The sequence below is a fragment of the Vibrio agarilyticus genome, assembly GCF_012641465.1.
In the GTDB taxonomy this organism is placed as follows: Bacteria; Pseudomonadota; Gammaproteobacteria; order Enterobacterales; family Vibrionaceae; genus Vibrio; species Vibrio agarilyticus.
In genome coordinates, this window is the sequence record NZ_JABAIK010000021.1 from 1 (window position 1) to 57,671 (window position 57,671).

Annotated in this window: 43 protein-coding genes, 7 tRNA genes and 2 rRNA genes (1 of these 52 running past the window's edge); 33 read left to right on the forward strand and 19 right to left on the reverse strand. The window is 49.1% G+C overall.

Features of this window, described 5'->3' with window-relative positions; translation table 11 throughout:
* Positions 1–198: 198 nt before the first annotated feature.
* From rrf (HGP28_RS16235) to HGP28_RS16255, 5 genes are all read left to right on the forward strand, one after another.
* Positions 199–315, forward strand: a 5S ribosomal RNA gene (rrf, locus tag HGP28_RS16235).
* Between the two features lie 45 nt (positions 316–360).
* Positions 361–436: transfer RNA gene (locus tag HGP28_RS16240), tRNA-Thr, on the forward strand.
* Between the two features lie 8 nt (positions 437–444).
* Positions 445–561: ribosomal RNA gene (gene rrf, locus HGP28_RS16245) — 5S ribosomal RNA — on the forward strand.
* A gap of 64 nt (positions 562–625) precedes the next feature.
* Positions 626–702, forward strand: a tRNA-Asp gene (locus HGP28_RS16250).
* Positions 703–1,094: 392 nt separating this feature from the next.
* Positions 1,095–7,778 carry a beta strand repeat-containing protein gene (locus tag HGP28_RS16255; RefSeq protein ID WP_168837526.1) on the forward strand — a complete coding sequence of 2,228 codons (6,684 nt, stop codon included), beginning with the start codon at positions 1,095–1,097 and terminating at the stop codon, positions 7,776–7,778.
* 104 nt (positions 7,779–7,882) lie between these two features.
* Here HGP28_RS16255 and ilvY read toward each other — a convergent pair whose 3' ends face one another.
* The gene (gene ilvY, locus HGP28_RS16260) at positions 7,883–8,752 is read right to left on the reverse strand and encodes an HTH-type transcriptional activator IlvY (protein WP_168837527.1); all 870 of its coding nucleotides are present in this window, start codon (positions 8,750–8,752) and stop codon (positions 7,883–7,885) included.
* 136 nt (positions 8,753–8,888) lie between these two features.
* On the opposite strand from ilvY, the gene ilvC reads away from it, so the two are divergent.
* On the forward strand, positions 8,889–10,373 hold the full coding sequence (gene ilvC, locus HGP28_RS16265; RefSeq protein ID WP_168837528.1) for a ketol-acid reductoisomerase: 1,485 nt from the start codon (positions 8,889–8,891) through the stop codon (positions 10,371–10,373).
* A 121-nt stretch (positions 10,374–10,494) separates the two neighbouring features.
* Here ilvC and ubiK read toward each other — a convergent pair whose 3' ends face one another.
* A complete protein-coding gene (gene ubiK, locus HGP28_RS16270) occupies positions 10,495–10,746 on the reverse strand; it encodes a ubiquinone biosynthesis accessory factor UbiK (RefSeq protein ID WP_168837529.1) in 252 nt (83 codons plus the stop codon).
* Between the two features lie 229 nt (positions 10,747–10,975).
* On the opposite strand from ubiK, the gene rep reads away from it, so the two are divergent.
* On the forward strand, positions 10,976–13,000 hold the full coding sequence (gene rep, locus HGP28_RS16275) for a DNA helicase Rep (protein WP_168837530.1): 2,025 nt from the start codon (positions 10,976–10,978) through the stop codon (positions 12,998–13,000).
* A gap of 228 nt (positions 13,001–13,228) precedes the next feature.
* Here rep and HGP28_RS16280 read toward each other — a convergent pair whose 3' ends face one another.
* The gene (locus HGP28_RS16280) at positions 13,229–13,630 is read right to left on the reverse strand and encodes a c-type cytochrome (RefSeq protein ID WP_168837577.1); all 402 of its coding nucleotides are present in this window, start codon (positions 13,628–13,630) and stop codon (positions 13,229–13,231) included.
* A gap of 449 nt (positions 13,631–14,079) precedes the next feature.
* On the opposite strand from HGP28_RS16280, the gene HGP28_RS16285 reads away from it, so the two are divergent.
* From HGP28_RS16285 to HGP28_RS16335, 11 genes are all read left to right on the forward strand, one after another.
* Positions 14,080–14,156 (forward strand) — tRNA-Arg (locus tag HGP28_RS16285).
* Positions 14,157–14,187: 31 nt separating this feature from the next.
* Positions 14,188–14,263, forward strand: a tRNA-His gene (locus HGP28_RS16290).
* Between the two features lie 35 nt (positions 14,264–14,298).
* Positions 14,299–14,375: transfer RNA gene (locus HGP28_RS16295), tRNA-Pro, on the forward strand.
* Between the two features lie 46 nt (positions 14,376–14,421).
* Positions 14,422–14,497 (forward strand) — tRNA-His (locus tag HGP28_RS16300).
* Between the two features lie 35 nt (positions 14,498–14,532).
* Positions 14,533–14,609: transfer RNA gene (locus tag HGP28_RS16305), tRNA-Pro, on the forward strand.
* Positions 14,610–15,486: 877 nt separating this feature from the next.
* The gene (locus HGP28_RS16310; RefSeq protein ID WP_168837531.1) at positions 15,487–17,202 is read left to right on the forward strand and encodes a dipeptide ABC transporter ATP-binding protein; all 1,716 of its coding nucleotides are present in this window, start codon (positions 15,487–15,489) and stop codon (positions 17,200–17,202) included.
* Between the two features lie 134 nt (positions 17,203–17,336).
* Positions 17,337–18,890: an ABC transporter substrate-binding protein gene (locus HGP28_RS16315; protein ID WP_168837532.1), complete on the forward strand. Its 1,554-nt coding sequence runs from the start codon at positions 17,337–17,339 to the stop codon at positions 18,888–18,890.
* A 238-nt stretch (positions 18,891–19,128) separates the two neighbouring features.
* Complete coding sequence (locus HGP28_RS16320) at positions 19,129–20,106, forward strand: ABC transporter permease (protein ID WP_168837533.1); 978 nt, start codon at positions 19,129–19,131, stop codon at positions 20,104–20,106.
* A gap of 2 nt (positions 20,107–20,108) precedes the next feature.
* Entirely contained in the window at positions 20,109–21,047 is a 939-nt protein-coding gene (locus tag HGP28_RS16325; RefSeq protein WP_168837534.1) for an ABC transporter permease, read from the forward strand.
* 190 nt (positions 21,048–21,237) lie between these two features.
* A complete protein-coding gene (locus tag HGP28_RS16330; protein WP_168837535.1) occupies positions 21,238–22,224 on the forward strand; it encodes an SPOR domain-containing protein in 987 nt (328 codons plus the stop codon).
* A gap of 128 nt (positions 22,225–22,352) precedes the next feature.
* Positions 22,353–23,090, forward strand: coding sequence for an SDR family oxidoreductase (locus tag HGP28_RS16335; protein WP_168837536.1), 738 nt, complete (start codon positions 22,353–22,355; stop codon positions 23,088–23,090).
* Between the two features lie 90 nt (positions 23,091–23,180).
* Here the strand turns inward: HGP28_RS16335 and gorA are convergent, their stop codons facing one another.
* Together gorA and HGP28_RS16345 are read right to left on the reverse strand one after the other, a co-directional pair.
* On the reverse strand, positions 23,181–24,539 hold the full coding sequence (gene gorA / locus HGP28_RS16340) for a glutathione-disulfide reductase (RefSeq protein WP_168837537.1): 1,359 nt from the start codon (positions 24,537–24,539) through the stop codon (positions 23,181–23,183).
* Positions 24,540–24,755: 216 nt separating this feature from the next.
* Complete coding sequence (locus HGP28_RS16345; RefSeq protein WP_168837578.1) at positions 24,756–25,607, reverse strand: 23S rRNA (adenine(2030)-N(6))-methyltransferase RlmJ; 852 nt, start codon at positions 25,605–25,607, stop codon at positions 24,756–24,758.
* 471 nt (positions 25,608–26,078) lie between these two features.
* On the opposite strand from HGP28_RS16345, the gene prlC reads away from it, so the two are divergent.
* Complete coding sequence (gene prlC / locus HGP28_RS16350) at positions 26,079–28,124, forward strand: oligopeptidase A (RefSeq protein WP_168837538.1); 2,046 nt, start codon at positions 26,079–26,081, stop codon at positions 28,122–28,124.
* A 117-nt stretch (positions 28,125–28,241) separates the two neighbouring features.
* Here the strand turns inward: prlC and asnC are convergent, their stop codons facing one another.
* Positions 28,242–28,706 (reverse strand): transcriptional regulator AsnC, encoded by a 465-nt coding sequence (gene asnC, locus HGP28_RS16355; RefSeq protein WP_168837539.1) that lies wholly within the window; start codon positions 28,704–28,706, stop codon positions 28,242–28,244.
* A gap of 222 nt (positions 28,707–28,928) precedes the next feature.
* Between asnC and HGP28_RS16360 the strand changes: the two genes are divergently transcribed.
* A complete protein-coding gene (locus HGP28_RS16360) occupies positions 28,929–29,723 on the forward strand; it encodes a class I SAM-dependent methyltransferase (RefSeq protein ID WP_343033927.1) in 795 nt (264 codons plus the stop codon).
* 36 nt (positions 29,724–29,759) lie between these two features.
* Here the strand turns inward: HGP28_RS16360 and HGP28_RS16365 are convergent, their stop codons facing one another.
* Positions 29,760–30,656: an EamA family transporter gene (locus tag HGP28_RS16365; RefSeq protein ID WP_168837541.1), complete on the reverse strand. Its 897-nt coding sequence runs from the start codon at positions 30,654–30,656 to the stop codon at positions 29,760–29,762.
* A gap of 102 nt (positions 30,657–30,758) precedes the next feature.
* A complete protein-coding gene (locus tag HGP28_RS16370) occupies positions 30,759–31,190 on the reverse strand; it encodes a universal stress protein (protein WP_168837542.1) in 432 nt (143 codons plus the stop codon).
* A 313-nt stretch (positions 31,191–31,503) separates the two neighbouring features.
* On the opposite strand from HGP28_RS16370, the gene ftnA reads away from it, so the two are divergent.
* The 3 genes from ftnA to HGP28_RS16385 all read left to right on the forward strand — a co-directional run bounded on the left by ftnA (position 31,504) and on the right by HGP28_RS16385 (position 33,808).
* Positions 31,504–32,031 carry a non-heme ferritin gene (gene ftnA, locus HGP28_RS16375; protein ID WP_168837543.1) on the forward strand — a complete coding sequence of 176 codons (528 nt, stop codon included), beginning with the start codon at positions 31,504–31,506 and terminating at the stop codon, positions 32,029–32,031.
* Between the two features lie 80 nt (positions 32,032–32,111).
* The gene (uspB, locus tag HGP28_RS16380) at positions 32,112–32,435 is read left to right on the forward strand and encodes a universal stress protein UspB (protein WP_168837544.1); all 324 of its coding nucleotides are present in this window, start codon (positions 32,112–32,114) and stop codon (positions 32,433–32,435) included.
* 185 nt (positions 32,436–32,620) lie between these two features.
* Entirely contained in the window at positions 32,621–33,808 is a 1,188-nt protein-coding gene (locus HGP28_RS16385) for a BaiN/RdsA family NAD(P)/FAD-dependent oxidoreductase (RefSeq protein ID WP_168837545.1), read from the forward strand.
* 3 nt (positions 33,809–33,811) lie between these two features.
* Here the strand turns inward: HGP28_RS16385 and HGP28_RS16390 are convergent, their stop codons facing one another.
* The 3 genes from HGP28_RS16390 to HGP28_RS16400 form a co-directional block, all read right to left on the reverse strand.
* Positions 33,812–34,420: a YdcF family protein gene (locus HGP28_RS16390; RefSeq protein WP_168837546.1), complete on the reverse strand. Its 609-nt coding sequence runs from the start codon at positions 34,418–34,420 to the stop codon at positions 33,812–33,814.
* A 152-nt stretch (positions 34,421–34,572) separates the two neighbouring features.
* Positions 34,573–35,715, reverse strand: a complete 1,143-nt coding sequence (locus HGP28_RS16395; RefSeq protein WP_168837547.1) for a LuxR C-terminal-related transcriptional regulator — start codon at positions 35,713–35,715, stop codon at positions 34,573–34,575.
* Between the two features lie 44 nt (positions 35,716–35,759).
* On the reverse strand, positions 35,760–36,344 hold the full coding sequence (locus tag HGP28_RS16400; RefSeq protein ID WP_168837548.1) for a hypothetical protein: 585 nt from the start codon (positions 36,342–36,344) through the stop codon (positions 35,760–35,762).
* Positions 36,345–36,543: 199 nt separating this feature from the next.
* Here HGP28_RS16400 and HGP28_RS16405 point away from each other — a divergent pair, with 199 nt between their 5' ends.
* The gene (locus HGP28_RS16405; protein ID WP_168837549.1) at positions 36,544–37,578 is read left to right on the forward strand and encodes a hypothetical protein; all 1,035 of its coding nucleotides are present in this window, start codon (positions 36,544–36,546) and stop codon (positions 37,576–37,578) included.
* Positions 37,579–37,618: 40 nt separating this feature from the next.
* Here HGP28_RS16405 and HGP28_RS16410 read toward each other — a convergent pair whose 3' ends face one another.
* The 3 genes from HGP28_RS16410 to HGP28_RS16420 form a co-directional block, all read right to left on the reverse strand.
* The gene (locus HGP28_RS16410) at positions 37,619–38,536 is read right to left on the reverse strand and encodes a hypothetical protein (protein ID WP_168837550.1); all 918 of its coding nucleotides are present in this window, start codon (positions 38,534–38,536) and stop codon (positions 37,619–37,621) included.
* Between the two features lie 210 nt (positions 38,537–38,746).
* Positions 38,747–39,361, reverse strand: a complete 615-nt coding sequence (locus tag HGP28_RS16415) for a bifunctional 4-hydroxy-2-oxoglutarate aldolase/2-dehydro-3-deoxy-phosphogluconate aldolase (protein WP_168837551.1) — start codon at positions 39,359–39,361, stop codon at positions 38,747–38,749.
* Positions 39,362–39,428: 67 nt separating this feature from the next.
* On the reverse strand, positions 39,429–40,802 hold the full coding sequence (locus tag HGP28_RS16420; protein ID WP_168837552.1) for a GntP family permease: 1,374 nt from the start codon (positions 40,800–40,802) through the stop codon (positions 39,429–39,431).
* A 152-nt stretch (positions 40,803–40,954) separates the two neighbouring features.
* On the opposite strand from HGP28_RS16420, the gene HGP28_RS16425 reads away from it, so the two are divergent.
* The gene (locus tag HGP28_RS16425; RefSeq protein WP_168837553.1) at positions 40,955–41,476 is read left to right on the forward strand and encodes a gluconokinase; all 522 of its coding nucleotides are present in this window, start codon (positions 40,955–40,957) and stop codon (positions 41,474–41,476) included.
* Positions 41,473–43,269 carry a phosphogluconate dehydratase gene (edd, locus tag HGP28_RS16430; protein WP_168837554.1) on the forward strand — a complete coding sequence of 599 codons (1,797 nt, stop codon included), beginning with the start codon at positions 41,473–41,475 and terminating at the stop codon, positions 43,267–43,269. Before HGP28_RS16425 ends, edd begins: the two co-directional genes overlap by 4 nt.
* Positions 43,270–43,373: 104 nt before the next feature.
* Here the strand turns inward: edd and HGP28_RS16435 are convergent, their stop codons facing one another.
* Positions 43,374–43,880, reverse strand: a complete 507-nt coding sequence (locus HGP28_RS16435) for a GNAT family N-acetyltransferase (RefSeq protein WP_168837555.1) — start codon at positions 43,878–43,880, stop codon at positions 43,374–43,376.
* Positions 43,881–44,265: 385 nt separating this feature from the next.
* Here HGP28_RS16435 and HGP28_RS16440 point away from each other — a divergent pair, with 385 nt between their 5' ends.
* From HGP28_RS16440 to HGP28_RS16450, 3 genes are all read left to right on the forward strand, one after another.
* On the forward strand, positions 44,266–45,207 hold the full coding sequence (locus tag HGP28_RS16440) for a virulence factor BrkB family protein (RefSeq protein WP_168837556.1): 942 nt from the start codon (positions 44,266–44,268) through the stop codon (positions 45,205–45,207).
* Positions 45,179–45,613: a D-aminoacyl-tRNA deacylase gene (dtd, locus tag HGP28_RS16445; protein WP_168837557.1), complete on the forward strand. Its 435-nt coding sequence runs from the start codon at positions 45,179–45,181 to the stop codon at positions 45,611–45,613. The genes HGP28_RS16440 and dtd overlap by 29 nt, the downstream gene beginning before the upstream one ends.
* A 106-nt stretch (positions 45,614–45,719) precedes the next feature.
* The gene (locus tag HGP28_RS16450) at positions 45,720–46,640 is read left to right on the forward strand and encodes a bifunctional GNAT family N-acetyltransferase/hotdog fold thioesterase (protein WP_168837558.1); all 921 of its coding nucleotides are present in this window, start codon (positions 45,720–45,722) and stop codon (positions 46,638–46,640) included.
* Positions 46,641–46,656: 16 nt separating this feature from the next.
* On the opposite strand, the gene HGP28_RS16455 is transcribed toward HGP28_RS16450, so the two are convergent.
* From HGP28_RS16455 to hslR, 4 genes are all read right to left on the reverse strand, one after another.
* Positions 46,657–48,687, reverse strand: a complete 2,031-nt coding sequence (locus HGP28_RS16455; RefSeq protein ID WP_168837559.1) for an AsmA family protein — start codon at positions 48,685–48,687, stop codon at positions 46,657–46,659.
* 112 nt (positions 48,688–48,799) lie between these two features.
* A complete protein-coding gene (gene pckA, locus HGP28_RS16460; protein ID WP_168837560.1) occupies positions 48,800–50,428 on the reverse strand; it encodes a phosphoenolpyruvate carboxykinase (ATP) in 1,629 nt (542 codons plus the stop codon).
* A gap of 336 nt (positions 50,429–50,764) precedes the next feature.
* Positions 50,765–51,640, reverse strand: a complete 876-nt coding sequence (gene hslO / locus HGP28_RS16465; RefSeq protein WP_168837561.1) for an Hsp33 family molecular chaperone HslO — start codon at positions 51,638–51,640, stop codon at positions 50,765–50,767.
* Between the two features lie 29 nt (positions 51,641–51,669).
* The gene (gene hslR, locus HGP28_RS16470; RefSeq protein ID WP_168837562.1) at positions 51,670–52,056 is read right to left on the reverse strand and encodes a ribosome-associated heat shock protein Hsp15; all 387 of its coding nucleotides are present in this window, start codon (positions 52,054–52,056) and stop codon (positions 51,670–51,672) included.
* Positions 52,057–52,328: 272 nt separating this feature from the next.
* Here hslR and gspC point away from each other — a divergent pair, with 272 nt between their 5' ends.
* The 4 genes in view from gspC to gspF are tightly spaced (at most 33 nt apart) and all read left to right on the forward strand, a layout consistent with a single transcriptional unit that may run on beyond the window.
* The gene (gene gspC, locus HGP28_RS16475) at positions 52,329–53,255 is read left to right on the forward strand and encodes a type II secretion system protein GspC (RefSeq protein WP_168837563.1); all 927 of its coding nucleotides are present in this window, start codon (positions 52,329–52,331) and stop codon (positions 53,253–53,255) included.
* A gap of 33 nt (positions 53,256–53,288) precedes the next feature.
* Entirely contained in the window at positions 53,289–55,316 is a 2,028-nt protein-coding gene (gene gspD, locus HGP28_RS16480) for a type II secretion system secretin GspD (protein WP_168837564.1), read from the forward strand.
* The gene (gene gspE / locus HGP28_RS16485) at positions 55,316–56,812 is read left to right on the forward strand and encodes a type II secretion system ATPase GspE (protein WP_168837565.1); all 1,497 of its coding nucleotides are present in this window, start codon (positions 55,316–55,318) and stop codon (positions 56,810–56,812) included. Before gspD ends, gspE begins: the two co-directional genes overlap by 1 nt.
* Positions 56,812–57,671: the 5' portion of a type II secretion system inner membrane protein GspF gene (gspF, locus tag HGP28_RS16490; RefSeq protein WP_168837566.1), read on the forward strand. It continues 358 nt past the right edge of the window; the window shows 860 of its 1,218 coding nt (coding positions 1–860); its start codon is at positions 56,812–56,814; its stop codon lies off the right edge, out of view. Before gspE ends, gspF begins: the two co-directional genes overlap by 1 nt.

The following is a 57,671-nucleotide window of genomic DNA, read 5'->3' on the forward strand; positions in this document are numbered from 1 at the left end:
CCTGTACTAATTGCCCGTGAGGCTTAACCATACAACACCCAAAGGGTTTTGATGGACTCGATTAAGAACGAATTGAATGTGTAGAGAACGCATTAACAGCTTTCCGAATTTTGGAATTGAATTTATCAACTACATCCATGTAGTTGACCCTTCGGGCCGCACTGAAGTGCGTTAAATTTTGTTCCTGACAAAATTTTGCTTGGCGACCATAGCGATTTGGACCCACCTGATTTCCATTCCGAACTCAGAAGTGAAACGAATTAGCGCCGATGGTAGTGTGGGGTTTCCCCATGTGAGAGTAGGACATCGCCAGGCTTCAAATTTCAAAAATTGTCATAAACAATTTTTCCTTGTTTGCATGCTGATATGGCTCAGTCGGTAGAGCGCATCCTTGGTAAGGATGAGGTCCCCAGTTCGATTCTGGGTATCAGCACCAGAGTTTTACTTAGCGACAATAGCGTTTTGGACCCACCTGATTTCCATTCCGAACTCAGAAGTGAAACGAAACAGCGCCAATGGTAGTGTGGGGTTTCCCCATGTGAGAGTAGGACATTGCTAGGTTTTTATTCAGTTATCTTTTAATTGAAAGATAAAAAAAGCGTAAGACTTACAGTCTGACCAATGCGGAGCGGTAGTTCAGTTGGTTAGAATACCGGCCTGTCACGCCGGGGGTCGCGGGTTCGAGTCCCGTCCGCTCCGCCACTTATACTAAGCCCTAGTCGAAAGACTGGGGCTTTTTACGTTTAACGTTCTTGACAGTGCTCTGTACCTGCACCTTTATTCAATTCGATTTTTGCTGACTAACCAGTTTTCTGAGAACAATGCTATTAGTACTGAGCATTGCGTCTTTTTTCAAAGAAGTAACCGCGTCAATTAGGTCATATTTCGACGTTGATTGACATTCAGATTCTCAAGTCTGTACTGAATCTCTTCTCTATTTTGATACGTGCACCATATTCAGGACAGTTCTCCAAATTAAACCTTTTTCGGCTAAATTTAGATGCCCACTCACTATGCTTAATTGAATTATGTATTCGATTAAGCGGGTGCTGTGACTTGAATTGGTACTCGTCTCAATTTTTTGGGGGAGAAGAATGTTCAAGCACATTGCGTTATATCTATTTGTCCTTTTATCTTTAGTTGCTTGTGATCGTTCGCACTCACCATCAAATGCCATCGTTGACATTGTCATCACCAGTGACGCAAAAGACCCTGTGGCGGTTGGCGATATCGTTAGTTTTGTTGCGATGTCAGTCGATCGCGGCGGAAACCAGATGGATGTTACTGATAGTGTGCAATGGCAGACCGATAATAATGCGCTAGTTATTAATCAATCCGGGACTGCTGTTGCTGAGCAAGTAATTGATAGTGTTTCAGTTAGCGCTATATTGGATGGGGCTTTAAGTAACACAATTACAGTTAAAATTGTGGAGCCTAGTGTCGAGGCTCTAACCATTATTCCAAAAAGAACACAATTACCTCAAGGAGGCCTGGCAGAGTTTAGTGTCGTTGCAACTTATACCAATTTAACCAGCTCCGATGTAACAAAAACCGCTGCTGTGTCGCTCGATAATGCTAACGCCATAATACTTGATGCTGGTATTTTGCAAGGCGTAACCGCTGGAACAGTGACTTTATCGGCTGATTTTAATGGCGTGAAAAGTTCACCTCTTTCGCTATTAATAAATGATGTGACTTTAGCCAAGGTCGTTATTCATCCTTCCGAAAAACAGATGCTTCCCGTCAATGGCTCTCTTGAGCTAAGTGCGTATAGCGTCTTTAGTGATAACAGCGCCGAGAACATGACCCAATATGCAGCGTGGCGTTCGAACACCGCAAACGTTACGGTAGAGCAAGGGATTGTGCGTGGCATTAGTCCTGGAAATGCAAGTATTGAAGCGAGCTACTTTAATCAAACCAGTGCAGCTGTTGATGTTGAAACGGTCAATGATATTGGCGCATTAACTCAATTGACTTTAGTGAATGACCTTCAGCAAAGCAGCACTGAACTGATTGTCGGAGGTTCAAGCCAAATTTATGCGGTTGGCACTTATGCGAGTGGCGCTATTCGAGATTTGACCTCAATTGTCCAGTGGAACAGCAGCGATGAGGCTGTTGCTTCAGTTGAACAAGGCATAGTCACTGCCAATGGTGTTGGTTCGACAACGATCCAAGGCGCGTTGGATGGCATTGAGTCCTCAACGATTGATATCACGGTGGTGCCCGTATCATTGACAGAGATTCGTTTGGATCCTAGTAACCCTGAGACTCTGGTTAGGGGGACCCAGAACCAAGTTCGAGCGTTTGGTATCTTGAGTGATGGGTCGTCCGTCGACGTTTCCGATAAAGTTCAATGGATAAGCAGCGAGCCAAATGTTGTTATTGTGTCACTCGGCACTATTCAGGCGCTTCAAGCTGGGGTATCGATACTAAAGGCACAGCTGGCCGGAATTGTCAGTGACGAGCTGACAGTTGCAGTAACAGATGCGACCGCGAGTAGTCTATCGGTCGTCAATGCATCGAGTGACAATCAATTTGCAATAAACGATAGGGGTAAGTTCCAAGCTCTGGTCAACTATAGTGATGGCACTACGCTTGATGTGACCTCGCAAGTGGCTTGGAGTAGCAGTGATCCTACGGTTGCTGTGGTGCTGGATGGGGTCTTATTTGCCACCTCTGCCGGAACCACCTCAATTTCCGCAACCTTTGATGGCGTGAGTTCAAACGCGTTATCGATAACCATCAGCGGTGCGACGCTGTCATCATTGCAATTGACCTCGTCAGCGGGCAATAGTGTGCCATTAGGTGAACAGTTAACTTTGAGTGTTGAAGCGCTCTATTCCGATGGAACCAGTGCGATCGTCACTGACAATGTCAGTTGGACCGTATTACCCACCAGCACCCTCAGTATTGTTAATGGCGTGGTAACGCCTTTGATGACAGGGGACGCGACCGTCACTGCAACATTAGAGGGGGTCACCAGTAACGCACAAATTCTCTCGGTAACCGATGCCACATTGGAGTCGATTCAAATTAATGCCACAGGCGGTTTGTATGCGGTGACGTTACCGCAGCAATTTACGGTGCTGTTTAGCGCGCAAGGCAATTACAGTGATGGCAGCGTGGTAGACATCACCAGTCGAGTGCGCTGGATGACAGATAATGATGATGTTTTGCTGCTTAATAATGCTGCAGTTGGTATTAACCAAGGCGTTGCGAATATCACTGCGACACTCGATGGCACCAACAGTAATAGTGTGCCTGTAACGGTTATTGAGCCGACCATTGTCAATCTTCAGATTGATAACACCGGAGAAAGTGTGCCAGTGGGGGCGTCATTATCCTTGTCAGCTTACGGCCGTTATTTGGATAACAGCCAAGTAAACCTGACCAACTCGGTCGAGTGGCAATCAAGTGACCCATCGGTGGCGATTGTCGATAACGGGAAAGTGACCGCATTAACCCAAGGTGATACCACGATAACGGCGAAAACTGGCAACCTCACCAGTCAGGTGGCGATTACCGTCACCGATGCCACATTAACTCAAATCCAGATAGCGACTAGCGATACCGCTTTGGTGAGTGCGTTACCGATTGGGGTGGGGGTCACCTTAACCGCAACGGGCTACTACAGCGACGGACAGTCACAAGACTTAACCAGTCAGGTGTCATGGAGTAGCAGCGACACCAGCGTACTTTCTGTGGTTTCAGGGCAAGTCGTCGCAGTCGCGTTAGGCAGTGGAGAGATAGGGGCAAACTTTGCTGGAGTCAGCGCGACGCCGTTAACCGTCACTACCGTGACTGAGCAGTTATTGTCGCTGCAAATTGTTCGGGAAGATGGTGCGACACAATCGAGCGCCATTGCTTCAGGCACCAATGTCACCTTGTACGCTGTGGGTGTTTATTCAAATGGCGCCATCTTGGACTTAACATCGCAGGTAAGTTGGCGGTCGAGCGCGGTAAATATTGCGTCAGTACTCAGCGGTGTGGTGACGGGGCTGAGCGTAGGAAGCGCGGCAATTACGGCTAGCTTTGATTCCGTGACCAGCGCCGATTTTGCTATTGAGGTGCAATCGCCCACGTTAACTCAAATTCAGATCAGCGCGCCTGACGGATTAACGGTGGTCGCTGGGGAAAGTGTGACTTTGCAAGCGAGTGCGTTCTACAGCGATGGCACGACAGCGGAGATCACTGACCAAGTGTTGTGGCTGACCAGTGATGCACAAAGTGCGTTTGTGGTGCAGGGGCAAGTGTATGGTCTTGCGGTTGGAGAGGCGCAGATTAGTGCTCAGTTTGGTGAGAGGACGTCAAACACTCTTACGGTGAGTGTGACTGATGCGACATTAGAAAGTGTTAGTGTGTTTAATTTAGCCAACTCATCAGAGTTTCCACTTACCACTAATAGTCGGTTTTTAGCCCTAGCAAACTACAGTGATGGCACCACGCTTGATGTGACCTCGCAAGTGGCGTGGAGCAGCAGTGATCCCGCGGTTGCTGTGGTGCTGGATGGGGTCTTATTTGCCACCTCTGCCGGAACCACCTCAATTTCAGCAACCTTTGATGGCGTGAGTTCAAACGCGCTATCGATAACCATCAGCAGTGCGACGCTGTCGTCATTGCAGTTAACCTCGTCAGCGGGCAATAGTGTGCCATTAGGTGAGCAGTTAACTTTGAGTGTTGAAGCGCTCTATTCCGATGGAACCAGTGCGACCGTCACTGACAATGTCAGTTGGACCGTGTTACCTACTAGCACTCTCAGTATTGTTAATGGCGTGGTAACGCCTTTGATGACAGGGGACGCGACCGTCACTGCAACATTAGAGGGGGTCACCAGTAACGCACAAATTCTTTCGGTAACCGATGCTACATTGGAGTCGATTCAAATTAATGCCACAGGTGGTTTATACGCGGTGACGTTACCGCAGCAATTTACGGTGCTGTTTAGCGCGCAAGGCAATTACAGCGATGGCAGCGTGGTAGACATCACCAGTCGAGTGCGCTGGATGGCAGATAACGATGATGTCTTGCTGCTTAATAATGCTGCAGTTGGTATTAATCAAGGCGTTGCGAATATCACTGCCACACTCGATGGCACCAACAGTAATAGTGTGCCTGTAACGGTCATTGAGCCGACCATTGTCAATCTTCAGATTGATAACACCGGAGAAAGTGTGCCAGTGGGGGCATCGTTATCCTTGTCAGCTTACGGCCGTTATTTGGATAACAGTCAAATAAACCTGACCAATTCAGTCGAGTGGCAATCAAGTGACCCATCGGTGGCGATTGTCGATAACGGGAAAGTGACCGCATTAACCCAAGGTGATACCACGATAACGGCGAAAACTGGCAACCTCACCAGTCAGGTGGCGATTACCGTCACCGATGCCACATTAACTCAAATCCAGATAGCGACTAGCGATACCGCTTTGGTGAGTGCGTTACCGATTGGGGTGGGTGTCACCTTAACCGCAACGGGCTATTACAGCGACGGGCAGTCACAAGACTTAACCAGTCAGGTGTCATGGAGTAGCAGCGACACCAGCGTGCTCTCCGTGGTTTCAGGGCAAGTCGTCGCAGTCGCGTTAGGCAGTGGAGAGATAGGGGCAAATTTTGCTGGAGTCAGCGCGACGCCGTTAACCGTCACTACCGTGACTGAGCAGTTATTGTCGCTGCAAATTGTTCGAGAAGATGGGGCGACACAATCGAGCACCATTGCTTCAGGCACCAATGTCACTTTGTACGCTGTGGGTGTTTATTCAAATGGCGCCATCTTGGACTTAACATCACAAGTGAGTTGGCGTTCGAGCGCGGTAAGTATTGCGTCAGTACTCAGCGGTGTGGTGACAGGGTTGAGCGTAGGAAGCGCGGCAATTACGGCCAGCTTTGATTCTGTGACCAGCGCCGATTTTGCTATTGAGGTGCAATCGCCCACCTTAACTCAAATTCAGATCAGCGCGCCTGACGGATTAACGGTGGTCGCTGGGGAAAGTGTGACTTTGCAAGCGAGTGCGTTCTACAGCGATGGTACGACAGCGGAGATCTCTGACCAAGTGTTGTGGCTGACCAGTGATGCACAAAGCGCGTTTGTGGTGCAGGGGCAAGTGTATGGTCTTGCGGAGGGAGAAGCGCAGATTAGTGCTCAGTTTGGTGAAAGGGCGTCAAACACTCTTACGGTGAGTGTCACAGAGGCCACCCTTACCGCGATTCAGATCTCGGCACTTGATGTCTCAGGATTACCCGTGGGCACGACACGCGCACTCACCGCGACAGGGTTTTATTCTGATGCAAGCACACAAGACCTCACTAGTCGCGTCAATTGGCAAAGCAGCAATACCGCGATCGCAACGGTTGTGGGCGGTGTAGTGAGTGGGGCTGCGGTAGGAGAAGCATCGATTAGTGCGCAATTTGACGATGTAACCAGCTCATTATTTTCCGTGACGGTAAGTGAGGCGCAGCTAACGCAACTTCAACTTGTCGCGGTTGCGCCAGAGGCGCTTGCAGGGCTACCAATGGGCGGTAGTACCGAGCTGAAAGTTTTTGCGACCTACAGTGATGGGGCTGTTAATGACATCACCCGTGATGTGTTCTGGCGTAGCTCAGCGCCTACCATCGCTGGGGTCGTTTCTGGTGTCGCCATTGGCTTTAGCACAGGCAATGCAGGGGTTTCTGCTTCCTTTAATGGTAGTGAAAGTAACGTATTAACCGTGACGGTGACTGAAGCAGTACTCAGTTCAATTGAGATCACAACACAAGAAAGTACAACATTGCCTGTCGGGACTCAAAGCAGCTTAATGGCAGTGGGTAACTATACCGACAGTACCACACAAACGTTGACTGATACGGTTAACTGGCAGTCGAGTTTCTCCACGGTGGCCACCATTAACGATGGCATATTGAGTGCTAGTGCGGAAGGGAGCACCACGATTACGGCAACGCTAAATGGCGTGCGCAGTAATGAATTGGAATACGAAGTGGTTTTGGCCAGCGCGACTCAATTGACGATTGAATTACCCGAGGACATTACGGCAGCATCGCTACCCAAAGGGCGGCAATTGCAGCTCAGAGTAACAGCCAATTACAGTAATGGGGTTCAAAGTGATGTATCGGCTCGCAGCCAATGGCAAAGCAGCGACCCCAGCATAGCCACCGTTGTTGCAGGGACAGTCGTAGCTATTGGTGAAGGTGTCGCTTCCATAACCGCCAACTTTGCCGGTATTTCGGTATCCCAAACCGTGACGGTCACAGAAGCTGCATTAGAGTCTTTAAGTATTACGCCTACAGAGACGGTGACGATGCCGGCCGGTATTACCACACCTATGACCGCTATCGGTCAATATTCCGATGGGTCACAAGTGGATTTAACAACACAGGTGGTTTGGCTCAGCAGCAACCCGTTTGTGGCAAGGGTGTTTGAAGGCAACGTTTATGCTGCAACTCGTGGTCAGTCAAGCATTACCGCGGTGTTAGATTCTGTCACCAGTAATGCAAGAACCGTCGATGTGGTTGACGGAACCATTCGAAGCATTCGAGTTCGTCCGGCTGAGTTTCCTGCGACATCCAACTTATTAGTGGGAGAGGAACTGCAATTAGAAGCCACGCTGTTTTATACCGATGGTTCATCCATTGACATTACCAATCTTGATGTATGGATAGTGGACAATCCCAGTGTCATCTCTGTAACAAAAGGATTGGTTGTTGCTTTGAGTCCTGGTTTCACTTTTTTGTATGTCGATGTCAACGGATTTCTCTCGGGCGACACCTTTATTGATGTGGAATAAGCCTATATTCAAGCTCCGTGAAGATGCAGTTTTGCCAGCGTCACTCAGCAAGGCTGCAGCTTCAAATCGCGCAAGCGCACGCTCATGATAAGCACGTGTATGCTTTACGCGACCTCCCACAGAGCATTCACAAGAGGGTTGTCGAGTTGAGCGTGAAGGCAACAAATACCGAGCTCAAAGGGTTTGATGGGGACCAATTTTAGCCGTTCAATTTTGTCGCGAACTGGGCTGTTGTTGATCACGATATCTGGTGCGATGCCCACGCCACAACCAAGCGCCACCATACTTACGATGGCTTCATGCCCTGAAACCTGAGCATAGATGGTGGGACGAATATTCATCTGTTTAAACCACGTGTTCGCGCGCTCTCGAGCGGTTCCCGCTTCAGGCACGATAAAAGGAATTGCGTTCCAATCGGGGCGAGTTTGGTGGAGCGCTTCGGCAAAGTTGCTGATGCCACTGGGGGCAATCACTGACAGCGGAATTTCACCAATGGGTTTAAAGGCCACTTTGCTTGGTAACTCTTCTGGCAATGCAGAAATGGCCACATCCGCCTCTTCATTTAAAATGCGTTCGATGGCTTGCGCGGGATCGCCCGTCGATAGCTTAAATTCAATATCGGGGTGTTTGACACGAAATTTTGAGAGCAAATCAGGCAAATAACTGTAGCTTGCGGTGACTGAGCAAAAGAGGCGTAACTCTCCTTGCAATTGATCGGCCATACCTTGCATTTGGCGCTGCAGTTGCTGCCAATCGTTCAGCATACGTAATGCCACTGGCAGCATTTTTTTTCCTGCGCCAGTCAGCTCCACCCCACGATTATCTCGCACAAATAAGGTTTGGCCGACTTCATATTCGAGCTTTTGTACCTGACGGGTTAATGCCGACGGGCTCATGTGCATCGCAGAGGCGGTTTTAGCAAAACTGTGACTATCGCAAAGATGGATGAAGAGTCGAATTGATCTGATGTCCATAAGCCTTCCGTGGTTGCATTTATTGCAATGACTTGTTGTGAATATATCACTTTAAGCAACGAAAAAACTTAATTAGTATCAGGTTATCCGCTCAACATAAGTGAGCGATTGACGGAATTTTTGTAAGGAGAGCCTGATGAGCAATTATTTTAACACCTTGAATTTACGCGAACAGCTAGACCAACTTGGCCGCTGCCGTTTTATGGATCGTGACGAATTTGCAACCGAAGCCGATTTTCTTAAAGGGAAAAAAGTGGTGATTGTCGGTTGTGGCGCGCAAGGTCTTAACCAAGGTCTCAATATGCGTGATTCGGGTCTTGATGTGGCTTACGCTTTACGTCAAGCGGCCATTGATGAACAGCGTCAATCTTACAAAAACGCGAAAGACAACGGCTTTGAAGTAGGTAGCTATGAAACGCTGATCCCGCAAGCGGATTTGGTGGTGAACCTTACGCCAGACAAACAGCACAGCAATGTGGTTGAAACCGTTATGCCTTTGATGAAACAGGGCGCTGCACTGGGTTATTCTCACGGCTTTAACGTGGTTGAAGAGGGAATGCAAATTCGCTCCGATATTACGGTGGTTATGGTTGCTCCTAAGTGTCCTGGCACGGAAGTTCGTGAAGAATATAAGCGTGGTTTTGGCGTACCAACACTGATTGCAGTACACCCAGAAAACGATCCAAAAGGCGAAGGTTGGGATATCGCCAAGGCGTGGGCGGCAGCCACCGGTGGCCATCGCGCAGGATGCCTAGAGTCTTCTTTTGTCGCAGAAGTAAAATCAGACTTGATGGGCGAGCAAACCATTTTGTGCGGCATGCTTCAAGCAGGTTCTATTGTTTGTTATGAAAAAATGATCGCAGAGGGTATCGACCCAGGTTATGCGGGTAAATTGCTGCAATACGGTTGGGAAACCATTACCGAAGCGCTTAAGTTTGGCGGTATTACTCACATGATGGATCGCCTATCTAACCCAGCGAAAATTCGCGCCTTTGAGTTATCTGAGCAACTTAAAGATCTTATGCGTCCTCTGTATAACAAGCACATGGATGACATTATTGCCGGTGAGTTCTCTCGTACCATGATGGCGGACTGGGCAAATGATGACGCGAACTTGCTAAAATGGCGCGCAGAAACCGGTGAAACGGCGTTTGAAAACTACCCAACAACCAATGTTGCAATTGCTGAGCAAGAGTACTTTGATAACGGCATTTTGATGGTGGCAATGGTTCGCGCTGGTGTTGAATTGGCGTTTGAAGCGATGACGGCTTCTGGCATTATTGACGAATCAGCTTACTATGAATCTTTGCATGAGCTGCCATTGATTGCCAATACCATCGCTCGCAAGCGTTTGTATGAAATGAATGTGGTGATTTCAGATACCGCAGAGTACGGCAACTACTTGTTTGCCAACGTGGCAACCCCATTGCTGCGTGAGCAATTTATGCCATCGGTCAGCACTGACGTTATCGGTAAAGGTTTGGGTGAAACATCAAATCAAGTCGATAATGCTCAACTGATTGAAGTCAATAGTACGATTCGTAACCACCCAGTGGAATACATCGGTGAAGAGTTACGTGGCTACATGACGGACATGAAACGTATCGCGGTAGGCGACTAATATAACCGCCTCAAGCCGCACTGTTGTCGGTTTGAGTGATGAAATACTCTTAAAATGAAAAGGCTTGCTCTGTGGCAAGCCTTTTTACTTTTTTACTTCGAAAGCGCCTTAGGAATAAATGTTATTTATCCGCCAGCTTTTCTTCAAGCTGAGCCAGCTTTTGCTCCATCTCAGTCAACTTTTGGCGTGTACGTAACAACACTTGAGTTTGAACATCAAACTCCTCACGACTGACGACATCCAGTTTATTGAGCTGGCCTTGAATGACCTGGCGTACCTTGCTTTCCACATCCGCACCCAAATCTTTGACAGGCTGTGGCATGGAGTCATGGATTTGTTTGGCAATTTGTTCAAGTTTTTTTGGATCAAACATAGTTGCGATTACTCCCTTCAATTTATTGTCATTTTAAGGAATCAGGGCGAGAAAGTCGTTAGTCAATGGCAAAAAGCGTCATCAAAATTCACCATTGGCTAACATTCAGCACAAATGAGACCGAATTAAATGAAATCCTCGTCTCATCGACAAGCCCGCTCTTTTGTGTTGATTGGCGCATCTTGAGGCGACTTGGGTATAATAGGGTTTTCCTTTGAAGACGCTGGTTATGAAACTCAATCCACGACAAGATGAAGCCGTCAAATACGTTTCTGGGCCATGTTTGGTGCTTGCCGGCGCCGGCTCTGGCAAGACTCGAGTCATTACCAATAAGATTGCGTATTTGGTGCAGCAGTGTGGCTACAAGGCTCGCAATATTGCCGCAGTGACATTCACCAACAAAGCCGCTCGTGAAATGAAAGAGCGTGTCGCTCAGACGTTAGGTAAGCAAGAAGCCAAAGGGTTGATGGTTTCGACGTTCCATACGCTAGGGCTCAATATTATTCGTCGTGAATACAAAGCGCTGGGACTCAAAGCGGGCTTTTCACTGTTTGATGACCAAGATCAGTTGGCGCTTTTAAAAGAGCTGACAGAAAAGCAGATTGACGGCGATAAAGATCTATTACGCCAGCTGCTCAGTTGTATTTCTAATTGGAAAAACGACATGCTGACGCCGGAGCAAGCAATGGCGCATGCACAAGGTGAGCAGCAACAGCTTTTTGCGTTCTGTTTTGGTTTGTACCAAAAGCAGATGCGCGCGTATAACGCGTTAGATTTTGATGATTTGATTGCTCTACCCGTTCAGCTGCTACGCCAAAATGAAGAGGTGCGTACGCGTTGGCAGAGCCGCATTCGTTATTTGTTAGTGGATGAATACCAAGACACCAACACCAGCCAGTATGAGCTCGTGCGCTTGCTTGTTGGCGAGCGTGGCCGTCTCACCGTGGTAGGGGATGACGACCAATCGATTTACTCATGGCGCGGGGCAAAACCGCAAAACTTGGTATTGCTTGGGCAAGATTATCCCAATTTGCGCCTTATTAAGCTCGAACAAAATTACCGTTCTACGAGCCGAATTTTGCGCGCTGCAAATATTTTGATTGCCAATAATCCCCACGTTTATGAGAAAACGCTGTTTTCTGAGATCCCTGATGGCGAAAAAATCAAAGTACTCTTAGCCAAAAATGAAGAGCACGAAGCGGAACGCGTTACCGCAGAAATTATCGCGCATAAATTTATCAATCACACACAATACCGAGATTATGCGATTTTATATCGAGGCAACCATCAATCTCGTTTAATTGAAAAATCATTGATGCAAAACCGCGTGCCATACAAGCTCTCCGGCGGTACGTCATTTTTCGCGCGCGCGGAAATCAAAGACATCATGGCGTATCTACGCGTCTTAGTGAACCCAGACGACGACAATGCGTTTTTGCGTATCGTCAATACGCCACGGCGTGAAATTGGGCCAGTGACACTCGAAAAGCTAGGCAGCTACGCCAATATGCGAGGAAAAAGTCTCTTTGAAGCCAGTTTTGAGTTGGGGCTTGAACAGCACCTTACGGGGCGAGGGCTAGAAAATTTGCGTCGATTTACCCAGTGGATTGTCGCCATAGCCGATCAAGCTGAGCGCGGCAATACTGTTGAAGCAGTGCGGTCATTGGTGCGCGATATTCATTATGAAGATTGGCTGTACGAAACCTCGGCCAGTGCCAAAGCGGCAGAGATGCGGATGAAAAACGTCTCCGATCTTTACGGCTGGATTGTTGCCGATTTGGAAGGGGATAATCCGGATAACGAAGAGAAATCCCTTAAAGAAGTGGTACAAAGGCTCACACTGCGCGACATGATGGAACGTGGCGAAGAGAATGATGACAGTGATGCGGTTCAGCTAATGACGCTGCATGCGTCAAAAGGCCTCGAGTTTCCTTACGTTTATCTGATTGGCTCTGAAGAGGGCATTTTGCCTCATCAAACCAGTATTGATGAAGATAATGTCGATGAGGAGCGCCGTTTAATGTATGTCGGGATCACTCGTGCGCAAAAGGAGCTGACCTTTGTGATGTGTAAAGAGCGGCGCCAATATGGTGAGTTGCTCAAGCCAACGCAAAGTCGCTTTTTAGATGAATTGCCCTTTGATGATTTAGAGTGGGAGAGTCAGAAAAAGCCCGTCACGCAAGAAGAGCGTATGTCTAAAGGGCAATCGGCCATCGCGCGCTTACGCCAGCAACATCTCGGTAAAGGGCGGTAGCGTAAGAAAGAACCTGAAGGCTTAACATTGGGTTGCTAAGCCTTCATATTGGTTGTGCCAAATGACGCGCTTAGGTTTGCATTCGCGTTCTATTTGACGTTGCAGCGGGATTACCTATTGCTTATAAACCTCATCACATAGCGCACTTATGCGCGGCGGTTATGCTCAGAGGCTTTGCTTGTCGTCAATCGGCATCTTTACGCTGTTTGGGTGCAAGACTAAAAAGGGTTAGAGGCCAGCCAGCATGTGATCGATCGCCGCCTGAATTTCATCGTCTGAGCAGTCCATACAAGTGCCTTTTGCCGGCATGGCATTAAAGCCCGTTAGGGCGTGCTCTAACATCACTGCTTGCCCTTGAGCGATGCGCGGCGCCCAGGCATCGCTATCACCACTGATCGGCGCGCCGCTAACGCCGGTCGAATGACATGCCATGCAGTAGGTGTTGTAAACCGCGACACCATCACGTGGGCCAGTTGGCACGGCGACGACGACAGCTTCCTCGCCAGCAAGATACACATTGCCAACGGGTTTGATCCGCGCTTCGATCGCCTGATATTGCTCTTCACTGATCTTGGCGGCAAGGGCATTCAATGGCGCGAAAATAATGAGGCCGACGCTTAGCGCAATCATCGTAAGACGACGCCAGAGCGTTAATTGAACCGTTGGTTTTGATTTATTCCTTGTGTTGGGCATATCCATTACTCACTTCACTGGCTGGTGGCTGTTTATATCCGTCATACTTGAAACGTGGCTGGGTTGGCGTACCGACTTTCTTCGAACGGAGTGTTTGTCACTATTTTCGAAGTACTCGCAAGCCTTTCTGTCACGTCAAATCTTTTGGGCATAGCTCTTAGGTATATTAGTAATACTGTTAATTCAATGTAAACGATCAGTGAGTATATCTCGAACGGTTGTTGCGCGAAACCATCACTTTTCCAACGCAAGGGCTAAATCACATCCACTCTGTGGTCATTTGCAGGGCGACTTGTTGAAAAACAGACCAATCGAAAAAAAAAAGCAAAAAAAAACTAGACGATACTGGGTGATATCCGTATTATTCCACTCCGCCGATAGGGCATGCGCCCGTAGCTCAGCTGGATAGAGCGTTGGCCTCCGGAGCCAAAGGTCGAAGGTTCGAATCCTTTCGGGCGCGCCATTTGCTCAAAGGTATCGGTGAAAAATTTATGGTGGCTATAGCTCAGTCGGTAGAGCCCCGGATTGTGATTCCGGTTGTCGCGAGTTCAAGTCTCGTTAGCCACCCCATTTTTTATCTTGTGGTTCGCCCAAGAATACAGTTTCGGTGAATAGCGCAGTTTGGTAGCGCATCTGGTTTGGGACCAGAGGGTCGGGGGTTCGAATCCCTCTTCACCGACCATATATTGGTTTATGGCTATACTATAGCGGTAAACAACAAATTGATGGTGGCTATAGCTCAGTCGGTAGAGCCCCGGATTGTGATTCCGGTTGTCGCGAGTTCAAGTCTCGTTAGCCACCCCATTTTTTATCTTGTGGTTCGCCCAAGAATACAGTTTCGGTGAATAGCGCAGTTTGGTAGCGCATCTGGTTTGGGACCAGAGGGTCGGGGGTTCGAATCCCTCTTCACCGACCACTTTCAAGACCTCGCATCATGCGGGGTTTTGTTTTATCTGACGAAAGGAAAACGGCTGCGAGTCGGGGTCTGGGAGCCCAGCCGCGTGGAAGCCCAGCCGCGTCGAATCCCACTTCACAGGCCACTTTTCAAGACCTCGCATCATGCGGTTTTTTTTTTATCTGACGAAAGGAAAACGGCTGCGAGTCGGGGGGCTGGGTGCTCATCTGCCTAGAACCAGCTGCGTCGAATCTCACTTCTCAGGCTAAATATCAAGACATCGCTTCATGCTCGGTTTGTTTTGCTTGGCGAATAAATGAGCGGTTGAGCGCTGCGTAGATCTGCGATTTTAATACACCAATTGTCTGATTTTTGGACATATCAAGCGCGTTTTTTTTAATGTTACGCGTTTAGACGATTATCCTTTCATTTGACTGAAAATGTCATAATTATGCAAATTGATGTTTTGGGCTTTAGTTGTTCTATTGGTGGTAATTCTATTTATTAGTGTACATTTAATACAAAACACTGCCTATTGGTTTGTTCATCGAAGAGTGTGTTGTTATGTGAATGTTGATGCCTGGTTGTGTGAAATAATAAAGTTTCGTCACTTTATTCATTTTTGGAGCATTTGTCTGATAATTTTTGTGGATAAAATCACGCTTTAAATTGACATAGAACAACATTTAATCAGCAAGTGGTGAGAAAGTAATATATAACGCTTTGAAAGCGGATTCTTTCAACGTTTAATTATTATTTGTTGCATTATTATGTAAGTTTTGCCAGATTATGCGTCATATCAGTTAGTGGGATTTTATTCTGCTAGGTAAATGGAATTTTAGTCGTACATATGGGGCTGGCCCCATGTTGACACAGACAAGGCAGTTGAGGTCTGAATATGTCACTACTTGAAGTGAAAAACCTGCGTATCGAATACCCATCACGTCACGGCGTTCACGCTGCGGTAAAATCGTTATCGTTTAACATTGAGCGCGGTGAAATTGTTGGCGTGGTTGGTGAATCTGGCGCTGGCAAATCAACCGTTGGCAATGGGATCATTGATCTATTGAGCCCGCCAGGCCACGTCGCCTCGGGCGAGGTTTTTCTCGATGGTGAAAAGATTTCGGGACTATCGCCTGAAGCGATGCGCTCAGTACGAGGCTCGAAAATCGGTTTCATTTTTCAAGATCCGATGACCTCGCTGAATCCGCTGTTTACTGTTGAGCAGCAGCTTACAGAAACCATTCACGCCAACATGGAAGTGAGTGACAAAGAAGCGTATCAACGCGCGTTGTCGCTCATGCAGCAAGTTGGTATTCCTCAGCCAGAAAACCGTTTGAAGCAATATCCCCACCAATTCTCTGGTGGTATGCGTCAACGTGTAGTGATCGCGATTGCGTTAGCTGGTGAGCCTGATTTAATTATTGCCGATGAACCCACGACAGCGCTGGATGTGTCAATTCAAGATCAAATTTTGAATCTGATCCGCGAGCTGTGTATTGAAAAAAATGTTGGCTGTATGCTCGTGACTCACGATATGGGCGTGGTTTCAAACGTGACCGATCGCGTTGCCGTGATGTACCGCGGTGATTTGGTTGAGTTTGGCCCAACCAGCAAAGTGCTTGGCGATCCTGACCATCCTTATACTCGCAGCCTTATTTCTGCCGTGCCACGTTCCGATGTGAAGTTAGCGCGCTTTCCTTTGGTCAGCTATATCGAAAAAGCCGAAGCGACTTCAAGCTTGGATGTCAAAAATCATTGGCTTGGTCAAAGTCAAGATCAGCGAGAATATCAAGGCGCGCTGTTAAAAGTCGACAATGTCAATTTGCGCTTTATTACCAAAGACTCGCTGTTTGAAAGCCGCCGAGAGTACGTTCAAGCATCGGATAATGTCTCTTTTGAAGTGCATGAGGGGGAGACCTTTGGCTTGGTTGGCGAGTCTGGATCGGGTAAGTCAACCATTGCGCGTGTTATTGCTGGTCTTTATCAGCCTAATTCAGGCCAAGTCAGTTTTGAAGGCATTGATTTGACAGCATTAACGTCAGAAAAAGCGCGTCGTCCGCTGCGCCGTCAAATGCAAATGGTGTTTCAAAACCCGTATACCTCAATGAACCCGCGAATGAAAATTTTTGACATCATCGCAGAGCCAATCCGTTTTCATAAGTTAACCGCCAATGAAGCGCAAACTCGCCAAGTGGTGAACGACTTATTGGAGCATGTTGGTCTTGGTGTCATGGCAGGCGTGAAATACCCACATGAATTTTCAGGTGGCCAACGTCAGCGTATTTCAATTGCTCGCGCGCTTGCCACTCGCCCTCGCTTATTGATTTGTGATGAACCCACATCCGCCTTGGATGTGTCGGTACAGGCTCAAATTCTTAACCTGTTAAAAGATCTACAAAGTGAGCTGAATCTCACCATGTTGTTTATTAGCCACGATTTGCCGGTGATCCGTCAAATGTGTGACCGTGTTGGTGTGATGAAAATGGGCCAATTACTGGAAGTGGCGCCGACAGAGCAGCTGTTCAACTCACCAACACACGAATACAGTCGTCAGCTAATCTCGCTTATGCCGGAGTTTACCGGTTTACGTGAGCAGGTGATGTCGGCGTGACCTTTCGGTCCGTGTATACGCTCAACCGAATTAAACGGTGACATTTGCTGTTTAGGTTGAGCAAACCATAACCATTAATAAACACAACAAACGCAACTGCATAGGGAAAGGTTTCCCGCATAAGGAGTTATGCAATGAAAATGTTGAAAAGCACCTTAGCGGCCGCATTGATGGCTGCAGGTCTTAGCTTCAGCGCCATGGCCGCTGATATTACTGTCGCTTACGATGCCGATCCGGTTTCACTTGACCCACATGAGCAGCTTTCTGGTGGCACGCTACAGCTGTCGCACATGGTGTTTGATCCACTTGTGCGTTACACCCAAGCGCTTGAATTTGAACCTCGCCTTGCTAGCAAGTGGGAACGCGTGAGTGACACGACGTACCGCTTTCACCTACGTGAGGGTGTTAAGTTCCACTCAGGTAATGTGATGACTGCAGACGATGTGGTCTGGACATTTAACCGTCTTAAAGCGTCTCCTGACTTTAAAGCCATTTTTGGTCCATACGAAAAAATGGTTAAAGTTGACGCCAACACCGTTGATTTGGTTTCAACTGCGCCTTACCCATTGGTACTGCAAACCGCAACTTACATCTTCCCAATGGACAGCAAGTTCTACACTGGCACCACAGCCGATGGTAAAGACAAAGCGGAGATCGTTAAGCACGGTAACTCATTCGCTTCAACCACACTATCGGGCACGGGACCTTACATCGTGACCGAGCGTGAGCAGGGCGTAAAAGTGGAATTCAAACGCTTTGCTGATTACTGGGATACCGACTCAAAAGGTAACGTAGATAACATCACTCTCGTTCCTATTAAAGAAGCGGCGACTCGCGTTGCGGCCTTGTTGTCGGGCGATGTTGATATGATCCACCCAGTCGCACCAAATGACCATGAGCGTGTTAGCGGTGCTGACGGCATTGACTTGGTTACACTACCTGGTACCCGTTTGATTTCATTCCAGATGAATCAAAACGGTCATGAAGCGCTGAAAGATGTTCGCGTTCGTCAAGCCATCGTTCATGCGGTCAACAACGAAGGCATCGTGAAGAAAATCATGAAAGGGTTTGCCACTACCGCAGGTCAGCAAGGACCAAAAGGTTATGTGGGTTACAACGAAGCGCTGGTACCACGTTATGATCTGAAAAAAGCCAAACAGCTGATGAAAGACGCAGGTTATGCTGATGGTTTCACTCTAACCATGATTGCGCCAAACAACCGTTATGTTAACGACGCGAAAATTGCTCAAGCGACAGCGGCAATGTTGTCAAAAATCGGTATCAAGGTTGACCTAAAGACCATGCCAAAAGCGCAATACTGGCCTGAATTTGACCTATGTAACGCAGATATGCTGATGATCGGTTGGCACGCAGATACGGAAGATTCAGCAAACTTGACTGAATTCCTAACGATGACGCGCAATGCCGAGACGGGCCGTGGTCAATACAACTGTGGTTACTACTCAAACAGCGAAGTGGATCAATTGATTGAAACATCAAACGTTGAAACCGATCCTGCGAAACGTTCAGCCATGCTGAAAAAAGTAGAACGCATCCTTTACGATGAAGCGGCATTTGTCCCTCTACATTGGCAAAGTGAAGCGTGGGGCGCGAAATCAAACGTTGGCGCTGCGGAGATCGTAAACCCAATGGTAATGCCTTACTTTGGTGATCTTGTCGTTAAGTAATGATTGACCATGCCACGCTGCGGTATTTGCCTCAGCGTGGCCGCCGCTCAAATTCAGTCGAGGCGCGGCGGAAACTTTAGACTGATTCATGTGGCGCGTTGTTGATGGCGCGCCACATATCGTCATCCAGTGATGAATCGGCTTTGACTCAACGAAGTTAAAAGCAGTGTGATTGGCTGTGATTGCGTTAGCAGTAACGCTCTGGTAAGCAGAGTAATAAGGACACAAGGGGCAGGGAATGTTTTCTTTTCTGGTCAAGCGCCTATTTCAGGCACTGATAGTGATGTTTGTGATCAGTTTGGTGGCGTTTGCCATTCAAGACAACTTAGGCGATCCATTGCGTGAGTTGGTTGGTCAATCGGTTTCTGAAGCTGAGCGTCAGGCGCTTCGCGATGAGCTTGGGCTTAACGATCCCTTCTTCACCAAATATTCGCGTTTTATTGGTGCTGCGCTGCAAGGCGATCTTGGTACCTCCTATTTCTTTAAGCGCCCTGCGGTTGATGTCATTTTAGACAAGCTGGTGGCGACACTTGAGCTGGTGTTTGGCGCGAGCGTTTTAATTGTCGTGCTGTCGATCCCACTTGGCGTTTATTCCGCAATCCATCCTAAAAGCTGGTTTACCAAAGTGGTAATGGCAGGAAGCAGTATCGGCATTTCCATTCCGGTTTTCCTAACCGCCATTATGCTGATGTATGTCTTTTCGATAGAGCTAGGCTGGTTGCCTTCCTATGGACGAGGCGAAACAGCCAATATTTTGGGCTGGGAGTCGGGTTATATGACCGCAGATGGCTTGGCGCATCTGATTTTACCCTGCATTGCTTTGGCCTCGATTATGCTGCCACTGTTTATTCGTTTGGTTCGCGCCGAAATGTTGGAAGTGCTCAGCTCGGAATACATTAAATTTGCCAAAGCAAAAGGGTTAGCGCTTAATAAAATTTACTACCAACACGCGCTGAAAAACACCATGTTGCCGGTATTGACCGTTGGTGGTGTTCAAATTGGTACTATGGTCGCTTACACCATTTTAACCGAGACCGTATTTCAATGGCCGGGCACAGGATTTTTGTTTTTAGAGGCGATTAACCGCGTTGATACACCACTTATCACTGCGTACGTTATTTTTGTTGGCTTGCTGTTTGTGGTGACGAATACCATCGTCGACTTGCTCTATGGCTTAATTAACCCAACGGTGAATTTGACTGGAAAAGGAGCTTAACGATGGAACTTGTCACAACCACACCATCACGCTGGCAGCGTTTTAAACAGTCTGATTTTCTTTATTACTTTTTGCGCGACAAAGTCGCCATGGCAAGCTTTGCGGTATTCGTGTTTTTTGTGGCGCTCGCATTGAGCGCGCCACTGCTCGCGCCCACCGATCCTTATGATCTCTCATCGATTGATATTATGGACTCGGAATTGCCTCCCGCTTGGATGGAGGATGGCGATGAGCGCTTTACTCTTGGGACCGATGAGCAAGGTCGCGACATTTTATCGACGATTTTATACGGCTCACGCCTGTCATTGACCATCGGGTTTTTGGCGGTCGGTGTTCAGCTCTTTTTGGGCATTATTATCGGTTTGTCGGCGGGCTACTTTGGCGGTCGTATTGATAGCTTTTTGATGCGTTTTGCCGACGTTCAGTTGTCGTTCTCAACCATGATGGTAGCGATTATCGTGTCGGCGATCTTCAAAGCCAGTTTTGGCAGTGAATTTTTCAGTCAATACGCTGTGGTGATGCTGGTGGTGATTATCGGCGTTGCCGAATGGCCACAATACGCTCGTACGATCCGTGCGTCGGTGCTTGCTGAGAAGAAAAAAGAGTACGTTGAAGCGGCAAAAGTGATGGGATTCAAAGCGCCACGAATTATGTTCCGTCACATTTTGCCTAACTGCTTGTCGCCTATTCTAGTGATTTCAACGGTACAAGTGGCGAATGCAATTATGTCAGAAGCGGCCTTATCGTTTTTAGGATTGGGCTTGCCTGTTGATCAGCCATCACTAGGTTCGCTCATCAGCATTGGTTTTAACTACATTTTCTCTGGTGCTTGGTGGATCACCGCATTTCCAGGTCTTGTGCTAGTGACACTGGTATTGGTGATTAACTTGTTGGGTGACTGGCTGCGCGATGTGTTTAACCCTAAGATTTATAAAGGTTAATATAAATCTTATTGGTGTAAAAAACAGGTTGTTTTTGTGGCGATGCCGCAGCCAAACAGTGAACTGGTTCAAAAATTTGTTGTCATTAAAGAGCTGTTTAAAAAAACGGCTCTTTTTTTGCTTCTTTTTTATGGCTTGTTGTTGTTTGAACGCTCAACGGTATTGGTTGAGTTACTGTGGAAATGCGACGATGAAAAAAAACACCTCTAATTTGGGCAGGCGCAACGCGCCATGGCGCCTCTTGACGTTGATGAGTTTGCTTGCCATGCCTTTTTCTGCGCAGGCGTATTTATGCAGCGCAACCCAAGCCAGCCCTGATGCGCTACCGTTACTGGATGCTCAATGCCCTATAGGTCATGGGCACTGGCGTAGTGAAGCGCCAGCCCAGCAAAACTCAAGCTATTTTTGGATTCAGTGCGGTTTGCTAAAGGCTCCGTTGACACTGGCTCAGGCAAAACCGCTCTACCAGAATATGACAACGGATGTGTGGATGAAGCCTGAGGGGGACGACTTTCGTTGCTTAATCGGTCCTTATGAGCAGTTCACGGCAGCAAAGCAAGATTTGGCGAAAGTGAAACAAGTCCCCGGCTATCAAGATGCGTTTATTCGTGTCGCGGCGACTGGCGCGAACGCCGCTAAAGCGAATGCAAGCAAAGCCTCCATCAAAGTACCGCCTAAAACGGAGCGTGCCAGCTCAGCCAAAGCGCGGCAAAGTGTGTCCGTGCCATCAATCTCTGCCGTTGCCGCGGTGATGCCAGCGGCGCCTAAGGCCCCGACGGCGCCAAAAGCGCCAGCGCCGGCCTCACTGGCTGCCATGCCGCCACCAGCAGAATCGGCCACCGCGAATGCGGTACAAATTCGATTAAAAACCGTTTTGCAAGGACACGTCTACGCCGTGCCTTATTTGCAGGACAATCAGCATGAATTTTACATGGAACACAGTAAGCCGTGGAATCGCCTTGATTACGCTGCGGCCTTGGTCGTATGCCAAGAAGTCGAGATGCGTTTGCCCACAGAGCAAGAGTTTACTGTGCTGCTGGGCTCTCAATTAATGCAAAAAGAACATTGGCCAATGCATTTGCCGTACTGGGGAGAGGGCCGCACTGGATTATTTGCCGATGGGCGCGCGCTGACTTTGACGGGAAGTTCTTTGCTGAACGTGCTGTGTGTTCGATAGTCATGTAATTTGACCCAGCGGCGCGTGTTGCGCTCATTTTCAAGGCACAATTTTGCGCCTTTTGTATTCGGGCTCTACGCTTTTGATTGGACTACCGTCTTGGTTTATATCAAAAGGGGAACTCGAAAATGAATAGTCAACTAACTCAAGTTGTTGTCATAACTGGAGCAAGCAGTGGGATCGGTGAAACCACGGCGCGGCTGTTAGCCTCAAAAGGTGCCAAAATTGTGGCGGTCGCGCGCCGCAAAGCGCGCCTAGAGCAATTGGTTAATGAAATCAACAGTGCTGGTGGGCAAGCTATCGCTTTAGAAGCCGATGTCACCTCGTTTGATCAGATGCAGCAAGTTGCGTCAAAAGCCAAAGACCATTTTGGCCGTTTGGATGTGTGGGTCAATAACGCTGGGGTGATGCCGCTCTCTCCGGTGGAAATGAACCGCCATGACGAATGGATGTGGATGGTGGATGTGAATATCAAGGGCGTATTGAATGGCGTTGCGGCAGCGCAGCCACTGATGCGCGCGCAAGGTAGTGGGCATTTTGTCAATATTAGCTCTGTAGCGGGCCACATTGTTTTCCCCGGTGCCGCAGTTTACTGCGCCACCAAATTTGCGGTGCGTGCCTTAAGTGAAGGGATTCGCATGGAGTCCGATGGTTCGATTCGCGTGACCAATATCAGCCCAGGGGCGATTAAAACAGAGCTTGCCGAGCACATTGGCGTTGATGAAGTGAAACAGGCGGTAAAAGCGTTTACCGATATTGCGATTGAGCCTCAAGCGATTGCTGATGCAATTTTGTTTGCTCTTGCTCAGCCAGCCGATGTTGATGTGAACGAAATGATAGTGCGTCCTGCCAAGCAAGCGCTGTAGCTTTTTCGGATTGGCACTTTTGCGGATTAGAACAAAAAGGGCAAGCGAGTGCTTGCCCTTAATCTCTTTAGCGCTTTCGTGGCAATACACTCAGCGCATGGTAACAAACTCTTCAGAGCCTGTCGGGTGAATCGCGACCACCGAATCGAAATCAGCTTTGGTTGCGCCCATCTTCATTGCAACGCCAAAGCCTTGGATCATCTCATCAACGGTATAGCCAATGCCATGAAGGCCGACCACGCGCTCGTCTTCACCAGCGCAAATCAGTTTCATTTTGCACGGCTGACGATGACGAGTCACAGCGGTGTACATTGCAGTAAAGCTTGAGCTGTACACCTTAATATTGTCTACGCCATATTGCTCAATCGCTTGTGGCTCGGTTAAACCAATGGTGCCAATAGGAGGATGACTAAATACCACGGTTGGCACCAAGCTGTAATCCATTTTGGCGTTTGGCTTGTTGTTAAACAGTCGCTCAGACAACTGACGGCCCGCTTTCACCGCGACTGGTGTCAGTTCGATACCGCCGTACATGATGTCACCAACGCAGTAGATCCCTGGCACATTGGTTTGCTGGTACTCATCGACCACAATGTAACCGTTGCGAGTTTCTACGCCCGTAGCTTCAAGATTGATTTGCTCGGTGGCAGGGTGGCGACCAATCGCCCAAATAAGCTGGTCAACATTGTGACTTTCGCCATTTTCTAGATGCAGCGTCACGCTACCGTCGGCTTCTTTGCTGACTGATTTTGGCACGCTGTGAGTATGCAGTAGCGGGCCTTCGCTGTGCATCACTTCAAGCAAGGTTTCGACGATCAGCGGGTCAAAGCTGCGTAGCGGCGCTTCTTTACGGCAGAAAAGGTGCGTTTCCGTGCCAAGTGCGTTTAGCACGCCTGCGATTTCCACCGCAATGTAACCTGCACCGACCACCGCAACGCGTTTAGGCTGCGCCTCTAACTCAAAGAAGCCATTTGAGTCGATGCCATATTCCGCGCCGGGAATGTTAGGAATGGTGGGCGCGCCACCTACGGCAATCAGAATATGATCTGCGGTGTAGTGCTCACCATTGACCTCAATAGTTTGCGGGCTGCCAGTGACAAAGCGAGCAAAGCCTTTGATCACATGAACCTTATTGCGGCCAAGTACACTATCGTAAGACTGGTGAATGCGATTGATGTAGGCTTGGCGACTTTCTACCAAGGTGTTCCAGTTAAACCCGTTTTGGGTTAAGTCAAAGCCATAATCTGCCGCGTACAGTTTGATCGCATCGGCAATTTGCGCGCCATGCCACATGACTTTCTTCGGCACACAGCCAACATTGACACAAGTACCGCCTAAATCGCGCGCTTCGATGAGGGCAACTTTGGCACCATGCATCGCGGCGCGATTGGCTGAGGCAATGCCACCGCTACCACCACCGATACAGATATAATCAAAATGCGTCGCCATTATTTTCTCCAATCTCAGTTAGTCAGCCAAGCGGCTGAGGTGATTCCAATTCCAAGTCGTTCAATGGGTGTCCATGATTGTTCGTTCTTCCATGACGCTACCCTATGTTTGTTTCGCTGTTGAGGCCATTGTGTGGTAGCGCTGTTCCATCAATGATGGCGCCACTTTATTGAGCGTAAGTGGCGTGTCTGACAACTTCTTGTTCCGCGTATTGAATTATTCAGGAACAATCCAGTCAATCGTGTAATGCCCAGTTGCAGGCGCAATAGCGTGTTGCAGCGCCGGCAAAATGGTTTGCATTTGGCTTTCTAACGTCCAAGGCGGATTGATAACAATCATCCCCGACGCTGTCATACCGCGCTCATTGGTGTCAGGCGATACTCCCAACTCCAACTGTAAAATTTTACGAATGCCAAGCGCTTTTAGCCCGTCAATCATATCGTCGATAGTGGCACGATTTACCACAGGATACCAGATGGCATAAATGCCAGTGGCCCAGCGTTTGTAACTTTCGCCAATCGCTTTGACGACGTCGCGGTATTCTTTCGCAAGCTCGTAAGGCGGATCAATCAAGACCAAACCACGGCGCTCAGCGGGCGGTAGGCTCGCTTTTAAGCGGCGAAATCCATCTTCTTGATAAATCGTGACGTGACGGTCGCGTGCAAATTCTTGCTGCAGTAGTGGGTAGTCACTTGAATGCAGCTCGGTCAGCACGATGCGATCTTGCTCGCGGATCTGCGCGCGCGCAACGCGTGGCGAACCGGGGTAATAACGCAGCGATTCATTGGCCGCTAATGTTGGATTGAGTGCCTCAATCGCGGCAAAGTAGCCCGGTACCAGTGACTTAATCTCGCCATTGTGCCAAATGCGGCCAATGCCTTGTTTGTACTCACCGGTTTTTTCTGACCATTCGTGGGTTAAATCGTAACGCCCAGCACCGGAGTGCGTGTCATGATAGACAAACGGTTTCTCTTTTTGTTTGAGCGTCTCAAGGATCAGGCTCTGAACAATGTGCTTAATAACGTCGGCGTGATTGCCAGCGTGAAAACTGTGGCGATAACTTAGCAAAATAAACCCTCGAAACACTGCTCTAACAGTGTGGTTGTGCATTGAGTTGGCGCTGATTATACACCGAAACTGGACAAAAATATGCCATTACGGTGGCGTTGTATCTCAGGTTAGCGGGCTGAGCTTGAGCGCAATGGCGTTGTGAGGCTTTTCTCGTTTTCCGCCTACCTGAACCGCTAAGTTGTTTGGGTATATACCTGCAACTTGTTGTTTCGGTATATAGTGTTATACCCTTTCTACTTGAAGTTGCAGCGTTGTTGGCTGGCTCTCACAAACCTCATCACATAGTTTATCTATGTTCACGAAGTGATCAGAGGCTTTGTTCGTTTGCCGCCTACCTGCAACTCCAAGTTGTTTGGGTATAGATATATCTTGAGTATCAAGACCAGACTTATCCCGCTGCGTGACACTCACGTAGCCAAGGGCGATTCCCCTTCTTGGCATACACGCCACAAAACAAAAGGATTGCGCATGACGAACCCTCTGCTGACTTTTACCGATCTTCCGCCGTTTTCTGACATCCTTCCAGAGCAAGTTAAGCCTGCGATTGAGCAAGCGATTCACGATTGCCGCACCGAAATTGACGTGGTATTGGCGAGTAACTCGCAGCCGACGTGGCAAAGTGTGATTGCGCCGATAGAGCAAGTGGACGACCGTTTGAGTCGCATTTGGTCACCGATAAGCCATATGAACTCGGTGGTCAACAGTGAAGCACTGCGTGAAGCGTATGAAAGCTGCTTGCCTTTATTGTCGGAATACGGCACTTGGGTGGGGCAGCACAAAGGCTTATTTGATGCCTATAAAGCGATAAAAGCGAGTGAGGATTTTGCAACCTTAACCTTAGCGCAGCAAAAAACCATCAATAATGGTTTACGCGATTTTGAACTCTCGGGCATTGGCTTGCCAGCTGATGAGCAGCATCGTTATGGTGAAATTAGCAAACGTATGTCAGAGCTCAGCTCGCAATTTTCCAATAACGTGCTTGATGCCACTATGGGGTGGTCAAAGCGAATTGAAGACGCCGCTGAGTTAGCTGGGCTGCCTGAGTCGGCACTTGCCGCAGCGCAAGCAGCGGCTGAAGCCAAAGGCGAAACCGGCTATTTATTGACCTTAGATATTCCGTCTTATTTGCCAGTGATCACCTATTGCGACAATGCCGAGTTACGCGCGGAAATTTATCAGGCGTATGTCACGCGTGCGTCTGATCGTGGGCCGAATGCCGGCAAATGGGACAATACCGAGATCATTAACGAAGAGCTCAAATTACGTCACGAAATCGCCCGTATGCTTGGTTTTAACACCTTCAGTGAAAAGTCGCTCGCCACCAAAATGGCGGAAAATCCAGAGCAAGTACTGGGCTTTTTGAATGATTTAGCCAGCCGCGCTAAGCCACAAGGTGAGCGTGAAGTGCAAGCCCTGCGTGATTTTGCCAAAACAGAGTTTGGCGTGACCGAGCTAAATTTATGGGATATCCCTTACTACAGCGAAAAACAAAAGCAGCATCTGTTTGAGATCTCTGATGAAGATCTGCGCCCTTATTTTCCGGAAGCGCGGGTTCTTAGCGGGCTGTTTGAGGTGCTTGAGCGTGTGTTTGGTATGTATGTGGTCGAGCGTGAAGGGGTGGAGACTTGGCATCCATCGGTGCGCTTCTTTGACATTTTGGACGGCGCCAACACACTGCGTGGCAGTTTCTACCTTGATCTCTATGCTCGCGAACACAAACGCGGCGGTGCGTGGATGGATGAGTGCCGCGTGCGTCGTACTACGCTAAGTGGTGAGCTGCAAACGCCGGTGGCGTATTTGACCTGTAACTTCAACCGCCCAATTGGCGATAAACCCGCGCTATTTACTCATAATGAAGTGGTGACCTTGTTCCACGAATTTGGCCATGGTATTCATCACATGCTCACGCAAGTGACCACCTCAGGTGCAGTGTCAGGGATCAACGGCGTGCCTTGGGATGCGGTCGAATTGCCAAGTCAGTTCCTAGAAAACTGGTGCTGGGAAGAAGACGCGCTGGCCTTTATTTCCGGTCATTACCAAACTGGTGAGCCGCTGCCCAAAGCGATGCTTGATAAGATGCTTGCGGCGAAAAACTTCCAATCGGCGATGGCGCTGCTGCGTCAACTTGAGTTTGCCCTGTTTGATTTTACGTTGCACACCGAATTTGATCCGGAAGTCGGCCCTAAGGTGCTTGATACGCTCGCGCAAGTAAAACAAAAGGTGTCGGTTCTGCCTGCGCTTGAATGGTCGCGCTTCTCTCATGGCTTCTCGCACATTTTTGCGGGTGGTTACAGCGCTGGCTACTACAGCTACTTGTGGGCTGAAGTGTTGTCATCGGATGCGTACGCGCGTTTCGAAGAAGAGGGCATTTTTAATATCGATACTGGCGCCAGCTTTTTGACCAATATTCTAGAGATGGGCGGCAGCGAAGAGCCAATGACGCTGTTTAAGCGTTTTCGTGGCCGAGAGCCGCAAATTGATGCGTTATTGCGTCATTCGGGGATCCAAGCTTAGGCTTTGTTCGAGTATAAGCTCTCGAGTGAGTGAACTGAGACACATCGCGTATCAACCAGCCTTCGGGCTGGTTTTTTGTTCGATCTCGCCAGCTGCGCTGTGCCTTCCATGGGGATATTAAGGGTTGACGTTGCGATTGATCGGATTTTGCAACGAAATCAAAGTCTCGGTCGATTGCACTTCATCAATTGCTTGCAATTTATCAATCAAAACGTATTGCAGCTCCTCGATGGAGCGACACATCAGTTTAACAAAAATATTGTACGCGCCAGTGGTGTAGTAGGCTTCTACCACCTCTTCCAATGCGTTAAGTTTTTCTAGCGCCGAGTGATAATCGCGCGCCGCATTGAGATTGATTCCAATAAAACAGCACACATCAAAGCCGAGCTTTTTGGTGTTGACGATCACTTCCGTGCCTTCAATCACATTGGCAGATTTCATCTTTTCGATTCGCACGTGAATGGTGGCAGGGCTAACATGAAACTCCTTTGCCATTTCAGCGTAAGGCTTGCGCGCATCCGCCATTAGCGTTTTTAAAATGGCTTTATCGAGTTCGTCTAACTTGGCTGGTGTGGTCTGCATCTTGAGTCTCTTTTGTGCGCGATATTGTGCGACTATACCTGTAATTGATGCCTTTACCCAAGTAACTTCAAGATACGCGTTGACGTGGTTAGGTAGGGTTTGCCATTGGTGGAAACAACAGATTTGCGGTGGCTGCAACTTTTTCGAGAGTGAGGTACACTGCCGCGAAATTTCGAACCCGAATACCGATGTGGCGATATCGCCATGACGAAGGAGTGCGCTGTGCACATTCAATTGATTTGTGAGTGCGTTTGCCAGCCTGAGCAAGCGCAACATCGACTTGCTGACATTGCTGAGCGTTGGCAGCTTGTCCATGATGATACCAGCCCGTTTGCGCTGGTACTAACCGATAGTCAGCTTGAGCTGCGTAAATTGGATGAGCCGAAATTAGGCGCCATTTTTGTCGATTTGGTCGGTGGTGCGGTGGGGCATCGTCGCAAATTTGGCGGTGGCAAGGGACAAGCCATTGCCAAAGCTGCGGGCCTAAACAAAGGCGCGATGCCACGCGTTTTGGATGCGACGGCGGGACTGGGGCGCGATGCGTTTGTGTTGGCTTCGTTGGGCTGTTATGTACAGATGGTGGAGCGTAACCCTGTGGTTGCGGCGTTACTTGATGATGGATTGATGCGCGCGGGAATGGATCCTGAGATTGGTGCTTGGGTTCGCGAGCGTTTATCGCTACTGCACGCTTCAAGCCATGATGCGTTAGAGACCTTATCCCAGCGCGATGACTTTGTGCGTCCAGATGTGGTCTATCTTGACCCCATGTACCCTCATCCTGAAGGCAAAAAGAAAACCGCGTTAGTCAAAAAAGAGATGCGCGTATTTCAATCGCTGGTGGGCAGCGATAATGACGCCGATGCGTTATTGGCTCCAGCCTTGTTGCTGGCCAGTAAGCGCGTTGTGGTGAAACGGCCTGATTACGCGCCATGGCTGGCTCAGCAAAAACCCTCAATGGCGATTGAAACCAAAAAGAATCGCTTTGATGTTTATGTGCAAGCGGCGATGGGAGCCTAATCTTCGCGTATTCGAACCACCGCCGCAGAGTTTGGTTTACACTGAGGCTTTGCGGCCCTGTTTGGCGTAATCTGACGCCACTTTGCGTTTAACCCAAGTCTCATTAACCCACAATGAAAGCAAAATTAACGCGCCGCCGAGCAACAGGCGCGGAATGTCTTCATCTCGATTCCACAAAAGCAAATTGACCAGCAACCCTGCCGGGACTAGCGCGTTGTTCATGACCGCCAATGCTCCTGCGTTGACTAGGGTTGCCCCCTTGTTCCAAGCAAAATACCCCAAGCCCGACGCGATGGCGCCCAAATAGACCAACACGCTCCATTGAAGTGGTGTGGTCGGCAATTTGTCACTGTTGCCTAAAAGAGCAAACGCCACTGTGGCGACCACGAGCGCGCCAAGATAGAAATAACCAAAAACAGTATGCTGAGCCACTTTGACCGAACTTTGCTCCATCACATATTTGTAGCCGACTTGGCCGATGGCAAAGCAGAGGTTGGCACCTTGCACCACCCAAAACCCAAGCCAAAAATGACCTTCCGGTTGCGCAAATTTGATCACCGCCGCACCGAATACTGCGACCGCCGCCGTGACGAGATACCACAGTGAAAACCGACGTTGCAGTAAATCATAAAGGAGAGTGACGTAAATCGGAGTGAAGACGGTAAAGAGCAGTACCTCTGGCACAGAGAGCAACAAAAACGATTGGTAATAAAAACAGTACATCAAACCAAGCTGAAAGCCACCAATGATCATAAGTTTGGCAATCAGCGTTTTTGCGATACCACGAAACGACAAAAAAGGGAGGAATATGACAGCCGCTAACGCCACACGCATCCAAACGGAGAAATAGGCATCCACCTGCCCAGCTAAATACACGCCAATTAAACTAAAGGAGAAGGCCCACAGTAAGGTGACGGCGACCAAGTACGGCATAATATCCTCGTTGATATGAGAGATTGGGATGAGAAAAGAGCCTTGAGTGTACTGAGTTTGGCGCGCAGAAAAAAGCCTCGACTGGCGAGGCGTTTATGTTAATTAACTCTCTTCACGCAGCGGAATGACGAGCATATCAACGGGCGAGCAATTGATCAGCTGACGGGTGGATGATAGCCATTTGCTCCAAAAATCTTGGTGATGACCACACACCAAGAGATCAATTTGATAGTCGCCAATGGTATCGCACAGCTCTTGCCCAAGATCGCCACTGCCAACAAAGGTGTGAGTGATAGGGTAGCCGGCGTAAGACGCGAGTTTGTCGAGCTTTTCTCGTGAGGTTTCCATCGCTTGATGTTGCGCCTCTGCCATATTGATATCAATCAGGCCGGAATAGAGCTCGGCAAAATTCACATCGATATGAATAAATGAAACCTTAGCCTCCAAGCGACTGGCCAGTTTGACGGCTTTATCAATCAGAACATTGCTTTCTTCAGAGAGATCGACAGCGACAAGGATGTGTTGATAAGTCATGATTTTTCTCCGTAGGTGCGCTTCAGTGGGCCATTAAAATTTCATTTTCGCTTCGCAGAGTGCTTTTTAAAGATAACCGCCGCGAAAACGCAATTTACTGCCGAATGAAGCATGACGCCTTAAATAGTATGGATTAACCATAGCATTGCGACGGTAAAAAATGTGTCGTCAAGATCTCAGAACCCCAGCAATAACTGAGGTCTGGAGCCAAATTTCAATAATAAATCAAACCGTTTCACATTGGCGTTCTTGGTTCTTGCAGTTGCGCGGGGATAGTGGCAAAGTGGTTGAAATATAACCACAAGGAGTCGGTATGTTATCCAGTGATATGGTGAGTCAACTCAACGAGCAAATTAATCTCGAGTTTTTTTCATCCAACCTATACTTACAAATGAGCGCGTGGTGTGAAGATCGAGGCTTTGAAGGCGCGGCTCAGTTTTTGCGCGCCCATGCCGTCGAAGAAATGGAACACATGCAGCGCTTATTCACCTATGTCAGTGAAACTGGCGCGTTACCCATTTTGGGCGCAATCGCTGCGCCTCGCCATCACTACGCCTCACTTGGAGAGGTGTTTCGTGAAACCTATGAACACGAGCGTATGATTACTGAGAAAATCAATAAACTCGCTCATGCGGCATTTACGAGTCAGGACTATTCGACCTTTAATTTCTTACAGTGGTACGTGGCCGAGCAGCACGAAGAGGAAAAGCTGTTCAAGGGAATTTTAGATAAGCTGGAATTGGTCGGTGAAGAAGGCAAGGCGCTGTTCTTCATTGACAAAGATCTGGCAGAGTTAGCGAAGAAAGGTTCATCTTCAGTGATGGATGCGACGGTTGCCTAAGTGCGCGCAGTAACAGGCAACAAGTAAAGAGGCTGCCGTCTCTTGCTCTTACGCATCCTCGAAGGTGTAGGGAGGAAGAGATGATCAATGGTGATACCATTTTATTCACACTTATGGTGGTAACCGTGGTGAACATGGCGCGATACCTCACCGCATTGCGCTCACTGATCCACATCATGCGAGAGGCGCATCCCTTGTTATACCAGCAAGTTGATGGCAACGGGTTTTTTACCACCCATGGCAATATGGCCAAGCAGGTCCGTCTCTACCATTACATTAAGGGAAAAGAGTATCACCATCATCACGATCCTGTGTTCACGGGCAAATGCGATCGCGTGCGAGAGTTGTTCATACTCTCCACTGCGTTGGTTGTCGTCACCTTGTTTGCCGCCTTTATGCTGTGACATCGAACCAAAGTAGAATCGTGCTTGGACGCTTGGTGTTTTGAGATAACCTCGGTAAACTAGCGGCCATGAGGCTCAGATGAGTTGAAAAGGATGTGTGTAGCACATCCTTTTTTTTATTGGCATGATTCCGATTAACGGCGCATGGCGGCACGAGAGACGGGCAGTAAACACAGGTTGTAGAGATGAATAAGCAGTTTGATGTGGTGATCATTGGCGCAGGCGCCGCAGGACTAATGTGCGCAGCGCAAGCGGGCAAGCGCGGTCGTCGAGTGTTGCTGCTCGATCATGGCAAAAAGCCGGGCCGTAAGATTTTGATCTCAGGTGGTGGCCGCTGCAACTTCACCAACTACGATGTGTCTGCCAAAAATTACTTAAGCCAGAATCCACATTTTGTTAAATCGGCATTGGCGCAATACACCAATTGGGATTTCATCTCGATGATTTACCAATACGGCATTGAGTTTGAAGAGCGCGATCATGGGCAGCTATTTTGCCTCGATTCAGCCAAACAAATCGTCAATATGTTACTGGCCGAATGCGATTTACCCTCAGTGACTCAGCGTTACCAAACCGAGGTGCTGGCGGTGGCAAAAACCGAACACGGTTTTCATCTCACGTTATCAACCGGTGAAGTGGAATGCGCGTCACTGGTGGTGGCGACTGGCGGCTTGTCGATGCCTAAATTAGGCGCTACGCCGCTGGGTTATCGCATTGCTGAGCAATTTGGTTTATCAATCATACCCACGTGCGCTGGATTGGTGCCGTTTACGTTGCACACCCACGATAAGACGGCATTGGCCGAGTTATCGGGCACTGCGCTGCCAGTCGAAATCACCGCAGAAAATAAAACGCGTTTTAAAGAGGCGCTGTTGTTTACTCACCGCGGATTATCGGGGCCAGCGGTATTACAAATTTCATCCTATTGGCGCGCAGGGCAAAGCGTTTCGGTGAATCTCACCCCTGATCTCGATGTTATGGCCTTTTTAGGCGAGCAACGAGCGCAAAACCCCAATGTCTCGATTAAAAACACCTTGGCAAAAGTGCTCCCCAAACGGCTGGTGGAGGTGTTATTACACCAACAATCGCTGGAAGATAAGCCAATCAAGCAGCTTGATAATAAGGTATTACAGGGGCTGGCTCATTTTGTTCAACATTGGTCTATTGCCCCCAATGGCACAGAAGGTTATCGCACCGCAGAGGTCACGCTGGGTGGCGTTGATACGCGTGCGTTATCGTCCAAAACCATGGAGTGTGCTTCAGTGGCAGGGCTCTACTTCATTGGTGAAGTGGTGGATGTGACAGGCTGGCTTGGGGGGTATAACTTCCAGTGGTGCTGGTCGAGCGGCTTTGTTGCCGGTCAGTGGGTCTAGCGGTCACTTAACCGGCAATCCAAACCATTTTTGACCCGAGCAGCGTGACGTTATGTGACGATAATGCGTTAATTGTGCATTGAGTGAGGTGGTGGTCACGGCAGAAAGGTCGACCCACGGCAGTTGGCGCCAGCGCTCTTTTAAACACCAATCGTGAGCGCTGCGCACCCAAAACTGTGGATCGTGCGAGGAAAACGCGTTTACCACGCGAAGCGCTGCCACTTCAAAGCCCATTTGATTGCAAGTGTGAATGCAGCGCGGTGCGTGCCATGCTTGTGCGACCAGGGTGATATTTTTAGGGCAGCCCAGCTCCCTTGCTCTGCGTGCCACATCTGTGGTTGTCTGGTAGTCACTGCTATGAATCGCGTGCAACAGCGGCTGCTCAAGATGGTAAGCAATTTCACTTTGTGCGTAGCAGGGCAATGAGTCAGGCAATTGGCACACACGGTCGGCAAGACTCAGATTGACATCGTGCAGTTCGCCAAAGGCAAAGGCGAGTATTGCCTTTGTGTGGGACGGCTCGCCAAAATGATCGCATGTGACTAAATGACCGCATGTGGATAAGAGGTGAGCTGTCTGTGTGTGCCAAACATCGTGTGTCAAAAGTGCCATGGGCGCCGCTTTGGTTCGATTACTTATTCCAGTGTGGTTAAAAGCGGCGGCGGCGCATAAGGTGAAGACGAGAAATGTTTGAACGTCTTGAACTTAATACCCAATCTCAATACTCAATCTCACTGACCCACGATGTACTTCGTGGGTCAACATTACAAGGTTTCATCTTTTTGACGCAGATACATTTGGTAAGCGGCGTAGATTTCTGAACGGTCGCTAACGCACAGTTTTTTCTTCACATTGCCCCAATGGGCGTGAGCGGTGCTTTTGGCCAAACCATACTGATGAATAAAATCAATAATTTTTCCGCCTGAGGCCAGCACTTCAACCAGTTCAGCTTCACGTTTGGTGAGAGAGTCATGCTGCCATGGTGGCGCGAGGCCATGACGTCCTCGAGCGTTGTGCATCTCAATCGTCACCAAACGCAGCGCCGTATCATAGCCAATCAAATCCTCACTGCGATTGAGTAACGTCACGGTGACGTTATGCCCAAGCAGACGGACCTGAAGTTTTGGCGGCGCGTCAGGATGGTAATCCTCAGAGCCTATGTTGCTAATCAATTTTTTCAGGGTTTCGCTGATGCGTCGCTCTTTGTGATGCAAATAACCTTGGTGCAGTTGCAACCCAAGCTCGCTATTTTTCGCTAAAGTTTTGGCGTGGCGATTGCTGTTTATCACCTTGGCATAACGATCGACTAAAAAAGCCGAATCAGACAGTTGTTCAAGGAAAAATTGAATACTGGCAGGGTAGGTGGTGACTTGGCGCATACGCTGCCCAGCCTCCCATACTTCATTCATCAGTGGCAGATACTCGGTAATGAGGGCAAGTATTTTTTGCTTAAGCCCGGGCTGAGTATTGTCATACAGCAGATTGACACTAACCCAATGATCGCTGGCGTGATGCACGGCGAAGACCACGGTATCATTGACGCCTTGAGGCTCGAGCCAAGACCAAAACCCGCTGGCACGAAGCGCCTCAGCACTGATGTATTGTGACAACGCATATGGCGTGATAGGGGGAATTTGCGCTTCGATTTTGGTCCAAGGATCTAAGGATTGATACCGATTAACGTAATCATCGACTTCTTGTTCGCTGAGGCCATAAATCACCGGACTGGCTAAGGTTTCGAGCAGATCTTTCGGAATGTAAAAATCAGACGATTGACGATTTCGCAGCATCAAAAAGGCTTTTTTTGCCCCCGTCAATTTGACCATTTCACCTAAGACGTCGCGCCAATGCTCAACATTATTGATGGTTTTGTAGAGTTTTTCTTTTAAATCTTTATGTGCTTGCATGCGCCACCCAAAGCCAGCAGATGCGCTGCTGGCTTCTCACGCAACTATTTGAGTGCGATCAGAGCGCCATAGTTGAGGCTTTTATCACACGGGAAATAGTCCTTTATTGCCAAGATGATCTCAAAGCCGTGTTTTTGGTACAGTTTGAGCTCGCCGTCAATGGAATATCCATCAGAAGAACGGCGGTCGATATAGTCACGAATTGAACCTGCGTGACGCTCATACCATTTTTTGTAACCCGGTACGCGACTGCCAAGCATTAACATATAACAAATTCCGCTTTCGATGAAGCGCTTATGAAAATAGGCGATCACAGATTCCGCAACGCCGAATTTCTCACCAGACATGCCAATGCCGTAAAGAATGTGACCATTATCGCGATGCGATTGACGAATCGATCCATAATCGGTGATCGCATCCCAGCTTTCTGCGCCAACACAGTTGACTCGCTGCACCGCCGCGTAGCCGACGATGTTTCCTTCTTCATCAACGGCCACCACACTGCCTTGAGGAAAGATGTTATGTCGTGAGCCAATCATTTCTACCGTGGCCGCCTCTTCTCCCCAAACTCGCTGCTCTAGCGCCTCCACAGCGGCATAATCATCGAGTGTCATTTCACGAACGATCATGTTTACTCCTTAATGTCGTTATCGTTTCGATGACACCACGATAAGGGTGAGCCGCGTTGAGTGCTGTGTGCCGATTTGTGCGCCGCTGTGTGTGACTTGTGCGCTGACATAATTGTCAACACAGGTTGAGCGCAGCAAACACAGAAATGCTTAATTTTCATATTGATAATTTGAATGATTTCATCAAAAGGAACATTCAATGACTCAATTAGTAGCAGGCTATCCGTGTGATAGAGAGATGGCGGTAAAATACGCACCTGAGTATCAAAGTGCTTTGATTCAGCAAACGCTTTTGTTACCCGGAGGGGGCTGTGCGTATTATCGTGCGCAAAAAGGCGATGCATGCACATTTTGTGCATTTCCCGGATTCATTCGCAGTGTGATAAAGGGCGAGGGGTTTGAGCACGACTTCTCGAGCTGGAAGTTGCCCAGTGAGATTTATCACACCATGTTAGAGACGTTAACCGCGAACAATCACGGTGTTGAACGGTTAGCGATTTTTAACGGTGGCAGCTTTTTTCCCAACTCTGAGTTACCAGGAGATTTTCAGCGTTCGGTCTACCAATATGCGGCAACGCACCCCACGATAAAGCAGCTGTTTGTTGAGGGGTATCCCAACTTTATTTCCAAGGCCAAGCTTGTCGAAGCCAAGTCACTGCTCGGCGACAAAGATCTCTTGGTGGGGGTTGGCTTTGAAAGCGCCAATGATACGGTGCGCAACACTATGTTGAAAAAAGGGATCGACAAGCGAGTGTTTGAACAAAAAGTCGCCCTGATGCATGAGTTGGGGGTGCAAGTCTCCGTTTATGTGTTTTTAAAAGCGCCGCAGCTAACGGAATACCAAGCGTATCAAGATGTGGTGGCGACATTGCGTTATCTGCATGATTTGGGTGTGGCACACATGGCGCTCTCTTGCGCTTTTGTGCCTGAAAACACACCGCTGGCGACGCTCTATCATTCAGGCGGCTTTCGCCCACCTTGGCTTTGGACCATAACGGAAATTAAGAAATTAGCGGATAAGGAAGGTTGGCCTCTGACCATTGGTGGGTTTGATGATACACCGCCGCCGGTGGCTGGCCCGAGCAATTGTGCCAAGTGTAATGGTTCTGTTTTGGGGGCGATTGAGCGCAGTCGTCGTGAAGGGTATCTTGACGTTACCGCCATCCCAACGTGTGAGTGTCAGCAGCAGTGGCAACCACTTTTTCAACGTGAGCAGGAGCAGGTGATTGTATAACTAAATGTCTGCAGTATACCGCGCAAAGCGCGGTATTGAATTAAAGCAGTTGTGGCGGGGGTGTTGTCGGGGCGGTAGGACTCGGCTCTGTCGGAGCCGAAGTGGAAGGCGATGATGCAGGCGTCGCTGGTAGAGTGATGTGCAACTCGACGGTTTTTCCGCTAAGACTGATCAATATCAGTAATTGCAACAGCAGCGAAATCAAACCAAATAGACTCAAATATTGGCGAAGGCGCCAATGTCGCAGTGACCAAGCGAGTGAGCAACGGACTTCGACATTTTGGCTGGGAGAGGCTCTTGTGGGGACCGCGCGATAAGGCGAGCGTTGTCGAACGGCGGCTGACTTTATTTGGCTACTCTTAAGTGATCGTATCAGTGATGGTGGCGGAGTGTTCTTGTTAAGTTTTGAAATAGGTTCCGTGGTCGACATAGGGAATGGCAGTGGAGAGTTGAGTGGTCGACGTGATGACGCGATGAGGCGACGATGGGAAAGAGGGCGCTCTGAAATCGGTTTAAATGGTTTGGATTTTGGCGTGACGGGTTGAGTGAAAAGGGGGTTGGCCGCCAGTAACGCATTTTGGTGATGTGAAAGAGCGGGCGTTGAGATTTTTTTCGATGCTTGTTTTTTTGCTGGCGCGTGTTTTTTGGCTGGTGCGTGGTTGAATCGCTCAGTCCAAGCGTGCGCCAAATCTGGCGAGGCGCAGATAAGCTCAAACATCGATTGCATTGCCACTCGCCCACTGAGTTGAGGCATCACCGCGCGGTAGCGCCAACCGCGTAGAGTTTCGGCATTAATGTTGGGACCTTTATGTTGTTCTGATAGACGGCAAAGCTGCTCACCAGAGAGCTGAGTCAGGGTAAAAAATGACTTGAGTATGGCCTGAATCGTGTCACCACTGGGCGGCTCATTGATGGTTTGATAGGTGATAGTTCGAGCCAATGACGGTTTCGGGGGCATAAAAACTCCTCGCTATTATGTGAACTCGTTCGGTATAGAAGAGCGAGCGCAGTGTAGCGAGGTGTGTGGCTTGAAGTCGAATTGATTGTATAAAAAAAGGCCACACAAGGTGGCCATTCCCGAAATCGGGAGATTGAGAAAGCTTCCCAAAACTTTCACTGTATCAGTCTGCTCACAGCATTGTGCGCAGCGCATGATTTTTTAAGTCAATTAGGCGTTAACCGCGCGAACTAAATCCGCCAGTGCGTCCCATTCACCTTTATCCATAAGATCTGTCGGAACCATCCAAGTGCCACCGCAAGCCACCACAGATTTCAGCGCTAGGTAGTCACCTGCTGTCTCAGGGCTGATACCGCCCGTTGGCATAAAGTTGACTGGGTAAACGGCCGACAATGCTTTAAGCATCGCGATACCGCCCGATGGCTCTGCAGGAAAGAATTTCAGAGTACGAAGGCCCATTTCCATCGCCTGTTCAACCAGACTTGGGTTGTTTACGCCAGGTACGATAGTCACGCCACGTTGCTGACAGTATTTGACTGTCGTTGGGTTTAAACCTGGGCTGACGATGAAGTCCACGCCAGCGTCAATCGCTTGATCCACTTGCGCTGAGTTCAATACAGTACCAGCACCAATCAAAAGCTCAGGGTACGCTTCACGCATGATGCGAATTGACTCAACCGCCGCTTCAGTGCGGAAGGTCACTTCTGCACACGGTAGGCCGTTTTCAACCAACACTTTTGCCAATGGCAACGCGTGAGCGACGTCATTGATAGCGATAACAGGAACGATGCGAATCTCGCGGAGTCGTTGTTCGATGGTTTTCATAGGACCTCTTTTTTTAAACGGAAACTCCCGAGATGAACTCGGGAGTGATTTCGATAGCTTGTATAGATTACAGAACGATACTTAGCAGTGCCGCAATGATAAAGGCAATACCACCTAGTAAGGTTTCCATAACAGTCCAAGTTTTTAGGGTTGTTTTCTCATCCATATCAAGTAGACGAGAAACCAGCCAGAAACCTGAATCGTTAAAGTGAGACAGTACAGTTGCACCACCTGCAATCGCAATCACGATAAAGCAGAGGTCAAATTGGCTTAGGCCTGGTGTTGCAGCTACCATTGGGGCAATCAGCGCCGCAGCTGTCGTCAGTGCAACTGTCGCAGAACCTTGAGCAACACGTAGACAGGTTGCGATAACGAACGCAGCAACAATCACTGGCATACCAGTGTCGCTTAAAACGCTCGCCAGTGCATCACCAATACCAGACGCACGCAGTACGCCACCGAACATGCCGCCCGCACCTGTAACGAGGATCACGCCACAGATAGGAGCAAGCGAGTCGCCACAAAGTTTTTCAAGTTTTGCCATGCCGTAATCTTTGGCAAATACCGCCAAACATGCCAGCAAAGTGATAAGCAGAGCAACTGGCGTTTTACCTAGCATACGTAGGAATTCAACCAGTGGCGTTTTACCGTCGATAACGCCCGCTACCGCTAGTGTATTCAATACTGTATCGAAACAGATAAGGAATACTGGCATCACCAATAGCGCCATTACCGTGCCAAATTTTGGCAGTTTGCTTTCGTCAATCAGTTCCGCATCAGCAAACGCTTTTGGTAGTGGAATATCAAATTTCTTACCAGCGTACAGACCAAACAGGTAAGCACCGATGTACCAAGTTGGAATTGCAATTGCGATACCGACAAAGAGTAGCAAACCGATATTAGTACCAAAGAATTCCGCTGCCGCAACTGGGCCAGGGTGTGGTGGTACAAAACCGTGCATCACAGCAAACGCACCCGCAGAAGGTAGTGCGTATTTGATTGGCGAACCACCAAAGCGTTTTGCCACGCTAAAGATGATTGGCATCATCACAACAAGGCCAGCATCGAAGAAGATTGGGAAACCAAACAGGAGCGATGCCACACCAAGAGCAAATGGTGCACGTTCGGCGCCAAAGCGGCCGATCAGCGTGTCTGCCAATACTTTTGCACCGCCGGTGATCTCAAGGATCTTACCAATCATCGCGCCAAGGCCTACTAGAAGGGCAACAGACGCTAGCGTGCCACCGAAGCCACCCATCATGGTTGGAACCACTTGATCGGAGGTCACGCCCGTTGCGATTGCAGTACCCAAACTTACGATGGTCAGCGACGCGAACGCATGAATTTTCAGTTTAATGATAAGCACCAAAAGTGCCACGATTGAAAGAACAGCAATGGTCAGCAGAAACGTAGGGTCGGCTGCCTGTGTCAGATGTTCCATATGTTCACCCTAATAATTAGTTTGTGTGTTAGTTCACATTTATCGTAGTTACGGGTAACATGTTACCGATAACATTAATAAGATACACCCAGTTTTTGAATATTGATTCGAAAAATGAGATCACGCGCAAGTTTAGTTTGGAGATATAGGTTATGGCAGGTAGTTCAGTCATTGTGATGGGCGTATGTGCAAGCGGTAAAACCACCATTGGTGAAATGCTTGCTGAAAAACTGGGTCGAAAGTTTATCGATGGTGACAATCTTCATCCACGAGCCAACATTCAAAAAATGGCTTCAGGTCAACCTCTTAATGATGACGACCGCACGCCATGGCTAGAGCGTATCCGTGATGCGGCATACAGCCTAGAAAGCAAAAGCGAACACGGCATCATCGTTTGTTCTGCACTCAAAAAAATCTATCGCGATCAGATTCGTGAAGGTAATGAAAACGTTAGCTTCTTATTCCTTGATGGCAGCAAAGAGCTGATCATGGAGCGCATGCGCGCCCGTCAAGGCCACTTCATGAAAGAGAACATGGTCAACAGCCAGTTCGATACCCTTGAGCGTCCAGAAGGTGAGCCACGTACTCTCTTTGTTGATATCGATGCGACCATTGATGAAGTGGTGGCGAACGCAGCACAACTGATCCAAGCACAAGACGAGGCAACAGCATGACTCATCCAGTCATTTTAGCGGTAACTGAGCGCTTAGAAGCGCGCTCGGCCGCCACTCGCGCGCAATTTGAAGCGCGCACCGCAGAGCAAGCGGCAATTGGTAAAGCACGTGGTACCTTGTCATGTGGTAACTTGGCCCACGCGGTGGCAGCGTCATGTGCCACTGAAAAGAAACACATTCTTGATTTTACCCGTGCCAACGTGGCGCTGATCAGCTCTTACAACGACATGCTCAGCGCGCACCATCCATACCAAGAATACCCAGCGCAAATTAAAAACACCCTAGCGACATTGGGCCACACCGCTCAAGTGGCTGGCTGTGTTCCTGCCATGTGTGATGGCGTGACGCAAGGCCAAGCGGGCATGGACATGTCGCTGTTCTCACGTGATTTGATTGCGCAATCGACCGCACTGTCGCTAAGCCACAATGTGTACGATGCGACGCTGCTTTTGGGGATTTGTGACAAGATTGCACCAGGACAAATCATGGGCGCGCTGGCTTACGCGCATTTGCCAACCGCATTTGTACCAGCAGGGTTGATGCCAACAGGCATTAGCAACGAAGAAAAAGTCGATATTCGCCAGAAGTACGCTGCGGGTGAAATTGGTAAAGACGCTCTGCTGGATATGGAGTGCCGTGCTTACCACTCGCCAGGCACCTGCACCTTCTATGGTACGGCGAACACCAACCAAGTCGTCTTTGAGGCGATGGGCTTGATGCTACCTGGCTCGGCATTTATTCATCCAAACACCGAACTGCGTCATGCTCTGACCGATCACGCTGCGCTGCGTATTGCCGGTATGACAGCAGGTTCTGCAAACTTCCGTCCACTGTCTGAAGTGGTGACGGCGAAGAGCTTGGTCAACGGTATCATTGCGTTACTTGCCTCTGGCGGCAGTACTAACCATTCGATCCACATGTTGGCAGTCGCGCGCGCAGCCGGTTTGCAATTGACGTGGCAAGACGTGAGCGACTTGTCTGAAGTGGTGCCATTGCTGGCAAAAGTGTACCCGAACGGTCCTGCAGATATGAACGCGTTCCAAGCAGCAGGCGGCGTTCCAGCTTTGTTGCATCGTTTGAATGAGCAAGATTTGCTGCACCGTGACGTGAAGCCCGTATTTGGCGAATTTGCAGACATGATGTCGTTACCGACACTTGCCGATGGCAAACTGGCATGGCAAGCGTGCACCGGTACATTGAATGCGGAAGTGATTGCCGCCAGCGGCGAAATGTTCCAAGTCACCGGCGGGACACGCGTACTCAAAGGTAACCTTGGCAGCGCTGTGGTGAAAGTCTCTGCCGTAAAAGAAGATCAACGCTTTATCGAAGCACCAGCGGTGGTATTCCAATGCCAACACGAAGTGGAAGCGGCATATAAGCGTGGTGAGCTGAACAAAGATTGCATCGTGGTGGTGACCCATAACGGTCCTGCGGCAAACGGCATGCCTGAGCTGCACAAATTGATGCCAATTTTGGGCAACATTCAAAAAGCAGGCTTTAAAGTCGCCTTGGTGACTGACGGTCGTTTGTCGGGTGCCTCAGGCAAGATCCCATCAGCAATTCACGTGTCACCAGAAGCTCTGCGTGGGGGTGACATTGGTTTGGTGCGCGATGGCGACATCATTCGTCTCGATTGCCAAAATGGTACGCTGAACAATTTGGCGGATACGGCGGATCGCAGCCCGTTAGTGATTGATACCGAAGCGACACAACAAACTTGGGGTCGCGGCCTGTTTAGTGTGATGCGTCAATCGGTTAGCGGCGCGGACGAAGGTGCTAGCTTCATCGTCTGATTAGCATCATCATTCAGACATCTAGTGTGTTTGAGTCGAACGTAGAAAAACGGAGTCCATGTTGACTCCGTTTTTTTATATGAAAATTTATTGCTGTATGGGTATTAAACCTGCTCACTCGGGTGACCCCACATCAAGGGCGAAGCGTAGGGGCCTTGCACCGTTGATGTTGATTCTCCTACGCCATCAAGCGCGCCAGGCGTTAGCGCTTTCGCAAACCAACACTCTAGTGGTGCCAATGTTTTAACTGGCGGCCTAACTTGATGTGGAGTGTTATAGCGATTGCCGTAATGGAAGGGCTCTCCCATCACGAAGATGACGTCTGCGTCGAGTTCACTCTCTGCTTTTTCCATTAAACGAGTCGCGAACCCTTTGCCTTGGTATTGCGGCAATACAGCGAGTGGCGCCAACACATAACATTTTAGGTGAGGTGCTTTATCTATAGTTATTGGGGTATAACACGCGTGCGCGACGCCTTCATAAACGATGGAATAGCTGCCATCGGCAATGAGGTCGTCAGCAAACTCAGCGTAGAGTTTGGCATGGCGTTCATCGTAAAGGCCACCAGCGTTAGCAAAGGCCTCGTATTGAATTTGATAAGGTGTATTCATTTTTGACTCTCTTAAAATACTGACCGGTCGGTTTGCTTGCGAATTGGAAATATCCCCGCGTTGGTGAGTTATTCTGCGAGCGTTTACCTGCAGAAGCGTGATGGGTGAATTATTAAAATACAAACCGACCGGTTGGTCTGTAATTTAGGGTTCATAATTTGATCTGTCAAGATTTATTGTACGTCTCATTGATCGCGACATCGGCGTGTACACGTCCGTATTCGCCGTGAAGCTATTACGTCGCTTTGTATCATTTTCGCAGCAATGCGGCTTTTATCATATTGGTAACAAAAACACATAGCGTCAAAGTGCATAATTAGGGCATGCTTATGTTTGGGCACAAGACCCAAGTGTTTTCGTTAATTACAAAGGTAAAGCCCCTGCAATGGACTCACTTTATCGCCGCGCCGTCGCGGTCAGTTTGACCTTTATCACCGCATTCTGGTTATACGCTCGTTATTTGCTGCGGCGTATCTTGCACGATCGCGTGAATGTGAATGCCGGCTACCTTGCCTATATTACGTTGCTGTCGCTGGTTCCTAGCTTGACCGTGTTGTTTTCCGTGCTGTCGACATTTCCGGAATTTGCAGGCGCTGGCAGCGTGTTGCAAGATTTTATCATTACCAATTTTGTGCCAGCCGCTGGCGATGCGGTTGATAAGGCTCTACAACAGTTTGTCGCCAATACCGGGCAAATGACGGCGGTGGGCATTGGTTTTTTGTTTATCGCCGCGTTGATGCTTATTTCTAACATCGACAGTAACTTAAACTACATTTGGCGCGTGAAGCATAAACGGCAGATCATCTACTCATTTTCAATGTACTGGATGGTTTTAACCCTTGGTCCGATTTTGGTTGGCACCAGTATTGCGGCCACTTCTTATCTAACGACGTTGAAAATATTAGATAACGATACTCTGTCTCACGCTTATCAATATTTACTACGCTGGTTGCCGTTTTTATTATCGTTTTTTGCCTTTTTAGGCCTGTATCTTTTGGTGCCCAACACTAAGGTGCCTATGTGGCATGCGTGTGTTGGCGCTTTGTTAGCTGCGCTGCTCTTTGAATTAACCAAGCGCGGATTTGCCGCCTACATCACGACATTCCCATCGTATCAGCTGATTTATGGCGCGTTGGCTGCGATCCCGATTTTGTTTATTTGGGTCTACCTTTCTTGGATTATTGTGCTGGTTGGCGCAGAAGTGACCGCAGCGCTTGGTGAGCGAGGTCTGTGGAAGGCGGAACCGGACGTGGTAGAATCTTCGTCTTATCCAACGTTAACTCAAGGAAGTTCTTCAAATGATCGCTCTAATTCAACGCGTTTCTGAGGCCGCTGTTCGTGTCGATGGTGAAGTGGTCGGCGAAATTGGCCATGGCCTTTTGGTGTTACTGGGCGTCGAACGCGATGACGATGAAGCAAAAGCGCAGCGCTTAATGGAGCGAGTCACGACGTACCGCATATTTGGTGATGCTGAGGAAAAAATGAACCTCAATGTTAAGCAAGTAGCGGGAGAGCTACTGGTGGTATCGCAATTTACGCTGCCTGCTGACACCAAAAAAGGGACGCGTCCTGGGTTTTCTCGTGGCGCGCATCCGCAAGACGCTGAGCGGCTTTACGATTATTTTGCCGATCAGTGCCAAGCGGTGTTGCCCACTCAGCGTGGTCGTTTTGCCGCCGACATGAAGGTCTCTTTGGTCAATGATGGGCCAGTGACTTTCTGGCTGCAAGTGTAGGGGGATATTCCCCTTCTATACCCGTCCTAGTTGAAGTTGCAACTTTAAGTGGTTTGGATAGAGCAACTTTAATTTTCGTGGACTCAATCTCAGTGGAAAGGAAACCATGTTTAAACTTATTACGCCCAGTACGGACAATCAGCTAAACAAGTATTTTCATTTTCGCTGGCAGATGCTTCGCGAGCCTTGGCGCATGCCGATGGGCTCGGAACGCGATGAATACGATGGCGTGAGCCATCATCGCATGATTGTCGATGGCCGTGGGCGGCCGATGGCCATTGGTCGGCTCTACATTACCCCAGATCATGAAGGCCAAATTCGTTACATGGCGGTCAAAAATGGGCGGCGTAACAAAGGAATGGGCTCATTGGTGTTGGTGGCTTTGGAGTCATTGGCGCAACAAGAGGGTGCGAAACGCTTAGTGTGTAATGCTCGCGAAGATGCGATTTCGTTTTACGAGCATAATGGCTTTGAGCGTCGTGGTGAATTGACCGATGAGCGTGGCCCTGTGCGCCACCAGCAAATGGTGAAACCACTTGACCCATTAGCCAATGTGCTGCGCAAACCCGACTGGTGCCAAGAGCTGCAAGCGCGTTGGGAGCAGTACATTCCGATCAGCGATAAAGTTGGGATCAAAATCAGTCAATATACGGGGTATCAATTTGATTGCACCGCCCAACTCAATCCCAATTTGAATCCGCATAATACGCTGTTTGCTGGCTCGGCGTTTACGCTTGCCACACTAACAGGGTGGGGAATGGCTTGGCTGCTGCTCAAAGAGCGTGGGTTAACCGGGGATATCGTGTTGGCGGACAGTCGAATTCGTTATCGTCATCCGGTGACGCAAAATCCGCGCGCGTCCACCTCACTGGACGGCATCAGTGGTGATTTGGACCGCTTAGCGGTGGGGCGCAAAGCGCGAATTGTAATTCATGTGACCATTTACAGCGGCAATAAACCTGCCATCGATTTTTACGGCACGTATATGTTACTGCCTAATTACCAAGCTTGGCTTGGCAAACAATAGTTGGGTATAGAGTGTTTCAGTGAACACGTGACGACATTTGGGTGGCCGCGCACGGTTGTGCCACTTGCGAGCGCGGATCCCATACCATTCCACGCCATTGAAAACACTCAGGTGCAGTCGGGAGGCTCTTGCCGTCTTGGGTGGTGATGACAGGCGTTGCAACTCCTTGTATTTGGTAGCGTAATGTACTTTGCTCTGGCGCGGCTAAATCGAGCTCACCTTGCCACCAAGCCTCAATGTTTTCACCGTCATCTGCCACTGGTGGCGTTGTGGCGAGCGTGACTTTCGGCAGTGTAATGCGCCCACGCTCTGCTTTGAGCTTGATTGGGCTAATGGAAACGGAGCGCCAAGGCGCCTTCACCAGTTTGGCTTTACTCTGGTATAACTCCGCGGTGATTTCGCCACTTAATGTGTGGCTTAGCATGTTCCAGTCACCGCCCAAGCCCTGTAAATCGACCGAGCCACTGCTTAAACTCTCAATCGAGAGAGGGTATGGGAGTGACAATAAAGAGGCGACAGGCAAACCTTCCACGTTCAGATTAAGCTGCCAAGGTCGACTGAGTTTGGCTAAATTCCACTCGGCCGTCATATCGACATAACCCAGTTCAAGCGGCGCAAAGGCGCGAGTAATGCGCCACAAGCCGCGCTCACTTTCCATTGTGATAAGAGGCTGATGGGTGAGCAATTGATCAAAACTGGCGTTCGCGGCACTCAGCTCCGCTCGGCCTTGCCACATGCCCCATTTTCCTGCTTGTTTCAGAGTGAGATCGCTCGCTGTAACATTTAATCCGCTTACCTGCCAGTAGGGTTTATCCGCAAGCTGAATGAGTTGGCTGTGCTTGATCGCAAGGTTATCAAAGTGCCAGTCTGAGTAATGAGCAAGAAACTCAGGCAGCTCAAGCGCGCTTTGGTGTTTGTCTAGCGTCCATTGCACGTTGCTTATCGTCAGATCGTCAAGGTGAATGCGCGTTGGTGTGATGAGACCTTGCGTGCTAATCAATCCTTGTTGCCAGTTTGCTGCCATGTCATGCAGGGTCAGCGTCTCCTCGTTTAAGGTTAAGTGCGCGCGCGGCTCTACCCACATTTGCTCGTCAACACTCAGGCTATCGGCAGTAAAGGAGAGGCTGGCGTTGCTTTGTTGCCAAAGTCGCAGCGGCAGCGCGATATTTTCGACCGAAAGATTTAGATTACGCCAGTTCTGCGCTTGCCACGAGATGTCGCTACGAAGGATATCCAAGCTGTTGATGTGACTGACATGCGCCAAGAGCCACTGCCAAGCCGGATGAGTCAGTGGCGCGGGGGGACTTTGAGTGAGTTGCAACCCTTCCACCGTGACATTAACCAGTGACCACCCTGAAGGGTATTGCTCCGCTTGCCCAGAAAATTGCGCGCCACGCCAAGTAAAAGAGGCGCCATAGAGCGTGCTGTCGTGAGGGCGATAAGCGAAATCGAACAGCGGCTGTGAAATACGTTCATCGTTCCAGCGGATTTGATTGGCCGAAAATTGAATGTCGCCATAAGGGAGATATTGAGTGCTATTGAGCCATTGTGGCTTGCGAATTTGCACACTCAATTGCTCAATCTGCTGCTGCGGCGTAATGATGTTAATCTCGCTGAGTGCGAGGTGCGCGATTGCCACGTGCTCGAGTTTGGCGCGCCACGTTTGAACCGCGTTCAGCGGGCTATCCCCTTGCGAAGTCTCGATGGTTTGTGCATCAACACTCACGGTTGCGCCTTTTATCAGCAAGGAGTCGAGTTGCCATTGCCCATCTTGATAGGGCCAAGAAGCCAACCAGAGATCGACTTGCGTTACCTGTAGTGGCGTTGATGATCCATCGGCCGCAGCAAAGGAGACCTGATGCAAGGTCAATTGGTTGGGAAAGTGGTAATCGTATTGTTCTGCGCTGAGTGACCAATCCAATTGTTTAACGATGTGATTGGCGATATGAGTGCCAGCTTTTGTCGGTAGCAATGCGACTAAGGTAATGACGCTAAGCAGAGTGAGGCTGATGAGTAAAGCGAATGTAACTAACAGTTTTTTCATCATAATTTGGCGCAGGGGCTTTGGTATAGCTTGATGTAAAAACGGGTCAGGAGCAAGGTAAAAGCCCCAAAATGGGGCTTTTTGTTATGTCGAGTGTCTCAGTGGATTACCATATTTAATCCAGCTGGGGGCCTGCCTGAATCAATGAACGACCTTCATCATTGTCGGTGTACTTGGCAAAGTTATTGATAAAGCGCTGCGCTAAATCTTGTGCTTTGCTCTCCCATTGCAGCGGATCGACATAGGTATCACGCGGGTCAAGGATTTCAGGATCAACGCCTGGAAGCGAGGTTGGAACGCTGAGGTTGAAAATCGGAATTTGACGTGTTTCTGCGTTTTCAATTGAACCGTTCAAAATCGCGTCAATGATGCCACGGGTATCTTGAATTGAGATCCGTTTACCACTGCCGTTCCATCCGGTGTTCACCAAATACGCTTCTGCGCCAGCCGCTTCCATCCGTTTGACTAATACTTCTGCGTATTTTGTTGGGTGTAGCGTTAAGAATGCTGCGCCAAAACAAGCGGAAAACGTCGGTGTTGGCTCGGTAATGCCGCGCTCAGTACCCGCTAATTTTGCGGTAAAACCAGAGAGGAAATGATATTTGGTTTGCTCTGGTGTCAACTTAGACACTGGCGGTAACACGCCAAAGGCATCAGCGGATAAGAAGATCACCTTATTGGCATGGCCACCCTTAGACACTGGTTTAACAATGTTATCGATGTGATGGATTGGGTAGGAAACGCGAGTGTTTTCGGTTTTTGAGCCGTCGTCAAAATCGATAGATCCATCGCGGCGCACGGTCACGTTTTCGAGCAATGCATCGCGACGAATGGCGTTGTAGATGTCAGGCTCGGCCTCTTTGGATAGCTTGATGGTTTTAGCGTAGCAGCCGCCTTCAAAGTTGAACACGCCATCGTCATCCCAGCCGTGTTCGTCATCACCAATTAAGGCGCGTTTCGGATCGGTCGATAGGGTGGTTTTGCCAGTGCCTGATAAACCGAAGAAAATTGCCACGTCGCCTGCTTCACCCATGTTGGCACTGCAGTGCATTGAGGCCACATCTTTGAGCGGCAAGAAGTAGTTCATCATTGCGAACATACCTTTTTTCATTTCGCCGCCGTACCAAGTACCGCCAATTAATTGCATTTTTTCGGTGAGGTTAAATACCGTGAAGTTCTCAGAGTTGAGGCCCTGCTCTTGCCAGTTCGGGTTGGTGCACTTGGCGCCATTCATCACCACAAAGTCTGGCGTGAAGTTCGCTAATTCGTCTTCGCTTGGACGAATGAACATATTTTTGACGAAGTGTGCTTGCCATGCGACTTCGGTGATCACGCGAATCGCTAGGCGGGTATCTGGGTTGGCACCACAATAGCCATCAATCACAAACAGACGTTTGCCCGACAATTGATGGGTTACGAGTGCTTTGAGATCGTTCCACACGGCCTGATTGATCGGTTTATTGTCATTTTTCACCGCGTCAGATGTCCACCACATGTGTTCTTGAGTGGTGGCGTCTTTCACGATGTATTTGTCTTTAGGAGAGCGGCCGGTAAAGATCCCGGTATCGACCGCAACAGCGCCGAGTTCGGTCACAATACCGCGTTCGTACCCCTCTAAATCTGGGCGGGTTTCTTCTTCAAAAAGCAGTTCATAACTTGGATTGCGTACCACTTCTTTCACGTCATGCAACCCATATTGGCTTAGGTCAAGAGTGAGAGCTTTAGTCTGTTCCATCACGGTCATAGATGCTCCTTAATTAGGATTTTGTAGGGATTTTGTAATAATTTATTAAGAGGTTCTGTAATTAACTCTAGCAACGGGTTTGGCATAAAACAGGGATGCGCATCAAAATTTGTCCTTAATGTTTTTAAGGTCAAAAGTCTCGCCGAGCTGAATCTTCTTAGTAATATTAACGTGTAGACAAAGCCTTATGCCACAAGGGTTGGATTAATATTTTATAAAAATTAAGGCGTTGTAAAATTACGAAGTGAAGCAAAGAGATTGCGGGGGTGTTCGCAAAAAGTCGGCCTAGAGCCGACTTTTTGATTAAAAAACTACCAACTTAGTGCGGAAAAAAAATTAATGAACTGTCGGTTGAGTCGGAGTTTCACCATCATAAAGTGCGTTTACCTGCGCTTTATCGAAGGAATATGTTGTGCCGCAGTAATCACAATGTAACGACACCACACCTTCTTCTGCGAGAATTTCATCAATTTCATCACGTGAGACGGTAATAATGGCTGCGCCACTGCGCTCGCGTGAACAACCACAATGAAACTCTACCGGTTGCGGGTCAAACACGCGCACCTGATCTTGGTTGTAAAGGCGATACAGTAGCTCTTGCGCTGGCAAGCCAAACAGCTCTTCATTTTTGACGGTGTTGGTCAACTGCTCAAGGTGCTCAAAATCTTCTGGCGCGCCAGTGCCATCTGGCACGACTTGAATCAGCATACCGGCCGCATGACGCACGCCTTCATGTTCACCAACACGCAACCATAGGCGAGTTTTAAGCTGCTCTGAATTGGCAAAGTAGCCTTCAATCACTTGAGTGAGATTGTCGCCATCAAGACCGACAACACCTTGGTAACGTTCGCCTTTCTTTGGAATGATGGTGATCACCAAATACCCTTTACCCATCATTTGGTGCAAAGTTGCATCGTCAGCAATATCACCTTCCCAACGAGCGACGCCGCGCACTTTCTGGTCATGGTCGCCATTAATCACGGCCAGTGATACCGGACCATCGCCTTGCAACTGCAACGTGATAGAGCCTTCAAATTTGAGCGTGGCAGTGAGTAGCGTTGTTGCCACCAACAACTCACCGAGCAGAGTTTCAATCGCTGCTGGGTAGTCTTTGTTGGCAATGATTTGTTGATACGCGTCGTCCAATTGAACCAATTCGCCACGAACGGAGAGATCTTCAAAGAGGTAGCGATGTAACACGTTGTTTGCCATAGTAGCAGTATCCTCGTTAGCCAGTCAGCTTACTGATTTTTAAATTTGATGATGTCGCGACGCTGTTTTTTATCAGGGCGACGATCGGGACTTGGGTTGTGAGCGTGCATTTTACGCTCAAGAGCTTGGGTTTCGCGCTTGGTAATGCTGTCGTCGGTTTCGCGATAGAGCGTTTGCGCTTCGGGTGCACCGCGGCGTTGCTCACTGATCCGCTCAATCACCACGGTTTTTTCTTCATTACCTTGACGTAGCACAATAACCGCGCCGAGCTCGACGGTTTTACTTGGCTTGACGCGCTGTCCATTATAGTGAACTTTACCGCCGTCGACCATATTACGTGCAATTGAACGCGTTTTATAAAAACGGGCAGCCCAAAGCCATTTATCGAGTCGAACAGCGTCGTTTACGGAACTCATTGCCAATATGCCTCTCTAATGATGCTTGACCGAGCAGAAATCGAAAAGGCATTGCCGTGCGATGTCTACTCCGTGCTATGGTGCGCCATTGACCTGCGTCATAGCGATACGGCTATACAATGGTGATCGAAGTCCAATTTTTCAAGGAAGTTGGCAAAAACGGTGAAGAGAAACAGCTGTGCCATAAAGCTGTGATATAGTTCACTACTATTTTTTATGGTCGGTTAACGCTCGATGTGACGCAACATATCGATATTGAAGGAAGCGAATTAGTGAAGCAATTGGAGTTTGGTCGCAGTTTAAGTACGTCCCCAGTTTGGGCTCGTTTGCGCGCCAACAGTGTCCCAATCCAGCGCCGCGTTAGCACACTGACAGCCGTTACGTTTGTGGCGCTTAGTGGCTGGACCCTTGGCCAAGTCGTCTGGTTAGTTTACCCCAATAACACGCCAACTGTCGCGCAGTGGCAGCCGCCTGCGGTCTCCAGTAGCGCTTCAACCTCAACCAGCAATGGGTTAAATATCGCCCCCTTGAAAGCCGCCAATCTCTTTGGTCAGTATCAAGAGCGCCAAGCCCCTGTGGTGAAAAAGCCGGTCGTGGTTCAAGAAGCCCCAGAAACGCGTTTGAATTTGGTGTTGGTCGGCGCCGTCTCGAGCAGTGCCGCAGAAAAAGGCTTGGCTGTGATTGCCAACCGTGGCAAGCAAGCCACTTATGGTATTGGCGAAGTGGTTGACGGTACACGCGCCTCACTGAAAGCGGTGTTTGTTGACCGTGTGATCATTGATAACCAAGGCCGTGATGAGACGTTAATGTTGGAAGGGGTCGATTATTCGAAAACCCCAACCTCAATCGCGCAGCGTAATGATTCGGCATCCAGTGCGCCAGCACTGTCTGATGAACAAATCAGTCAAGCGCGCGCCGAAATTGCCGCCAACCCTCAAGCAATTTTCCAATATGTGCGCTTGTCGCCGGTGAAAAAAGATCAGCAGGTGATTGGTTATCGAGTGAGTCCGGGCAAAAATGCCAGCTTGTTTGATGGCGTGGGTCTGAAAAATGGCGACATCGCGGTGCAAATTAATGGTAGTGATTTAAATGACCCCGCCGCAATGACCGGAATATTTAAAAGCATTACTGAACAAAATGAGCTGAATCTGACGGTAGAACGTGACGGTCAGCAGCATGATATTTATATCCAATTTTAGTCCTTACGTCAGCGTAAGAGTGAGGAGAGAGTCGTGAAACATTGGTTGAACAAAAGCGCGTGGCTGATTGCCGGCAGTTTGTTCTGCGCCTCAGGTGCTGTAGCAAATGAATACAGTGCCAGCTTTAAAGGAACGGACATTCAAGAGTTCATTAATATTGTCGGTCGTAACTTAGAAAAGACGATTATTTTTGACCCTTCGATTCGTGGAAAAATCGATGTGCGCAGTTACGATGTGCTCGATGAAAAGCAGTACTACAGCTTTTTCCTCAATGTGCTCGACGTTTACGGCTATGCCGTGGTTGAGATGGAAGATGGCGTGCTAAAAGTGGTGAAAGCTAAAGACGCCAAAACCGCGGCAATTCCAGTGCTTAGTGGTAGCGAAGGCAAAAACCTGCCCGGCGATAGCGTGATCACGCGTGTGGTGGCGGTGCGCAATGTCTCGGTGCGTGAGTTGTCGCCACTGCTGCGTCAATTGATTGATAACGCGGGCGCGGGCAACGTGGTGCATTACGATCCGGCGAACATCATTTTGATCACAGGTCGCACTGCGGTGGTGGACCGTTTGGCAGAAATCATCAAACGCGTCGACCAAGCTGGTGATAAAGAAATTGAAGTCATCGATCTTAAGAACGCCTCGGCGGCAGAGATGGTGCGCATTGTTGAAGCGTTGAACAAAACCGACAAACAGACCACGCCGGCTTTCTTAGAGCCTAAATTAGTCGCCGATGATCGCACTAACTCGATTTTGATTTCGGGCGATCCACAAGTGCGTCAGCGCTTGAAGCGCCTGATTATGCAGCTTGATGTTGAGATGGCGAGCAAAGGCAATAACCGCGTTGTGTATCTTAAATACGCCAAAGCCGAAGACTTAGTCGATGTGCTCAAAGGGGTATCTGAAAATCTGCAAGCGGAAAAGAACAGCGGACAGAAGAGCAGCAGCTCGAATCGTAATGAAGTGGTGATTTCCTCCCATGAAAGTACCAACTCATTAGTGTTGACCGCGCCACCCGATATCATGATTGCGTTGCAAGAGGTGATTTCTCAGCTCGATATTCGCCGTGCGCAAGTGCTGATTGAAGCTTTGATTGTCGAAATGTCAGAGGGTGACGGTGTTAATCTTGGCGTGCAATGGGGCTCACTTGAGACCGGCGCTATAATTCAGTACGGCAATTCTGGCGCTCCATTAGGTCAGGTACTTGTCGGTCTTGAAGAAGCCAAGGATAAGACGGTTGATGTACTTGTTACTCCTAACGATGGGTCTCCACCTTATACCGTAAAGGAAACAGAAGAGGGCGATTATTCCACTTTAGCTGCAGCGCTTGGTGGCGTTAATGGCGCGGCGATGAGCATCGTGATGGGTGACTGGACGGCGCTTATCAGCGCGGTGGCGAGCGATTCAAACTCCAATATTTTGTCATCCCCAAGCATTACTGTGATGGATAACGGTGAAGCCTCGTTTGTTGTGGGCGAAGAGGTGCCGGTTATCACTGGATCAACTGCAGGTTCTAATAACGACAACCCATTCCAAACCGTTGATCGTAAAGAGGTCGGTATCAAACTCAAAGTGGTGCCGCAAATCAACGAGGGCAACTCGGTTCAGCTCAATATTGAACAAGAAGTCTCTAACGTGCTTGGCGCCAATGGCGCGGTGGATGTTCGTTTTGCGAAACGTCAGCTCAACACTTCGGTCATGATTCAAGATGGTCAAATGCTGGTGCTTGGCGGCTTAATTGATGAGCGCGCCTTGGAAAGTGAATCCAAAGTGCCGTTACTGGGCGATATTCCCGTTTTAGGTCATCTGTTTAAATCCACCAGCACGCAGGTTGAAAAGCGTAATCTGATGGTGTTTATCAAACCAACCATCATTCGTGATGGTATGACGGCCGATGGCATCACTCAGCGTAAATACAACTACATTCGCGCCGAGCAGCTTTACAAAGCGGATCAAGGCTTGAAACTGATGGACGACAGCCACATTCCTGTGGTGCCACGTTTTGGTGAGCCACGTCAGCACCCGGCTGAAATTCAAGTGTTTATTGAACAGATGGAAGTGCAGTAATGGTTGATTTTGCTGAGATGCAGGCAATGCGTAGGCTGCCGTTCAGCTTTGCCAATCGCTTTAAAGTGGTGCTCGAATATGAGCACCCAGAGCGCGCGCCAACGTTATTTTACGTAGAGCCACTCGCGCCAGCGGCGCTGCTCGAAGTGCGCCGCGTGGTAAAACAAGCGATTGTGCCCGTCGCATTGAGCAGCGAAGAGTTTGAAAAGAAATTGACGCTGGCGTATCAGCGCGACTCTTCAGAGGCGCGTCAGCTGATGGAAGACATTGGTGCCGATGATGATTTCTTTTCGCTGGCAGAAGAGCTGCCGCAAAGTGAGGACTTACTTGAGTCCGAAGACGATGCGCCAATCATCAAATTGATTAACGCGATGCTTGGTGAGGCAATCAAAGAAGGCGCGTCGGATATTCACATCGAAACCTTTGAGAAAGCGTTATCGATTCGTTTTCGTGTCGATGGTGTGCTGCGCGATGTTTTGGCGCCGAGCCGTAAACTGGCCCCCTTGCTGGTTTCGCGGGTTAAGGTAATGGCAAAGCTAGATATTGCCGAAAAACGAGTTCCGCAAGATGGCCGCATTTCGCTGCGCATCGGTGGCCGCGCGGTTGATGTGCGAGTCTCGACTATGCCTTCATCTCACGGTGAGCGGGTGGTGATGCGTCTGCTGGATAAAAATGCCACCAGACTCGATTTGCACAGTTTAGGAATGACTCGAGCGAACCACGATGTGTTTGGGGGGTTGATTCAGCGTCCGCACGGCATTTTGCTGGTGACAGGGCCAACGGGCTCGGGTAAATCGACCACGCTTTATGCGGGCTTGCAAGAGCTCAATAGCAAAGAGCGCAACATTCTCACCGTTGAAGATCCGATTGAATTTGATATTGACGGCATTGGCCAAACTCAAGTCAACCCCAAAGTCGATATGACGTTCGCTCGCGGATTGCGCGCAATTTTGCGTCAAGATCCGGATGTGGTGATGGTCGGTGAAATTCGTGACCTTGAAACGGCGCAAATTGCGGTTCAAGCCTCACAAACCGGTCACTTGGTGATGTCGACCCTGCACACCAACTCAGCGGTGGGCGCGATCACCCGTTTGCGTGATATGGGCATTGAGCCGTTTCTCATCTCATCGTCACTGCTTGGCGTGCTCGCGCAGCGCTTGGTGCGTACGCTCTGCTCCGATTGCAAAGCGCCCTATGAAGCGGATAAAGAACAGAAAAAATGGTTTGGTCTGCAAGAGTCTGACTCTTTAACCCTGTATCGCTCGGTGGGATGTGAGCGTTGCAACCAAAAAGGGTATCGAGGCCGAACTGGTATTCATGAGATGCTGGTGGTGGATGAACAAGTGCGCGAGCTTGTCCACGAAGAAGCGGGTGAGCTGCAAATTGAACACGCGATCCGTCGTCATACTCCAAGCATACGCGCCGATGGTTTGGCGAAAGTCAAACAGGGTATCACCACGCTTGAAGAGGTGATCCGCGTGACGAAGGAGTCGTAATGGCAGCGTTTGAATACAAGGCACTCGATAGTTCAGGAAAGCACAAAAAAGGCACTCTCGAAGGCGATAATGCCCGTCAGGTGCGCGCGCGCTTAAAAGAGCAAGGTCTTATTCCGGTTGAGGTGATCGAAACCAAAGCCAAAGCGGCGAAAGCCCAATCTCAAGGCGGTTTTCAACGGGGGATCAGCACTGCAGAGCTGGCGCTCATTACGCGCCAATTGTCGACACTGGTGCAATCGGGCATGCCGCTAGAAGAGTGTTTGCGCGCAGTGGCTGAGCAAGCCGAGCGTCCGCGTATTCGAACCATGCTGGTGGCGGTGCGAGCAAAAGTGACTGAAGGTTACACGCTGGCCGATAGTTTTGCTGACTACCCCCACATTTTTGATGAGCTGTTTCGCGCTATGGTGGCAGCCGGGGAAAAGTCAGGGCATCTTGATGCCATTTTAGAGCGATTGGCCGACTACGCTGAAAATCGCCAAAAAATGCGTAATAAGCTCCTGCAAGCGATGATTTATCCGGTTGTTTTGGTGGTGTTTGCAGTCTCGATTGTCGCCTTTTTGCTTGCAACTGTGGTACCCAAAATTGTCGAACCCATCATGCAGATGGGGCAAGCTTTGCCAGAGTCGACCCAATTTTTGCTCGCGGCGAGTGAGTTTATTCAAGAGTGGGGTCTTAGCTTATTTATTGCGACTGTGGTGACCGTTTACGCGGTGAAATGGGCGCTCAAGCGTCCTAACATTCGTTTAGCGTGGGATAGGCGCTTACTCCGCTTGCCTTTGATTGGCAAAATTTCACGTGGTCTTAATACCGCACGATTTGCCCGTACATTGGCGATTTGTTCGTCCAGTGCGATTCCGAT

Bases quoted from the DNA above. Each gene is read 5' to 3' on its own strand.
- asnC (WP_168837539.1), bottom strand. From the start codon at position 28,706: ATGCAGACCACACCAGCCAAGTTAGACGAACTCGATAAAGCCATTTTA.
- HGP28_RS16405 (WP_168837549.1), top strand. From the start codon at position 36,544: ATGACTCAATTAGTAGCAGGCTATCCGTGTGATAGAGAGATGGCGGTA.
- HGP28_RS16335 (WP_168837536.1), top strand. From the start codon at position 22,353: ATGAATAGTCAACTAACTCAAGTTGTTGTCATAACTGGAGCAAGCAGT.
- HGP28_RS16330 (WP_168837535.1), top strand. From the start codon at position 21,238: ATGAAAAAAAACACCTCTAATTTGGGCAGGCGCAACGCGCCATGGCGC.
- HGP28_RS16325 (WP_168837534.1), top strand. From the start codon at position 20,109: ATGGAACTTGTCACAACCACACCATCACGCTGGCAGCGTTTTAAACAG.
- HGP28_RS16450 (WP_168837558.1), top strand. From the start codon at position 45,720: ATGTTTAAACTTATTACGCCCAGTACGGACAATCAGCTAAACAAGTAT.
- gspE (WP_168837565.1), top strand. From the start codon at position 55,316: ATGGTTGATTTTGCTGAGATGCAGGCAATGCGTAGGCTGCCGTTCAGC.
- HGP28_RS16420 (WP_168837552.1), bottom strand. From the start codon at position 40,802: ATGGAACATCTGACACAGGCAGCCGACCCTACGTTTCTGCTGACCATT.
- HGP28_RS16385 (WP_168837545.1), top strand. From the start codon at position 32,621: ATGAATAAGCAGTTTGATGTGGTGATCATTGGCGCAGGCGCCGCAGGA.
- HGP28_RS16315 (WP_168837532.1), top strand. From the start codon at position 17,337: ATGAAAATGTTGAAAAGCACCTTAGCGGCCGCATTGATGGCTGCAGGT.
- HGP28_RS16310 (WP_168837531.1), top strand. From the start codon at position 15,487: ATGTCACTACTTGAAGTGAAAAACCTGCGTATCGAATACCCATCACGT.
- prlC (WP_168837538.1), top strand. From the start codon at position 26,079: ATGACGAACCCTCTGCTGACTTTTACCGATCTTCCGCCGTTTTCTGAC.
- HGP28_RS16365 (WP_168837541.1), bottom strand. From the start codon at position 30,656: ATGCCGTACTTGGTCGCCGTCACCTTACTGTGGGCCTTCTCCTTTAGT.
- hslR (WP_168837562.1), bottom strand. From the start codon at position 52,056: ATGAGTTCCGTAAACGACGCTGTTCGACTCGATAAATGGCTTTGGGCT.
- uspB (WP_168837544.1), top strand. From the start codon at position 32,112: ATGATCAATGGTGATACCATTTTATTCACACTTATGGTGGTAACCGTG.
- HGP28_RS16320 (WP_168837533.1), top strand. From the start codon at position 19,129: ATGTTTTCTTTTCTGGTCAAGCGCCTATTTCAGGCACTGATAGTGATG.
- hslO (WP_168837561.1), bottom strand. From the start codon at position 51,640: ATGGCAAACAACGTGTTACATCGCTACCTCTTTGAAGATCTCTCCGTT.
- ubiK (WP_168837529.1), bottom strand. From the start codon at position 10,746: ATGTTTGATCCAAAAAAACTTGAACAAATTGCCAAACAAATCCATGAC.
- HGP28_RS16390 (WP_168837546.1), bottom strand. From the start codon at position 34,420: ATGGCACTTTTGACACACGATGTTTGGCACACACAGACAGCTCACCTC.
- ilvY (WP_168837527.1), bottom strand. From the start codon at position 8,752: ATGGACATCAGATCAATTCGACTCTTCATCCATCTTTGCGATAGTCAC.
- HGP28_RS16435 (WP_168837555.1), bottom strand. From the start codon at position 43,880: ATGAATACACCTTATCAAATTCAATACGAGGCCTTTGCTAACGCTGGT.
- HGP28_RS16255 (WP_168837526.1), top strand. From the start codon at position 1,095: ATGTTCAAGCACATTGCGTTATATCTATTTGTCCTTTTATCTTTAGTT.
- pckA (WP_168837560.1), bottom strand. From the start codon at position 50,428: ATGACCGTGATGGAACAGACTAAAGCTCTCACTCTTGACCTAAGCCAA.
- HGP28_RS16395 (WP_168837547.1), bottom strand. From the start codon at position 35,715: ATGCAAGCACATAAAGATTTAAAAGAAAAACTCTACAAAACCATCAAT.
- ilvC (WP_168837528.1), top strand. From the start codon at position 8,889: ATGAGCAATTATTTTAACACCTTGAATTTACGCGAACAGCTAGACCAA.
- HGP28_RS16425 (WP_168837553.1), top strand. From the start codon at position 40,955: ATGGCAGGTAGTTCAGTCATTGTGATGGGCGTATGTGCAAGCGGTAAA.
- rep (WP_168837530.1), top strand. From the start codon at position 10,976: ATGAAACTCAATCCACGACAAGATGAAGCCGTCAAATACGTTTCTGGG.
- HGP28_RS16455 (WP_168837559.1), bottom strand. From the start codon at position 48,687: ATGATGAAAAAACTGTTAGTTACATTCGCTTTACTCATCAGCCTCACT.
- HGP28_RS16280 (WP_168837577.1), bottom strand. From the start codon at position 13,630: ATGATTGCGCTAAGCGTCGGCCTCATTATTTTCGCGCCATTGAATGCC.
- HGP28_RS16370 (WP_168837542.1), bottom strand. From the start codon at position 31,190: ATGACTTATCAACACATCCTTGTCGCTGTCGATCTCTCTGAAGAAAGC.
- HGP28_RS16440 (WP_168837556.1), top strand. From the start codon at position 44,266: ATGGACTCACTTTATCGCCGCGCCGTCGCGGTCAGTTTGACCTTTATC.
- HGP28_RS16400 (WP_168837548.1), bottom strand. From the start codon at position 36,344: ATGATCGTTCGTGAAATGACACTCGATGATTATGCCGCTGTGGAGGCG.
- gorA (WP_168837537.1), bottom strand. From the start codon at position 24,539: ATGGCGACGCATTTTGATTATATCTGTATCGGTGGTGGTAGCGGTGGC.
- edd (WP_168837554.1), top strand. From the start codon at position 41,473: ATGACTCATCCAGTCATTTTAGCGGTAACTGAGCGCTTAGAAGCGCGC.
- HGP28_RS16415 (WP_168837551.1), bottom strand. From the start codon at position 39,361: ATGAAAACCATCGAACAACGACTCCGCGAGATTCGCATCGTTCCTGTT.
- dtd (WP_168837557.1), top strand. From the start codon at position 45,179: ATGATCGCTCTAATTCAACGCGTTTCTGAGGCCGCTGTTCGTGTCGAT.
- ftnA (WP_168837543.1), top strand. From the start codon at position 31,504: ATGTTATCCAGTGATATGGTGAGTCAACTCAACGAGCAAATTAATCTC.
- HGP28_RS16410 (WP_168837550.1), bottom strand. From the start codon at position 38,536: ATGCCCCCGAAACCGTCATTGGCTCGAACTATCACCTATCAAACCATC.